This window comes from Micromonospora sp. NPDC048830, from assembly GCF_043198215.1.
In the GTDB taxonomy this organism is placed as follows: domain Bacteria; phylum Actinomycetota; class Actinomycetes; order Mycobacteriales; family Micromonosporaceae; genus Micromonospora.
Window position 1 is genome coordinate 1 of the sequence record NZ_JBICUP010000015.1, and the last position, 56526, is coordinate 56526.

Below are 56526 nucleotides of genomic sequence, written 5' to 3' on the forward strand. Positions count from 1 at the left end.
GGAATACCGACTTGATCACGTCACACCGAAGTCATGATCACCTACAACACCGGCGACTCAGGACGGTGCCCACCACCGTTTCTGTGCCAGAGCCGAAAATCGGACAGGCCCCGACGCCGCGGGTGACGACCTTGGTCTTGAACACGCCGGGGGTGGCTCGCTGAAGCGACGCCTATCCGACGTCGTCTACCAGGCCTTACGCACCGACTGCGTGGCCGAGGCTTGACAGAGGAGCTATGTACAGTCCCGCATCCGCCAACCAAACCCGGCCTTCCGCTCGGACACGTACTGCCACGCCGTCACCGCCGGCCCGATACCGGCCACAAGCCCTCACCGCGTCAGCACGCCGAGCCCGCTGGCTGCGGTTCCTGCCCGTCCGGATGCCTGGGGCGTTTCGGTACCTGCCCGGCCAGACCGGCTACAACCGCTGCCGTCGCTGACCTCAGTCCCAGGTCAGGAAACGGTAGTGCAGCCCGGTCGACGACTCCTGCCACGCCCCAACGGAGTCTGGCGCACGCCCCATGTCCGGCGCGTGCGTGTCACCTTCGAAGAACTCCCGGATCTCGGTGATCACGAGCCGGTCCGCGAGAGGCAGCGCCGCCCGATACACCGCCGCGCCGCCGATCACCCACACATCCCCGGACACCGCGGCGAGCGCTTGCGGCAGGTTGGGGAACGTCTCCACGCCCTCCTGCGGCGTGCGCGACAGCACAAGATTGCGCCTGTCCGGCAGCGGCCGGAACCGCGGCGGCAGCGACTCCCAGGTGCGGCGGCCCATGAGCACGGTCGCGCTCGTGGTCAGGGAGCGGAAGTGCTTTAAGTCCTCCGGCAGGTGCCACGGCAGCGTTCCGTCGCGGCCGATGACGCCGTTCGCCGACTGCGCCCAGACGAGCCCGATCACACCGCCACCGGTGCCTTGATGCCGGGGTGCGGGTCGTAGCCGTCGAGCGCGACGTGCTCGTAGGTGTACTCGAACAGGCTGTCCGCCGGCTTCAGGCTCAGCGTGGGGAACCTCCGCGCCTCGCGCGCGAGCTGCGTGCGGACCTGGTCTTCGTGATTGTCGTAGATGTGACAGTCGCCTCCGGTCCAGACGAAGTCACCGACGCCGAGGCCCACCTGCTTGGCGATCATGTGCGTTAGCAGCGCGTAGCTCGCGATGTTGAACGGCACGCCGAGGAACAGGTCCGCGCTGCGCTGGTACAGCTGGCAGGATAGCTTGCCGTCGGCGACGTAGAACTGGAAGAACGCGTGGCACGGCGGCAGCGCCATCCGCGGGATGTCGGCGACGTTCCACGCGGACACGATGATCCGCCGAGAGTCGGGGTTCTCGCGCAGCGTGCGCAGCACCTCGCTGATCTGGTCGACGTGCCCGCCGTCCGGGGTCGGCCACGACCGCCACTGCACGCCGTAGACCGGGCCGAGATCACCGTCCGGCGCCGCCCACTCGTCCCAGATCGTGACGCCGTTTTCCCGTAGCCACGTGACGTTCGCGTCGCCGCGCAGGAACCACAGAAGCTCATACGCGATCGAGCGGAAGTGGACCCTCTTCGTCGTGATCAGCGGGAAGCCGTCGGACAGCCGGTAGCGCAGCTGGTGACCGAAGAGCGACCGCGTGCCCGTGCCGGTGCGGTCCTCCTTGCGGGCGCCCGTGTCAAGCACGTGGCGGAGCAGGTCTTCGTACTGCGTGTCCGGCATGCCCGGAGCCTAGAGGAGACGAGTAGTTGCTAACGGAGTAGTGGTCGTAGGCGGTCAGAGAACGCGTGATCGGTTGGCCGGTGGCTCGGTTGTGCCAGATGGCGGCGGTCAGGGCTAAAAGGCGTTGCGCGACGCGGACTCCGACGCCGTCGATGGTGCGTCCGCCGTGCTGTTCCAGAAGGTTTTGGTTCGCGGCCCGGATCGACTGGGTGTCCAGCACGACCGCGGTCGGATCCTCCCGGCGGCCGGCCTTCTCCCGCGCCTGGCAGCGCAGGAGGTCGTGGATCACCTGGTCGGTGCCGTCGTCACGCCACAGGGCGAAGTAGTAGTAGGTGGCCGACTTCCGGGGGTAGGTCGTGCGGCAGGTACGCCCACTGACAGCCGGTCCGGTTCTGGTAAAAGATCGCGTTCACGATCTCCCGCAGGTCATAGTCACCCTGACGACCCGAGACCGACACCGAGACACGCTTGACCTTCCACGCCTCCAGGAACGGCCCGATCAACGCCCACTGCTCGTCGGTGAGGTCACTGGGGTACGGCTTTCGATCACCCATGACCGACCTAGGCCGTGTCTCGTCGATCTTGGGTGAGGTCGCGTAGCCAGATCTTCATCGTGGCGATGTCGACGGTGGCCCGGTACATGTAGTCGCGCTTGTCGTACCTGGTCGCGACCGCCCGGAACTGCTTGAGCTTGTTGAACGCCCGCTCAGCGGTGTTGCGCTGCTTGTAGCGCTCCCGGTCGAAGTTCGGTGGCCGGCCGCCGCGAGATCCCTTCTTGCGGCGGTTGGCCGCCTGGTCAGCCTTGATCGGGATCGTGGCCTTGATGCCGCGGCGGCGTAGGTGAGCACGGATGGCCTTCGAGCTGTACGCCTTGTCAGCCAGGACATGCCCGGGGCGGGTACGCGGCCGGCCGACCCGACGGGAAATCCGGATAGCGGCCATGACCTGCGCGAAGCCGGTGCAGTCGGCCCGCTGCCCGCACGTGGTGTGCCGGGCGATCGGACGGCAACGCCGGTCAGCGGCCAGGTGCAGCTTGGTGGTCAACCCGCCACGGGACCGGCCGAGGGCTTCCCTTCCGCCCTTTTCGTCCCTGGCGGCTTCCCCCTTTTCGGGTGATCCGCCGCCGGGGCGTGCCGCGCACCCGCCGCGTGCTGGTGCGCCCGGATCGAGGAGGTGTCCACCCCGACCGTCCACTCGTCGCCTTCCTCGGCGTCGCAGTCGATCCGCAACGCCGCGCAGATCCGCGTCCAGGTGCCGTCCATCGCCCACCTGCGTTTCCGCTGGTAGACCGTCTTCCACGGACCGAACCGCTCCGGCAGGTCACGCCACGGAATCCCAGTACGTTCGCGGTACAAGATCCCGGAGATGGTCGTCCGGTGATCCCGCCACCGGCCCCCACGCGACGGGTCCGCTGGCAGCAACGGCGCCAGCAGCGCCCACTCGTCATCGGTCAGTTCATGCCGTCGCGACACGCCAATCTATCTACCGGATCCGCCCTCGAAGATCCACAAGACACGCCCTAACGCCGCAGCCGCCCGACGGTCACGACCAGGATTCACCTTCCACCACATCGGCCGGTCACTATTCATAGCGAACCGGCCGAAAGATCTCCAACCAGACGCAAAGTCTAGATCAACTCAAACATCTTCGGACCGCCCTCTCACAGTTTGTATACCTACACAGGTAGGCGGCGGCGCGTTGCAGGCCGGGAGCCGGGTTGTCGGCGGCGCGGTTGCGTAGGGTGCACGTCGGCGACCACACGTGGGGCGTGGCCTTCCAACAGGGCGCGGGCAGTATTGCTGGTTACCCCAGTCGCCCGGTCCGCCGGGCCGGGCGACTGGGGCGTCAGCGGTGCGGCCAGAGGCTCACACGCGGATCGCTGTCGGCTGTTCGGCTCCGAGCAGGTGAAGGATGTCGTCCGCATTCCCAGCTGACACGGCAGCGTGGAGGATTTGTGACGCGGTGTCTTCGCTGATCCGCTCTTGTGCAACCGCCCGGAACTTCGCCTCGACGGCAGCCCGCGACAGCGGGTTGCTGGGCTCGCCGCGAGGCGCGGTCACGGTCCGCATGAAGGCACCGCGCTCCGTCTGAACGGTCACCCTGCCCGGGGTCGCGGCCGGGAACGCAGCGTCGAATTCGGGATCGATGCTCCATGTGACTCTCGTAGCGAGGTCACGAGCCTGCGGAATGTGCAGGTCGCCGTGGGAGAGCACCAGCAGTGCATCAGGACCGCGGACCGCTGCGAGGCCGATGCAGAACGGAAGGCTATACTGAGCGCCTTCGATGCTTGTCGGCGCGATCTCGTTGCTCAGGGTGAGCGTCCGGCCGAACGTCTCGACGTGGATGCCGGTGATCTGAGCCGGATCGATCTCCTCGGCCGCGAGCAGTTCTGCCAGGGCGTCAATGGGTGCGTGAAGCCATCGGCAGCAGCTGTAGGGCTTGATGTAGGCCGTCTGGATGCTCCACGGCTCTCCGAGATTCGTGAGAATCCGGTCGCGATCGAAGATCTGGTCGTTGTCGAGAATATCGATGGGACCGGCGAAGCCGCTTTCGGCGAGAGTCGCTGCCAGGATCCCGTTCGCGGCTGACCAGGGAATTCCTTCCTTGACGTTGTTGGCACGGAAACGCGTGTAGGACGTCGCGAACTGGTTCGGAGCGGTGATTCCGGCGATCGCGATCGCATGGGCGATCTGCTCCGGAGGGAGCCGGCGGAGGGTCCCGACGGCCGCAGCAACGGCCTGACCACCCCAGATTCCGGTGTTGGTGGTGGGAACTGAGGTCAGGTCTCTCGCCGCCGAGATGCGTACCCCGACCTCGTAACCGACAGCGATCGCGGCGAGAACGTCCTTCCAAGGGGATCCGGCCGCAGCCGCGAGCACTCCGGGAACGACCGCGGCGCCGGGATGGCCGGCGGCCTGCCGGTGTCCATCGTCCAGATCGAGCGCACAGGAAGCAGCGGCGTTGGCGAAGGCGGCGCCCGCGACGGTCGTCGACTGGCCGGTGAACCACATGGCCGCCGTCCCGCGCCCCCAGATCGCGGGAGCAGCAGCACGAATGGTGGCAGAGTTGATCGTCCCCACCCCGGCGACCGCAGCACCAAGGGTATCGATGACATGGGTCCGCACGCTCTCGCCGACCGGGGGCGGCACAGCGTCTACCCCAGCAGCCCATTCCGCGAGGACCTGTGTAGCGAACATGTCTTCCTTCACGAGTCTGTCACCTGACCGGTGGTCCTTGGGGCGGGAGCGGGTACGAGGTCGGTCCAGCCCTCGCGTTCCAGGTCGCTAGCCCGGGCGCATCCGTTGCTTTGGCCAGATGACCCGAAAGTGAGGGACGGGCGGGAGGTACGGAAGGCCGTCGCCTTTTCGAACGCATCAGCGACCTGGAACAGCAGGGGCTCGCCGAATGGTCGAGTAGCGATCTGTACGGCGACCGGCAGGCCGCCCTCTCCGTACCCGGAGCACACCGAGATCGCCGGCCAGCCTGTGAGGTTGAACGGCTTCGTGAACCCGGGATTCGCCAGGTGACCCCACTTCGACACGCTGTCAATCCGGGCCGCCTCACTGCCTACGCCTGCGGTGACGATGACGTCGACGTCAGAGGTGGCATTGGCGGTCCTGGCACACAGGTTGCTGCGGCGGCGCAGGGCCTGGAGGTAGTCGGCGCTGGTCAGGAGAGCGCCGAGCGCCAGACGGTCGCGCAAGATCTCGCCGTAGTCGTGGAGGCGGCGGCGCAGATTCTGCTCGTGGAAGGCGTATGCCTCGCACGTCAGAATGATGAGGGTGAGCTCTTGGTACTCGCGTAGGGAGGGCATCGCGAGTTCTGTGATCTCGGCACCCTGTTCGCTCCACACCGCGAGGGCGTTATCAATGCCCTTTTGGGCCGCCTGACTCACGGGACTCTCCGACTCGTGCCACTCCCGAGCGACACCGATGCGCAGTCCCTTGACTCCTTGGCCGAGCCCGGCGCTGAAGTCGGGAACGGGACGATTGACGCTGGCGGGGTCCGCCGGGTCGTGTCCTGCCATCGCTTGCAGTAGCAGCGCGCAGTCTTCAGCGGTCCAAGCCATGGGGCCGGGATGGTCGAGCGACGGTGCGAGGGGAAGGATGCCGCGGCGGCTGCAGAGCCCATAGGTAGGCTTGATGCCGCTGATGCCGCACATCGATGCAGGTTCCCTGATCGAGCCGCCGGTGTCGGAGCCGGATCCCCCGAGGATCAGACCTGCGGCGATGGCGGCCGCAGTGCCGCTCGAGGACCCCGATGTGAAGTGGTCGGGGTTCCAGGGGTTGCGAGCCGGCGGCCACGGGAGGTCGAAGGACGGGCCGCCAAGGGCGAACTCGTGAAGCGTCAGCTTGCCCAACATCGACGTGCCCGCCTCTGCCCAGCGGGCAACAGCTTGTGCATCTTCACTCGGAAGCCAGCCTTCCAGCACGCGGGAGTTCGCCGTGGTGGGAATGCCCCGGGTGTTGAAGATGTCCTTGTGCGCGATCGGGATGCCGTCCAGCCTTCCGCGGAGCTCGCCGGCCATCATGCGTCCCTCGGCCGCCTTGGCTTCGGTCAGCGCGCGCTCGGGGGTGAGGGTGATGAAGCTGTTCAGCGTGCTATCGAGCGCCTCGATCCTCGACAGGCACTGTTCCACCAACTCCACCGGAGACAGCTCGCGAGCAGCGATCAGGGTTGACGCTTCTGCAATCGTGGGAATCTGCATCAGTCATCTCCCCCAGACTCGGGTGGGTGAGTGTGTGCGCCGGCACGGAAGAGATGCGCAGGCTCCGATTCCCAATCCAAGCCGCTCGTGCGAAGACGAACGACCATCGGTTCCATCAGTCGCCAGCCTTCGACGATCGCTGCCGCCTGCGCGGGCGAGAGGGGTAGGCCAGCGGCGTTCAACGCTGCCTGGACATCCTCGGGTGATGTAGATGTCATGGCTCAGCTGGCGAATCGGGACAGCCCGAACGAGTCGAGCGAGGGGTGTCGCTGACCGCCGAGCACTTCCTCGGCGACCACGTTGCCCAGGTGCGCGGACAAGGTGACGCCGCTGTGGGTGGCGACTGCGTAGATCGAGCGGCTGCCGCCGATCCAGTCGGCGATCGTCAGGCCGTCCTCTGGCAGCACGCGGGTGCCAAGTCGCACCGTTTCGGTGGTGGCTTCTGCGAGCGACGGGTAGAGCCGCTTGGCTCGCTCCAGCAGCAGGTTGGGGATTGACCAGATCCTGGGATCCTGCAAGCCCCACTGGCCGCCGGTCGGTGAGTCAGTGAAGGTGACCCCACCGTTGCGGTCCGGGCGGAGCGCGATGTCCTTGCCCTGGACGATGTGCCGGATGCCGGAGTCAACCGGACCGGTCGTGCTGATGAGACCGACGGAAGGCCTGCCTGCTGACGTCGTGTCGTGACGACGGGCAGAGTCGACCGTCGGGAACGTGATGTCTGCCGTGGCAAGGATCGGTCGGTTCCCGTTGCCGGCTGCCAGGATGGTTACATCGGCCTCATGTTGCCGGGTCGACCCATCCGGCCTCTTCGTCGTGATGCCCGTGCTGCTGATGCTCGTGACGGTTTCGTACGACAAGAAGACGGCTCCGGCTTCACGGGCGGCGTGCAGCAGGCTCGAGCACATCATGAACGTGTCGATCCATCCCTCATGGGGGAACAAGACGCCGCCCGAGATGCGCTCCGGGTCCAGCGCCGGCTCGAGTTCGAGTACGTCACCGGCCTTCAGTACCGAGGCTCGGTAGCCGGTCGATACGAGGTGCTCGGCCTTCCGCTTGAGCGCCGCCATCTCCTCAGGCGTCTGTGCGATGTGAATGTTGCCGATCTGATGGAACCAATGGCTCTCACTCCCGAACGTCCGGCTGGCGCGCTCATGTGCTTCGAGCCCGAGCACGTTGAGCTTGTTGTATTCAGCCGGCGTCTTGTTGTAGGCGTTGACCCAGGCGAAGGTGGCCGAGCTCGTGGCCGAAGCGACCTCTGCGGCGTCGATCACGGTGACCGCGGCACCTCGCTTTGTCAGCTCGTAGGCGAGGTTGCAGCCAATTACTCCGGCGCCAACGATGAGCACCCTGCGATTCACTTCGCTACCCGATTCTTCATGTAGGGACTTGTCTTGGTTGGGCGATTGCAGCGGTCAGCGGTGGGCAGGCCTCACCCAACGTTCACCGATGCGAAAAACTTCTTCGCGCGCTCGGTCGAGGGGTTGTGCAGAATGGTCCGCGGGTTGCCGCGCTCGATGACCTGACCGGCATCCATCATCACGACTTCGTCGGAGACGTCTTCGGCAAAGCGCATCTCATGGGTGACCACCAGCATCGTCGCCCCGCTCTGCGCCAGGCCACGCATGACCTCGAGGACTTCGCCGACCAGCTCTGGGTCGAGGGCGCTGGTCGGCTCGTCGAACAGCAGTACCTTGGGCTGCATCGCCAGAGCACGGGCGATCGCAACACGCTGCTGCTGGCCCCCGGAGAGCTCGCTGGGATAGTGGTCCGTCCTGTCGCCGAGACCGACCTGCTCCAGGGCGCGGCGGCCGTTGGCCTCGGCTTCCTTCCGGCTCGTTCCCTTGACAATCATGGGGCCGATGGTCACGTTGCCCAGAGCGGTGTAGTTGGGGAACAGGTTGAAGTGCTGGAACACCATCCCGAAGTTGAGACACTGGCGGCGAGCCACCGCCTTGGACACCGGCACGCGGTGACCGTTGCGGACCTCGTGCCCGATCATCGCGCCATCGAAGAGGATGGCGCCTTCGTCGATGGTCTCGAGCATGTTGACTGTACGAAGCAGCGTGCTCTTGCCCGATCCGGACGGCCCGACAATGCAGGTCACGCTGCCCGGCATGATGTCCAGGCTGACCTGGTTGACCGCGCGCAGGTCACCAAAGAACTTGCTGACCTTCACCAGTTGAAGCAACGGCTTGTCAGTCATCGGCTCACTCCTGCAGCGAGGTCCGTGGAGACTTCCTTGGAGACGGGACGGTGTCGTCGGTTGAACCCTCGGCCGAACCGCTTCTCGAGCCTCGACTGCCCGAACATCGCAACGCTGGTGAGCACCAGATACCAGATCACGGCAACCGTGAGCAGCGGGATCGTTTCGAAGTTCTTCGCGTAGATCACCTGGACGGTCGTCAGCAATTCGCGATAACCGATGACCGAGACCAGTGCGGTGCTCTTAAAAATCGTGATAACCTCGTTCGCCATTGACGGGGTGATCACCCGGATCAGTTGCGGCCCGAGGATGCGCCGGTAGGCCGCGAGCGGTGGGAGGCCGAGTGCCTTGCAGGCCTCGAACTGCCCCGAGTGCAGCGCCATCACGCCGCTGCGGAAGATCTCGGCTGAATATGCGCCGAGGTAGATCGACAGTCCGATGACGGCTGCGCTAAATCGGGTGATCACATCGTTGGCCGGGACACTCGCAAAGGTCGGCCCGAACGGGATGCCAATACTGAGCGTTGGCACCAGCGCTCCGAAGAAGAACACCAGCAGCAGCATGACCAGCGGTGGCATCGCCCGCATCACCCAGATGTAGAGGACTGCGGCGGTGCGCAGGACGACCAGGTGGGACATTCGACACCACGCCGTGATGACGCCAAGGACGAGCCCGAGTGCCGTGGTGCACAACGTTAGGTAGATGGTGTTCCGCAGGCCCTCCATGACGACCTTGCTGAAGAGGTAGGAGCCCACCACATCCCACTGCCAGTTCTCGTTGAAGACGAAGAACCGGGTGAGCACCAGGGCCGCGTAGACCGCCACCACGATGCTGATCCAGTGCGCGACTCCGAGCCGCGGTCGGATCGGAAGAGATGCCAGAGCCTCCGCAGTGTCTTCCGATTTTCCCCGTGTGTGAACTGATGTTCGCAGAACTTCTAACACGGCTCAGCCCTCCTGGCTGATGTCCGAGTTGATGGGCATCTCGGGCAGGGCGAGGTCCTGCTGCTTCCAGGCGGCGAGGAGCTTCTCGTAGACGCCGGTCTCGACGAGCTTGAGCAGTGCGGCTCGGAGGGCGTCGCGGAGGTTGGTGTTGTCCTTGTGAATGCCGATGCCGTAGACGATGTTGGTCTCGTTGAAGATCGTCTTGTAGAGATCAGGGTGCTGCTCGACGTTGTAGACGACCTGCGGCGAGTCGCCCCAGAAGGCGTCGTCCTGGGCGCTCTTCACAGAGAGGATGCCGGCGCCAGAGTCCTGGTAGGGCCGCGGCTCCAGTGCCGGCTGGCCCGCGGCTTCGCACTTCTTCGCGGCCTCCTCGAGGAAGGCCTGCTGCGCACTGCCGCGCGTGTAGCCGATGCTGAGCCCGCACAGGGTGTCGGCCGTGACCTCGTCCTGCTTGACACCCTTATGCGCCATGATCGCGGTGCCGGCCTTCATGTAGTCGATGAAGTCGATTTTCTTCTGGCGCTCGACGAAGTCTCCGACCGACGCGATGACGTCAAAGCGCTTGGCCTCAAGACCGGGAACCATCGAGTCGAAGGTGCCCTCCTGGAACTTGACCTCCGTGCCGAGCACCTTGGCGGCTGCGCGGAGCAGGTCGGGGTTCAGGCCGGTGATCTTGCCATCGGCATCCACGAACTTGATCGGCGCGAAGTCCGCGTTGATCGCCGCTGCGAAGCCGCCCTTCGATCGGATGTCCTCGGGGAGGAGCTCGGCGACGGTGTCGTCCTTCTGGACCTTCTCTACGATCGCGTCACTGTTGGTCTGCTGCTCCTTGCCGGCCGCGCTGTCTTCCGGGTTCGAGCACGCGCCCAGCCCCACGAGGCAAACCAGCGCTGCGAGTGCAGCGGTTGTCTTACGGATCATTTCCTTCTCCTTGTTTGTTTCTTACGTGGGGTTGGGACCACGCGAGATAGCGGTTACTCCGGATCGGAGTACTCGATGTAGAAGTCGATGGTTTCGGGCCGAACGAAGAACACGGCGGCCTCGGCGATCTGGCCGTTGGTCTGCCACATCAGGCGGCGCCTTCGCAGAACTGGCTGCCCGGGCTCGATAGCCAGCAGGTCGGCGTTGCGCTGTTCGAGCAGCACGGCGTCGAAGTACATCCGTGATTTGGGGATCGCGATACCGAGGCGGTTGAGGTAGGCGCGAGTCGTCAGGTGCGTCAGTTCCTCGCTGAGCAGGTCGGGCGCGAGGGCAAAGGGAATGGCGGCGATCTCGACCACGATGGGGTTCTCGTCGACGTCGTACTTCAGACGGACCATCTGGGTCACCGGCGTTGCTGGATCGATGCCCGGCAGCTCGACCTCCGCCTTGGCTGCCGGGATCACTTCTGCCGAGATGACGGCGTGCCGGCCGGGGATTTCCGGGGCGCCGGACTTGCCCTGCGCAGGGTCCAGGTAGCGGAGCAGGTTGACCTGGCGTGCGCCTGAGGCGACGTGCGTTCCCTTGCGTCGGGTCCGAACAACGAGCCCGGCCTGGGCCAGCTCGTTGAGGGCCTTCTGTGCCGTTGCTCGACTGACGTCGTAGGCCTCCTGCAGCTCGGCCTCGGTGGGCAGCCGTGCACCGGGCGGGAGTTCGCCGGACTGGATCTGGGCCTCCAGTTCGGTGCGGATCGCTTGGTATCTGGCAACGGACATGTTTTGACCGTACATAAAAACTTTTGACCGGTCAATAGTTACGCCGACCGGCGCCTCGCCGTGCTCGGCATCGACCCGATCTACGGCAGCACGAACCCGTTCGCGTTCATGGAGCTGCAGGACGTGCAGGAGCTGTCGAACTTCTTCGAGCGCCGGGTGTCGGCGTACCAGGTGGGGGTCACCGGCTCGGTGAGCTTCGACGACGAGTTCTAGACGCAACGCCGCTCGGTTAAGGTCCGGCGGGTGTTTCGCAATGGTTTGTAATGATGTCGATCGCGATGGTGGCTCTGTAGCTGCGCCGGTCTATGGGCCCTGTCTCACATTCGGTGGTGACGGAGGGTGGCCAGGCGTCGTTGACTCCTACGTGGGGGATGTCGATGAGCTTGTGAAGGCGGTGTTCTTCGGGGCTGTCCCCGCTGATCATCGAGGACGTGGTCGACGAGGGTGAGCGGATCGTGGTGCGGGCCCGGACGCCGCAGGACACCGCGGTCTGCCCGAGGTGCGGGGCCTCGTCGGGACGGGTCCACGGCTATCACTGGCGGACGGCGGCCGACGTTCCGGTCGACGGGCGCCGGGTGGTGGTCCGCGTGCGTGCGCGGCGTCTGGTGTGTCCCACGCGCGGCTGCCGCCACACCTTCCGCGAACAGGTTCCCGGGGTGTTGGAGCGATACCAGCGCCGCACGGCCCGTCTGAACAGGCAGGTCAAAGCCGTGGTCAAGGAGTTAGCGGGCCGGGCAGGGTCGTGTTTGCTGGCGATACTCGCCATGGGCCTGTCCCGTCACACGGCCCTGCGCGCACTGCTGCGCACCCCGTTGCCCACCGGGCGGACGCCTCGTGTGATCGGCGTTGACGATTTGCTCTGTGCCGGCGGCACCGCTATGCCACCGTGGTGATCGACGCCGAGATTCATGAGCGGGACCTTTTTCGGTGATGAGGACCCCCGCCCCGGCGCAGGCTCGCTGATCGAACGCAGCGTGGCCACCCTACACGCGGCGGGGGTCACCACCCGACCGAGAGTCCGCGGCGATGTGGGCTACTTCGCCAAGGACATCGCGCAGGCCGCGGTCGAGGCCGGCTGCGACTTCTCGTTGGGGGTGACCCGTAACCCCGCGGTCTGGCGAGCCGCCGCAGCCATCTCCGAAGACGCGTGGACGAAGGCGAGGCGAATGAAAGGCTGTACGGTGCCAAAACTAGATTCCGGCTGCTGACCAGCGGGTTCAAGGATTCGTTCAGGCGGCTCGATGGTACTCGTTGATGATTCCTCCCAGCCGCCGTCGGCGTCGAACGACGCCGTCGATCGGCACGGCGACGCCCGGGTGATGGTTGGGTGGCACCTGTCCGTGGCCTTGGTGCGGCCGGTGATCATTGAAGTGTCGGACGTATTCGGTCAGTACCGTCCTGGCGTGCCGTTCGCCGTAGGTGGGGAGGTGGTCTGTGCGCTCCTCGCGTATGCTGCGGCTCCAGCGTTCCACGAAACAGTTCGCCCTCGGTGTGCGCGGCGGCGTCTTCACCACCTGTATGTCGTCTGCGGTCAGGACCGCGTCGAAGGTCCGCCCGTACTTGGTGTCGCGGTCGCGGATTTGGAACCGGAAGTCGTTGGTGCGTTCTTCGAGGTCCATGAGCAGGTTGCGGGCCTGTTGGGTCACCCATGGCTGGGTCGGGTGCTCGGTCACGCCGAGCAGGTGTATCCGGCGGGTGGCGATCTCCATGACGGCCAGCATGTACAGCCGGCGCAGCCACACGGTATCGACGTGGAGGAAGTCGGTGGCCAGCAGGCCGGTGGCCTGGGTGCGCAGGAACGTTCGCCAAGACGTGTCGGTCTGGTGGGGTGCGGGGCCGAGGCGGCCACGGGCCAGGATTCGGCGGATGGTGCCGAGGCCGACGCGGTGGCCCAGTCCGAGCATCTCGCCCTGAATTCTCTTGTGGCCCCAGCGGGGGTTGTCCCGGGCCATCCGGCGGATGAGCTCGCGGATCTCGTCGCTGACGGGTGGTCGGCCGCCGCAGTGGGGGTAGGTCCAGCGGCGTTGGACCAGCCGGCGGTGCCAGGCCAGCAGGGTCGCCGGGGTCACGATCCGGTGGATGCGGACCGCGCGGGGTAGGCGGCGGGCCAGCGCGGACAGGATCGCCCGGTCTGGCCAGGACAGTCGTGGTCGGCTGTGGACCTGACGGCGCAGCACCGCGACCTCGTGGCGCAGGGCCAGCAGCTCCGCGAGCACCGCGCGGTCGCTGCGCGCCGCGAGGAGCAGACCGTCGAACAGGCGGATCGCGACCAGATAGATCAGCTGGAAGACCATGACCACGAAGGTGCCTCATTCCCATGAAGCCCCAGCTCACTGCAGGTGCGACAGGTATTGGCACCGTACAGGCTTCGTTGAGCTATCCGCCCCTGGGCTTGACCCGTTTCGGCGGACAGGGTCGATGTGTTGATCTCACGCTACCTTGCTGGCCGGTAGCGGGTTGATGGTGCTGGCTTCGTAGGCGGCGGCGACCGCCGGTGGCGCAGGTGCTGGTGTACCCGCTGACCACCGCCTCCCAGTACGGCCAATCCATGATCGCCGCCGCCGACGCTCGCCCGTTGAATCGCCCGATGCTGTCATGGATGGCGATGCACGCCTTCGCCAACATGCCCGCCCGTCAACGATCCCCGAGTCAACCTGCTGTCGCTGGTACCGACGCAACTCGCGGGCAGACGGATGCGTCGGCGCGAGCGGTCGCCCGCCAGCACGTTGGGGTAGTTCTTCCCCCAGTACCTCCCGGCACTCCTCCAGCCTGTGCACTCTTTATCCGATAGGCCGCATCTGGTCGGTTCAACGTCCGACGCCGGGGTGGAGACCAGGGGTGCATCCCGCCGCGAATGGAGAGACGATGTTCAATCCGCTGGACCACAAGGGCATCGCCCTGGAAGGCCAGGTTCGCAACTGGCGGGAACTCGACGTGGTGCCGATCGACGCGGAGGCAGTCGACCCGTACACCCGGTGCCGCATCATCACGATGAACGGCGTCGAGGTGGAGGCGGTCATCTTCCTGCACCAGTTCGCCCGCAACTGCCCGGACCAGGAGGTGCGCCGCCAACTGGCGTACGTGAACCATCTGGAGAGCCAGCAGCAGCGGGTGGTGAACTGGCTGTTGCCCGGGGTGGCCAGCGTGCTGGAGACGACGCTCGGCTACGAGCAGGTGGCCGTCGATCTCACCGCCTGGGTGGCCCGGCACGAGCCCGACGGCTACCTGCGCCAGGCGTACGAGTTCGGCGTGCTGGAGGACTTCGACCACCTTTACCGCTACGCCAACCTCTACGAGATGGTCGAGCGACGCAAGGCCGAAAAGATCGTTGACGGGCTGACGGAGGTGATGCCGGGGCGACCCACCGTGCAGGAGCATCGGCACCCCTTCGACGAGGTCCGTACCCCCTACGACCGCACGAGCGTCGACCCGCGCTCGAAGCTGAACGCGTTGACGATCCTGTCGGCCGAGCAGCAGGTGATGTTCTACTACATGAACGTCGGCCCGCAATACATGGAACCGATCGCCCGGCAGCTCTACCAGGAGATCAGCCTGATCGAGCAGGAGCACGTCACCCACTACGAGTCGCTGGTGGACCCGGGCGAGACGTGGTGGGAGCGGCTGCTCACCCACGACTACAACGAATGCTGGCTCTACTACTCCTTCCTTGAGCAGGAGACCGACCCAAAGGTCAAGGCGGTATGGGAGCTGCACCTTCAGATGGAGCTCGGACACCTGCAGCAGGCCGCGGACCTGCTGCGCCGCCACGACGGTCGGGAGCCGGAAGAGATCGTCGGCAACGTCGGGCTGCCCGAGCCGTTGTCCTTCGAGCCGAACAAGGAGTACCTGCGGCACCTGCTTGCCACCCAGATCGACCTGACCAAACTCGGCGAGGGCTACGTACGGGAGGCACACGCACGGTTCGAGTGGATGCAGCAGCAGGTCCACGGCGGCCAGCAGCCCCCCAGCGAGCAGGTCATCGAGATGCACCGGGAGCGCTTCGGCGAGGAGTACCGCATCGAGACCGAGGGCCCTCACCCGGTCGAAGGGCTGCGGGTGGCGGAGGGGGGCCGTCGTGCCTGACGCGCCCGCCACCAACGGCCCCGAGCAGGACATGGTCGACCTCCTGCTGGCCCAGCACGCCCGGATCGAGGAACTGTTCCTCCTCGTCATCGGCAGCCACGGCGAAACCCGGCGAGATGCCTTCGACGACCTGACCCGGCTGCTCGCCGCCCACGAGACCGCCGAGGAGGAAGTGCTGCACCCGCTGGCCCGGACCCTACCCGGCGGGGGCGGCGACGCGATGGTCGACGACCGCCTCGACGAGGAACGTCGCGCCAAGGAAACCCTGCAGACGCTGATCGACGGCGGGGTCGACGCTGGCGGCTTCGAAACCGGGGTGATCCTGCTGCGTGACGCTGTGCTCCGCCACGCCCGGTACGAGGAACGCCAGGAGTTTCCCCTGCTACGCCAGCATGTGGCGGCGGACCGGCTGCGGGCGCTCGCCGCAACGGTCCGTGCGGCCGAGGCGGCGGCGCCGACCCGCCCGCACCCCGCCGCGCAGTCGGCCAAGGCCAACCTGGCCCTCGGCCCCGCCCTCGCCGTGACGGACAAGATCCGCGACGCGGCCCACCGACCCGCCGAGTGAAATCGGCTGAGGGAACCATGCCAGCTCAGTTCTGGTCCACCGTCACAGTGTTGTGAGGTTCCCAAACAAGTGATGCCTGCAGCCAGCCGCGAGGCTCGGCGAGCGCCTGCCGGCGCAGCCCTACAGCGAGAAGGGCCGTCACGGCAGGGAGCCCAGCCGGAGCGGCTCCTGCTCCAGAACGGTGCCCATCGCCCGCAATAGCGACAAGAGCGGGTCAAGCTTCTCGTACAGCACGAGCACCACATCGCCGGATCGGGCCATGGCCAGTGCGGCGTTCAACGCCTCCGCCACGTCCGCGGTTTCGAGACATCGCGCTGCCGGGTTCCGGGCGGTCAGTTCCCGGCGCAGCAGGCTGGTCACCTCTCCTGGTGACCGTCCGCGCAGGTCCGCGTCGGGGTACAGCACCACCCGATCGGAGGCGGACGCGATCGCCTTCGCGCAGTCGGCCAACAGGTCGTCGCGGCGGTCTCCGGGCAGGGTCACCGTCACGACGCACCGGTCGGCTCCCCAGAGCCGGTGCAGCGTGCGGGTGGTCGCGTCGATGGCTGCGGGATTGTGCGCGTAGTCCACGAGGACGTGCACGTCGTCCAAGCGCAGGAGGGTGCCGCGGCCCGGGTTGCCTGCTGCGGGGTCGAACGATCTCAGGTGCTCGCTGACCACGTCGGCCGGCACCCCGACAGCTCGGGCCGCCGCGACGGCGGCGAGGGTGTTGGCGGTCACGTGGGCGGCGATTCCGTTGAAGCCGCCGGGCAGCTCCGCCAGGGGCAGCAGCGGCACCCGCCGCTCGCCGACGAGTTCGGCGAGGTGGCCGCCGTGGAGGGCGTAGGCGGTGCCACCGCCGGCCAGGTGTTCGCGGATCAGCGGACTGTCGGGGCGCAGCGTGAACCAGGCGAGTCTCTTGTGCGCCGCGCGGACCCGGGGAGCGGCGGCCAGCCGGCGTACCTGGGGGTCGTCGGCGTTGAGCACCAGGGTCCCGCCGTCGCGTACCCGTTCGGCGACCAGGGCCTTGACGTGCGCGATGTCCTCCACCGTGTGGAGCCCGTCCTGGCCGAGATGGTCCGCGGTGATGTTGGTGAGCACCCCCACGTCGGTCCAGTCGTAGCCCAGTCCTTTGCGCAGGATGCCACCGCGGGCGGTTTCCAACACCGCCGCCTGCACCGTCGGGTCCCCCAACACCGCCTGCGCCGATCGCGGGCCGCTGGCGTCGGCCTGCTGTACCAGCCGGCCGTCCACGTAGATGCCGTCCGTGCTGGCGAGGCCGACCCGCAGGCCGGAACCGGTCAAAAGGTGGGCCGTCAGGCGAGCGGTGGTCGTCTTGCCGTTGGTCCCCGTGACGGCGACGGTGGGGATTCGCCCGTCGTCGCCGGGGGCGAACATGGCGTCCACCACGGCGCGGCCCACATCCCGCGGCTGCCCTACGGCGGGGGCCAGGTGCATCCGCAGCCCCGGGCACGCGTTCACCTCGATGACCGCGCCACCACCGTCCGCCGGTGGCGGCTCCGCGATGTGCGGCAGGCGCAGGTCGATACCAGCGATGTCCAGGCCCACCACCGCCGCAGCCCGCAGGCACAGCTGGGCCACCTCCGGATGGACGGTGTCCGTCACGTCGATGCTGGTGCCACCCGTGGACAGGTTGGGGGTGTCGCGTAGCCACACCACCTGATCCGTGGCCGGGACGCTGGCTTCGGTCAAGCCCTGCTGCCGCAGTTGCTTCGTCGCCACGTCGTCCAGCCGCAGCCGGGTCAGCACGTTGGTGTGGCCGTTACCGCGCCGCGGGTCGGCGTTGAGCTGTTCCACCAGGCTCCGCACGGTGTTGACGCCGTCGCCGACGACGTGTCCCGGCACCCGCTCCGCCGCTGCGGCGAGCTTGCCGGCCACCACCAGGACCCGGTAGTCCCGGCCCTCGACCTGGCGCTCCACCACCACCCTGCCGCCGGCGCCGGCGAAGGCCGTCGCCACCGACTCCCGGGTCGTCAGCCCGAGGTACACGTGCCGGCCCTGTTGGCCGTCGACCGGCTTGACCACGACCGGACCGCCCAGTTCGGTGAACAGGTCCAGCGCCTCGGCCAGGGAGTCCGCTCGACCGCCAGCCGGCACGGGGATGCCGGCCTCGTCCAGCAGACGTCGCGTCAACTCCTTGTCACCGCAGATCTCAACACCGATCGCGCTGGTCCCATCGGTCATCGCCGCCCATGCCAGCCGCCAGCGGCACCCTTGGCCGAGCCGCAGCAGACTGAGATCGTCCACCCGCTCCACCGGAATCCCGCGGCGGCGAGCGGCCTGGATGATCGATGCCGTGCTCGGCCCGGGTGCTTCCTCGGCGTACCGCGAACGCAGCGCCGCCAGCACCGGCTCGTGACCGGGATCCTGCTTGCCGAGTACGCGCCGGATCAGCGTCACCCCCGCTTCCAGCAACTCGTCCGGCATCCGAGATTTCATCGGCTCGTCGGCGGGACACTCGATCACGACGTCGTAGAGGCCCAGTTCGCCGGCGTGAATCGTGCGACCGAAGTTCACCGGACGGCCGATCAGGGTGGACAACTCGATCGTGACATGTTCGGCAACATGACCGAAGTAGGTTCCGTCATGCAGCCGGGTGACGAAGCCACCAGGCTTGCCCGCGGCGCAGTGGTGCTCCGCCAAGCCGGGCAGAATGTCGAGCAGCCGCCCCGGAAAACTCCGGAAGTCCCTGCTTTCCCGTTCCGTCAGGTCCTGCAAATGCAGCCGACTCACGTGCACGGGGCGATGCAGATAGACATTGGGGCCGCGGAGCCGACGTCCGCCCAGGATCTTCATGACTCCCTGCCCGGGTCGACACGAGTGGCGCTGGCAACGATGACCGGCTTTCGATCGATCAGTTCGAAGGTGTAACCGGCGGGCAACACATGCAGCCGCCCGCTGATCAGCGCGATCCGCCCGTCCCCGTCGGCCGGGACCCGGATGTCCTCGGCGGGTGCGGCGTCGACCACGGTGACCGAGCCGCTGCCGATCACCTCGAAGCGGTCGCCCTCCACGACGATCGCCGTGTCCTCGTCGATGCCCAGCCCGAGCTCGTGTGGAAAGTGAGCCACCGCGCTCAACAGGCGATTGAGCCGCCCCCGCTCCGCGAAGTGCATGTCGATCAACACCCGAGGCAGGAATTCCATGCCGGGGCCGGTCCGGACGCTCCGGGTCGTCACACCGGCACCCTCGCCGCCGAGCACCATCGTGCTCGACATCATCGCCGCTCCGGCGCTCGTGCCGGCCAGTACGAGGCCATCCGTCACCCGCGCGTGGAGCACCGAGTCCACCCGGGTCCCGCCGAGCAGCGCCGCGATCCGGAACTGGTCGCCACCGGTGAAGTAGACACCGGTGGCCCACCTCAGGACGTGCTCGGCCGGGGCCCGTTCGCCTGCTCCCGGGTTTCCAGTCGCAGGGGGCATGCCTGCTCAACGCCCAGCGTCTTGAAAATCCGCACGTATCCGGCATCCACCCTGCCGGCCTCGGCGCTTGCCGTACTGATCACCACGATGCGTGCCCGACCCCCGCCCGCCATCCGAACGAACCTTTTCAGGATCTCGGAATCGTCTCGCGCCTTTCCCTCGCTGCCGCCGATGATGACCAGTCGCCGAAAGGCACGAAATGCCTTGCCCTCCGTCTCGGCCATCCCGAACCCTTTCCATGTCCCGCCGAAGTCGAGCGCGACGCGAGCGGACCGCGCCACGTCAGCATCGACCCCACCCGCCCGAAGCGAACTCCGAGCGGCGGCCGGGTACCCGCTGCGGATGCTGATACTCCATAACCGGACGTGGCACATCCCGTAGCCGAGCCACACCGCGACGCCAGCCAGTCGACGAGGCGGCTCCGTGAACTCGCTCGCCTTCGTCCGGTGCCATGCGATCGAGGACCAACTCGAACCCTGCTCGGCTGGTAAGCCGCCTTCGCTCGAAGGTGACCGCCGGCGCCTGGCATGGCAGGTCTTAGGTGCGTCCACCGAACTTCCTCTGCCTGTCCAGGCGCGATCCGACGTTTGGGTGCGGCCTGGGCGGGAGGTCAGCGTGGCAGGTCGTGGCGGAGGCCCTGGACGCGGCGTTCGAGTTGACCAGCTTTTCAGGGCATGGAGAGCTGGGCCATCAGCCGGCGACGATCAGCACGTCTTCTGGCCTTCCCAGCGGCTTCGCTGCGGCTCGGCAGGCAGCGTGATACGCCCTCGGAGTGATCGTCGCGCCCGTGGGTAGATGGCGGTCTCGTACTGCTGCGTTGCGGGAGGCGTGATGATCAGGAGTAGAACGTTCCGTGACGCCGTGGTGTTGATCACGGGGGCGTCGAGTGGAATTGGCCGCGCGACCGCGTTGGCGTTCGCTGCCGAAGGGGCCAGGCTGGTACTCGCCTCGCGCAGCCAAGAAGCGCTTGCGGAGGTGGAACACGACTGCCGAGCACGAGGCGGACAGGTCCTGGTCGTGCCGACCGACATCGCAGACCCAGCGGCCGTCGAGCGGTTGGCCCGGCTGGCGGTGCAACGGTTCGGGCACATCGACGTCTGGGTCGAAGCGGTGGCCGTCGGCATTGCCGGGCCGTTGGGCTCTGAATCGGCCGACGAGCTTCGCCGGCTGGTGGACACCAACGTATTCGGCGCCGCGCTGTGCGCCCGCGCGGCCCTAGCTACATTCCAAGCGCAGGGAAACGGGACCCTCGTGCTCCTCGGGTCGTTGCTGTCAGTGTTCCCGAACCCGCTGGTCCCGCTCTACTCCATGACCAAGTTCGCCATCAGAGGGCTGGCCCTGAACCTTCAGCAGGCGGTCGCCCGTCATCCTCGGATACGGGTCTGCCTCGTGTTACCCGGGCCGGTCGACACGCCGTTCTTCGAGCGGGCCGCCAACCACTCGGGCCGCCAACTACGAGCTATCCCGCCCGCGTACGCACCTGAGCGTCTCGCTGCCACAATCCTCGCGTGCGCCCGCCGCCCCCGCAGGCAGGTAACAACCGGAGTGGTCTCACACCTGGCGCTGCTCGCCCACCGGCTGGCACCGCGAGCCACCGAGTCGTTAGTCGCCCGGTGGAGCGCGACGTTCCTGACCAAGCCAGCCGCAGCCGCACCCGGAGCGGGATCGCTGTTCGATCCACCACCAGCCGGAGCGGTTCACGGCGGATACCGCCGCAGCCGGGTCCGTCGCCAGCTCGGCGAGTGGCTCAGCGTGGCGCAAGCACGCAGGAATCGACCGACCCCAGGCTGACCGCCAGCATGACGCCCCGCAGGATGCTCCGCGCCGCAGCCAGCGCCACAAACACCGGCGCAACGGCCAACGAGAACGCGCCGGAGCCGGCCAGCAGAGCTCCCACTGTCGGACGCTCCGCTCGTCGTCGATCTCCGACCCCGCCTCGATAAGGTCGGCGGCTTCAGATGCAGGGTTGGGTGGCGGGTAGCGACGGGCCCCGGTCTTGCGGCGGAGCGTTGGGCGGGCCTCCGCTTATCCGTTCGGGTGCGAGGGGTTGGGTCCGGTTTCGCGTGCGGCTTCTTCGAGGTGCAGGAACTCGTCGATGACCCGGGCGAGACTCTTCCTTGATCTGGGGTTGAGCTTCTCGAAGGACCTGGCCATGATCCGCACCTCGCGGCTCGCCGGTTCGGGTTCGTCGTCGCCGAGAAGGTAGCCCGCGGGGACGCCGAAGAACTCGGCGAGGGCGCGCAATGTTGTGGCTTTGGGGTTGATCCGGGGCGACCGTAGGAGGTTGCGGATGCCTTCCGCGGTGATGCGGTGTCCCCGCCTGGTGAGCTCCCGGGCGACTTCGGCCTCCGTGTAGGGCGGCCGGTCCTCGTCGCTGGCTTGGAAGAGTTCGCGGAGCCGGGTCTGGATCAGCCGGGAGGTGACTTCCTCGGCCTGGTCGGCAGGCGTGTCACTCACGAAGGCCTCCAAACTGTGGTTGGCATTATCGCGAACTATGGTTGACGCTGGTGGGCGATACGTGCTTAGCTCTCGGTATCACTTCGGCAACTGCGGTTCGGTTCGACTCGAACTGAAGTTGGTTGGAGCGTAGCGGATCGGGGTGCCGTGCGCGACATGGTGTCCCGATGCGCGGGCGGCGGCGCTCAGAGGGGGACGCGTCGTTGCCACGGGCATGGTGCCATCTGGCCCAACGCAGCGGCGGCGCCGACAAATCTGGCCGCGTCGCTGTGACGGCGGCCGGTGCCGCGCGGCGTGCCTCCAGGGGAGGCGGACGCACGGGGCATGCTGCCCAGCCCACCATCCCACCCTTCACCCCCGTGGGGGTGGGGTGGTGAGCGGGGGGACCCGGCGGGCGGGTAGAGGGGCCCTGCCGCCGGTCCCCCCACCCCGCAGGAGGCCAACCGCTTGAGCCCGGTGCCCCTGTCGGCGGCCTGGGCCGACGGCGGCGCGGCCTGGCGCGCGAGGACGAGGAGAAGCGGATCGTGATCAGACAACGGCAGGCGGACCCGGCCGAGGGTGCTTCCCGGCGGGGTCGGCGAGGGTCTGCGGTGCGACGCATACGCAGACGGCGTCGCATCAGCGCGAGGACCGCGTTCGCTGCGCCGCTGGCCGCGGTTAGCAGCGGTCTGGACCGGCTGCGCGACGACATCGGTGTTCTCGTCGACGTGGCGGCCCGCCAGCCCACCGATTCACGCCGCGCGGCGCTGGTTGACGTCCACCACCAACTGCGCCTGCTCGGCCAGCGTGTCAACGCCGCCCTCGGCGCGCCGCCACCGCCGGCCAAAAACCCGCAGCAACAACCCTGACTCACAGCGACGGCGGTGTGGGAGCCACCCGCACCGCCGCGCGTCCGCACCGCCGCCGACCCACCCGAGCAGCTCGCCCGCCTGCGGCAGCCGAACGGGCGCCTTGCGGGTGCGACGACCTGTCAGTCCGCACCGCAGCCCGGGCGACCGGCCTCACGACGACGCGGCACCGCTGACAGAGACCAATCCCAAGGCCCATCAGGTGAGGCCAGAGGCCGCATACCGGACCACATTCGCACGGATGAACAGGGGATCACCCATGCGCAGCGAACATTCCCAACGCGGGCCGACGCCGCAGCCGCCGTCGCCAGCCGACCGCGGCGGTGACCGGGGCCGGCGCCGCGACCGGCAGACCATTCGCCGTCCTCGACATCGCAGGTGGTCGCGGTGAACCCTGCTACCCGCCGCAGGGCGGCGGGCGTCTACCGGCCGCCGGTCAACGGGTGCGCCGCACGCCGGCCCGAGGCTGACGCGGTGGCGCAGTTGTGCCGCACCGCCAACACCCTCCGCGCCCACCTGGAGCGCACGGTGCTGCGGGAGGCGGACATGACCTGGACCACCTACGACGTGCTGATGCTCGTCTGCGCCCGGCGGGTGGTGGAGCCTCGGGACATCGCCGTCGAGGTGGGCATCGCCAGGGCCACCCTCACCAACGCGCTCGGCCTGTTGAGCGACCGCGACCTCGTGCGTCGCGAGCAACACGAGCATGACCTCCGACGGGTGGTCGTGCGACCCACGCAGGCAGGGCTGGCGCTGGCGGGGATGCTGCGGCGGCAGGTCGACGCCCGACAGGCTGACCTGTTCGCCGCTCCCGGCATGCCACCCGAGGACGACTTCGCCCAGGCGCTCAAAGTCCTGGCCGACCGTTCCCACCGCACCGACGGTATCGCCGGTGAGGAGGGCATTCGGTGACCGCGCTGACCACGACTCCGACCACCCGCAGCGCCGCCCGTCCCACGTCCGCCCCAGGGTGGCGGCTGGGCGCCCTGTATGGGCCCGCCGTCTACGGCGTCAGCGCCGCCGCCGTCGCGCTGCCCGACACCGCCGGCCATCTACACGTCGGCGGTCCGGCGCTCGCCTGGATCCTGACCGCCTACGCCGCGGGCATCGGCGTCGGCGCGGTCACCGCCGGACGCCTCATCGACCTGTGGTGCAGCCGCCCGATCCTCCTCATCGCCGCGACCCTGCTGACGTGCGGCACCCTGGCCTGCTCCCTCGCGCCCACCCTGGCCGCCGCGGTCACCGGCCGCGTCCTGCTGGCGGTGGGCTCCGGGGCGATCACCGCCACCGCGCTCGCCGGCACCGCCCGGCTGCCCGACGCCCGCCGCCCCGCCGCGCTGGCTGCCTTCGGCGCCTGCCTCGCCGGGTTCTCCGCCACCGCGCCGCTGGCCGGCGCGGCGGCGACCCACTGGACGTGGCGGGCAGCGCTGGTCCTGCCGGTGCTGTCCATCGTCGTCATCCCCCTGTGCTGGCCGCTCACCGCCTGCCTGCCGCGACGGGCACGGGCGGACTGGCTCGGCGCGGGACTCCTCGCGGCCGTCGCCGCAGGACTGCTGCTGACCGCGCAGACCGCTGCCCAGCAGGCCAGCGTGCTCACCATCGCCAGCGTCGCCGCTATCACGACAGTCGCCGCCCTCGGCCTGGCCGCGCGCACCCGAGCGCGTCGCGACGGGTTCCTCCCGCGCGGGATTCTGTCCGCCGCCTGGTTCCGGCGCGCCGCTGCCGCTGGAGCGGGCGTGTACGCGGGCCTGTTCGCCGTCCTCCACGCAGCCCCGCACCTGCTGACCCGGCAGGGCTACAGCACGACGGAGATCGGTGTGCTCCTGCTACCCGGTGCCGTGATCGCCGCGGTGCTGGCCCGGGTGGCCGGCCGCGTCGCGCGCCGTGTGCCCGCCCGCCATGTGCTGGCCGCTGCGAGCCTGCTGCTCGCCGTCGCACTGTGCTACACCGCGCTCGATCCTCAACCCTCGGCGGTCGCGGTGGCCACCACCGCGGCGTTCACGGCCTCGGCCGTCGCGCAGACGCTGCTCACCGCCGAAATCACCACCCGCGCCGCAGCCGACGCACGCGGCGGTGCAATCGGCCTGCTCACCCTCACCATCTTCCTCGGCGGCGGCTGCGGCACCGCGCTGTGCGCGGCACTGTGGCAGCCCTGGGGACCAACCGCCGCGCTGGTGACCGCCGCCATCCTGCCCGCTGCAGCAGCCGCCGCAGCCAGGCGGCTGCGCACCGACGCCTAGCTGTCGACGCACCCGTACCACTGGTGAAACCCATTGGAGCCCGCCCCACCAGTCGCAGTTCAAGCCCCTCGGCGGAAGCAGGATTTCCGGCCCGCGTCGATCAGCGCGACCTCCTTGCGAGCGGCCGCGTTGGCCTCGGGTCACCAGTTCGGCCGCGGGTGCAGTGATCTGCGTCGGTCCATCCAGCGGCCCGCGCACCGGAGAAGGCGGCAACGCCTCGGTGCCACGAGCCGGGACAGAGCCAGCCGACGGCGCCCCGGGTCAAGAGCCTGCCGCTACCGCTGGCAGCCGGGGCAGCCTCACCAACACCTGTGCCTACCCACACCATCATCACGTTCGCCTTCCGGCGCAACGTCAACGGCGGTGGCAACGGCACGCTCACCACTCAACGGAACTAGGGCATCACCTGGGTGTGACCCAGAGGCCTGAATCCGGCGGGGCCGGGCACGGCAGATACCGCGCCCGGCCCCGCCGGATCAGTACCGTAGTGCCGCATGAGCGACCAGGGCCTGCAGGACACCGGCGTGGTGAAGACCTGGCACAACGAAGAGGGATGGGGAACTGTCGCTCTCGATCACGTCGGCCTGACCGTCTGGGTGCACTACCGGCACATTGTCGCCGGGCCGACCGAATACCGGAGCCTGGCACAGGGTCAGCGGGTGCGATGCCACTACGAAGTTCCGGGCCAGGACGGTTACCCCGCCCGAGCGGTCGAGGTCATCGCCCTATTGCCCGGCCCGGGCGGCGTTCACCAGTCGCCGACGGCGGTGAACCCGTAGTACTTGCCCATGTCGATGCGGACCCAGACGTAGAACTTGGTGCCGTCCTTGACGTTGGTGGCGAGGTTGCGCCACTGGCCGACGGGCACGTGTGTCCAGTAGTTGCAGGTGGCGCCTCCGTAGAAGTTGATGCAGGCGTCGAACGGGCCGTAGTCGGTGCCGTTGCCGGTGTTGCGAATTTGGATGTCTGCGAATTGGCTGGTGGTGCGGTAGTAGCTGGGGTACGTGGGGTAGCTGATGATCTCGACGCTGTCGTACTGCATGAAGGCGTCGGCGGCGCCGAACTTGGCGCTGTATGGGGCGGCTCGGCAGCCAGCGGCCTGGGCCAGGGTGGGGGCGCCGACGAGGCCGGCGGTGACGGTCGCCAGGGTGACGGCCGCCGCGCCAGGGCGGGTCAGCCATCGGCGGGCGCTGGCGGGTGTACGCGTGGGCATGTGTCCTCCCGAGGTTGGTGGGGTGTGGCGGCAGCGGCCGGGGGGACGTCGGCGTGCTGACGCGGTGAGGGCTTGCGGCCGGGTATCAGGTGGCCGGCGGTGATGCGAGGCAGTACGTCCGGGCGGAAGGCCGGGGTTGGTTGGCTGGTGTCGTAGTAGCGACTCCAGGAAGGTCGTGGGGGTCATCGGCTAGCTGTTGACCCAGCTCCAGTTGCCGGTCAGGAGAGGTTCCGGCTGCCTATTGATGCTGTGAGGGCCTGTGGCGGGATTGTCGTTGCGGTCATCGGTGGCCGCCGCTGGACGGGGCTGGGGTCACGGTCGCTGAAGACGGCGGCGTCGCGGCTGTGGAGGAGGTAGGGGGTGCCGAGTGTGGCGCCGGTGCCGGTGCGGTGGGTGCCGAGCATCCGCACGGCGAGGCGGTAGTGGGTGCGCCGCCATTGGTGCACAGCGGCGGTGAACTGCTGCATCCCGTCGGCCAGGATCGGACATTCGGCGAGGGCGCGATGGTCGGCGCGGATGGCGTCGAGCGCGTCGTCGATGGTGGGCTGCCCGCTGCGGATGCGGGCGTGCACGTCGGGCACGGACAGGTACGCGGCGGAGTTGAGGCGCTGCGGGTTGGGCGTGCGGCACAGCGACTCGATCAGCTTGTAGGCGCGTGACTGGATGGCGCTGGCCCCGTCGGTGTGGGCGCGGAAGGTGTGAAACGCCTCTGGTTGCATGGTGGCCAGCAGGGACCACAGCGGTGCGATGTCGCGCAGGAGGGCGGCGGCGAAGGAAAGGCGCGTGCCGGCTGCGGGCAGGCGCCTGGCGTGGACGGCGGCGGCGACCGCGGTGAGGTTCACGGCGAGCAGCCCGAAGGTCAGCTCGAAGGTTTGCAGGACGCGGATGAACATCCACTCGTCGTGGACCGTTGAGACCGGCAGCATGGTGGCCCGCACGGTGAGCCGGTCCCGGGGGTGAAGGTCGAGGGTCGCCGCCGCGGCTACCTGGCGGGCGGTCGTGACCGGGTTGTCGGTGGAGGGGATGTCGAAGCTGAGCCGCCGCAGTGCGGGCGCGGCGGAGCGGACGGCGTGGCGTAGGCGTTTGGTCACCACGGTCGGGTCGGGGCGTAGCTGGGGCAGCGGCGCGCCGGTGTTGTCGAGGGCGCGTAGTTCGAAGCTGATGAGGTCGGTCAGCAGGCCGACGTGCAGGTGGTCGCGGCGGGCCAACAGCCGTTCCGCGGGTTGTGGTCGCTCGTCGGGGTCGGGTATGGGCAGCAGGGGCAGGGCCAGGTAGGTGCGGTAGTCGTACCTGCCGTCGGGTTTGTCGAGAGCGACGTCCAGGAACGCGGCCAGGTTGCCGGTCGGTGCCGGCAGTTCGGGCAGGCGGTTCCGGGTGGCACGCAGCAGCGTCGTCCATTCGGCGGGGAGGAACTGCTTGCCGTGGTGCTGGTAGGCGTCGATGACCGTGTCGTAGGGGAAGCGCTGTGCGCAGGGCCGTGGCTGGGTCAGCCACCGGTGCAGGGGTTCGGGGTTCATCGGGCTGCTCCCGGCCGGGTGCGGCTTCGGCACCGGTACGCGGCGATCGCCTCGCACACAGCGTCGATGTCCTCGCCGGTGGTGTAGGCGTGCATGGCTAGGCGCAGGACACCGCTGCGGGGCGCGGTGACGATCCCGCGGTGGCCGAGCCAGGCCGCCATCGCCTCCGCCCGCGGCTCGACGAGCGCCAGGTGCGCGCCTTGCGCGTCGGCGTCGGTGGCCAGCCGCACGACCTCGCCCTGGGCGGCCAGCCGCTGCGCGGTCGCGGCGATCAGCCGCTGCGTGTGGTGGCGGACGCGCCGCAGGTCAAGGCCGCCGACCAGGGACAGTCCGGCGACGGCGGCGTACACGGCGGCTGGGGCGGGGGTGCCGGTCTCGTAGCGTCGGGCGTGCGCCGGCGAGTCCAGAACGGTGGCGCGCAACGCGTGGGGGTCGGTGCGGCCGAGCCAGCCGGTGAGCGTCGGTGGCGGTCCGTCCGGATGCCGGACGTAGAGGAAGGCCAGGCCGGGAAGCCCGAGAAGGTACTTGCCGGTGCCGGTGACGAGGTAGTCGCACCGCAGCGTGTCGACGTCGAGGGGCATCACACCGGCGGCCTGGTAGGCGTCGACGAACACCGCCGCGCCGGCGGAGTGCGCGGCGTCGGCGATGCGTGTCACGTCGAGGCGGATGGCGTCGCGGTAGGTGACGGCGGGCACCGACACCAGCGCGGTGCGGGGCGTGATCTGCGACAGGTAGTCGGCGGTGCGTACCGCTGCGCCGGGCGGGCCGCACCAGCGCACCCGCGCTCTCGGCCGGGCCAGCCAGGTATGCGCGATGCCGGGGAATTCGGCGGGAGTGGTCAGGATCTCGCGGCGGCGGCGCCACCGGCGGCCGGACACGGCCTGATGCGCGGCGATGCTCGCGTTGGGCAGGATCGCGACCTGGTCGACGTCGGCGCCGATGAGCTGGGCGAACAGTCGGCGGGCCTGGGCCACCTGCTCCTCACACGCCTGCCAGAAGCCCGGCCGGGACACGTCGTCGAGCATCCGGGCGATGGCCTGGTCCACGTCGAGGGTGCGCGGGGCGATGCTGCACGCGGCCAGGTGAGCGACGTCGGATGGTGCGGCCAGCCGCTGCCGCAGCGACGCGGGCCGGGCCAGGGTCGCGGCGGTCACGGCCCCACCCGCCGGGAGGACGCTTCGGTCAGTTCGGTGCGGGCCTCCCACAGCGCCGGGAAACGCCGATGGCTGATGAGGCTGGCGAGGCTGTCGACCGGGGTGTGGCGGGTGCCGAGCACGCCGTGGCCGATGACGCGGGTGGCGACGCTGTAGTGCTCGCACCGCCACAACGCGATCCGCTCGTCGAACTCCACCAGCGCCTCGGCGAGCCGGTACAGCGGGTCCGACGGCTGGCCCCGGTACAGGTCGGCCGGGGTCAGGCGAAGGGAGGACAGCAGCCGGCTGAACGCGATGTCCAGCTCCGTGGTCGCCGAGCGCAGCAGCCGCCACCCGGGGGACTCGAACCCGGACCCGTTGCCCAGCACGGGGCGGATGACGGCGAAGTGCGCCGGGGGCAGGGACCGCAGGATGCGCAGGTGCTCGGTGATCAGCCGCAGCGCTTCCGCGGCCCGGTCGACGAGCAGTTCCGCCGGGCCCGCCTGTCCCGCGTCGAGATGCGCGAGCGCGCGGGACAGGTGGGAGCGGGTGAGCTTGAGCCACAGTTCGGTGCTCTGGTGCACGATCTGGAACAGCAGCTCGTCGGGGTGCACCCAGTCTGCCGGGTCCTTCTGCAGGGCCAGCAACTCCTCGGTGCGCATGTAGCGGGCGTAGTCGGTGGCGCCGGTTCCCGGCAGCACCGCGGGCAGGGACGACGTGGTCATGTGAAAGCCTCCAGACAGTCGGGTGCGGGACGTTGACGGGCGGGGTTACCTCAGGCGCGCAGGGCGGTGAGGGCTGAGGTCGCGGCGGTGGTCAGTCCCGCGGCCAGGTCGCCGGGCAGGTCGGCCCCGAGCCGTAGCGGCGCGGCGGTGACAGTCAGGTACAGGTTGGCGTCGTAGGTCACCACCGTGACGCCCGTGACCCTGTCGGTGTAGGTGTAGGCGGCGGCGCCGAGACCGGCCAGCTCGGTGACCGGGCCGCTGCCCTGCTGCGCCTGCCGCAGGCCCTCGTACATCAGCCGACCAGAGTCGGGCGCGCCGATGTCGGCTCGTACCGTCACCACGACACCCTCGGGCAGGCGCCCGACCGTGACCGAGCACGCCAGACTGGCGGAGCTGCCCGTCGTGCGGGAGGTGTCCTGCTGGGCGCCGACCTGCCCGACGAAGTCGGCGACCGCCCGCAGGTCGAGGCGGGTACACAGCCCGCTGACCGGCCGGTAGGAGGCCGCGGGAGACGGGCGTGTGGCCGCCGCGGTCGGGTGGCCTGCCCCGGCGGACGACGTCGCGCCGGCAGTGGGGGCGGGCGTGTCGCCAGTCGGGGTACACCCTGCCGCAGCCAGCCCGGCGACGCCGAGACTGCACAGCACGGCCACCGCTGACCGGCCCGACCTTACTGCGGACGACCGGCGCGACAAACGCGGCATAATCCGCGATGGAAAAGGCAAAAGAATCATTGTGTCAACCTGTTTCAGTGCGCGGTCGGCCATCCTGCCCGCGTTGGGCGGCAGGCTTACAAAACTGTTGTGCCTACGCTGTGGTTGGCGGTCTCATCAGTGGGATCAATTCAGCATGCCCGCCTGCGCGGTGTCCATATTTCCGGCTAGCTCTAGCAGCACAGCCCTGCCGCAATCAGCCTTGGCGACATGCGGCTGACCTGCGGATACTGTCGGGGGCGGAGGCCGTGCACCCGCGCCAGGCCACACGTGGCGGGCGCACGGGGGTGAAGGTCACGCTGCCGGGCGTGTGCGTAGCGGGCGCAAGGAGCGGCCTGCGCGACCGGGCACCGGACAATCAGTTTCCGCGCGGCGGGCTGCTTGCCTGTGACAGGGCAATGAAGCGATCTCAATAAGATTCGGGTAGGTACTTGTACTCGAAATGAGTCAGGTGCAGTGCGGCGGCGACGACGTCGCCGATCCGGCGTGGGCTGGCGGTGGTGTGGCGTAGCGTTTTCCAGCGCCCGATCAGGATGGCGAAGCCGCGTTCGCCTTGCCAGCGCAGCCCGCGTAACAGCCGGTTGTAGGCGCGGTTGTCGGGTGCGAGTCGGCTGCCGTCAGTGGGCTGCTTGACCGGGGTCTTGATGCCGTGGCCTGCGCTTTCGTAGCCGGAGTCGGCCAGGGCGGGTAGGTCCAGTTCGGCGGCGGACCAGTTCAGCGTGGCGGTCACCCCGAGTTCGCGGGCGCAGCTGGTGTCGTGCAGGTGCCCGGGCATCGCCGCCGATGTCCAGATCGGCAGCCCGTCCGGGCGGATGATCGCTTGGATGTTCGCGCCGAAGTCTCGGTGCTTTCCGGAGTACCAGGCGTCGATGGTCTCGCCCTTCACGGACAGGGTGGTCTCGGTGAGCCGGTCGCAGTCGAACAGCTTGCCGTCGAGGATCACGTGGGACCAGCCGTCGTCGGCGACTCGACGCAGCGCGGCGTGCAGATCCTGCGCCTGCGCGGCGAGCACGGCGATGCCCTCGTCGCGGTAGCGGTACGCGGTCGCTCGGGAGATGCCGAACCCGGCGCCGAGCAGGGTCACGTCCTCGGCCTTGCGGAACCAGACCAGCACCAGCAGCGCCTGGTAGAAGCAGGTCAACGCGCGGGTGCCGCGCCGTGTCCCCTTGGCTCGGCGTTCCGCGGCAAGCAGCCGGCCGAGGTACCGCACGAGTCCCTCGGAACGTCGACCATGGCACGATAGGCGATCACGGGGGTCCTCACCGTGTGGGTGATCTTGTGGTGAGAACTACCTACCGAGGGCCTCACGTCCACTTCCAGCACTGTCCGGCCTGAGTGCCTTCATCCGTGTCGCACCAATCAACACATTCGCGTCGCTGAGATCAGCTCAATCTTCCGATCACCATGCGGGGTGTTCCGAGGACACCCGCCGGAAGTACTTGCATCAGCCTCTGGGGACTGTGTTGGATCGAGTCTCCGCAACAGGCGATTGTCTGGTTGACGCCGACGGGCCTCGGCCGCTCGAGACCTGTACGTGCTATGCGGGAAGGATGCGAGCACAGTGGCTTCGCTCCAATTAACCGTCAGTTAGAACCAGCCCCGGCGGCCGAGAGACCGAATGCCGGGCAAGCTCTGCGCTGACGATCGGAGAGATAAAGAGCAATCGAGCGATCTTGGCAAGGCGCGCAGCCTCAACCTCCCAATCGGTGATCGTCTGACTCGTCAAAAGACGAGTCGACTCACTCTTCTGTTGTGTGGGCGCCTCCGTCCGGCTAGCGAGTGCGTAGGCAATCGCGGTCGCTTCCCCGATGAGTTCCGCTTCATCCGGATCCACCATGTATCGATGAGCGCGAGCAATCGCTGCAAGCCGAACGTTATCGACGTGTCGGGTCTGAAGCTGGTGGAGGCCATCGTGGATTTCGATGACGACTCGGTACCGGCTGCTAGAGGTGTGGAAATCTACTGGCAAGTCGTGCTGGGATCGCGGGCCTCTGAGCGATATCTCCGGTAGGCGGTTGCGCAGCAGGCTCCAGAGCCAGGTGAGGTGCAAATCGTCGGAGGTTTGGTTGAGGCGGCGAATGCATACGTCAAGGGGCTTGTTTCTATTCGCTGATATCCGTCTGCGTCGGCGTCCCCTAGCAGCCCGCTGGAGTCGTAGAGCCAACAGATCCGCAGCGATCTCGGCCTCTCGTTCCTCCTGTTCATCGACGCGGACGGTTGCGTCGCCGGTGTGATTGAGGAGGATGTGGCCAAGCTCGTGCAGGATTGAATGTGACTGCATAACAGTCGGGCGCGCCGAATCGACGAGAATTGCGTAGGTGCCCTCGGTCTCGATTAAAAGGCCGGCAGGAAGGTCGGGGCCCAAGTTCTGCACCGATACTCGGATCGGTTGGCCACGGTGGGCCGCGATGAGCGCGCACCACGCCTCGGCGGTGTAGGGGGCAGGCGGCTCGGGGAGGTTAAGCCGGCGTAGCTGTCGGCAGACTGCCCTTCGCTCGAGGAACAATGCTCCCTCCCGGATTGCTGGACGGGCGATGGAGGCCACAAGCAGTTTACTGGGTCTCGCGCAAGTGCCAAATCTGCCACTATCCGATCAAAAGGTATTCAGTCATGGTCTTTGTCGCAAATGCTTTAGATTGGTGGTTAAGGGTCCCTGGGGCAGACGCGGGCGCGCAGGTCATGTTAAGTAGGTCGTAAGTACAGGCAGGATCGGGAATGCCCTTCCGGTCAGACCTAACGAGGAAGGCGCGACTTCATGACACGGTCACACTGGACTCCGCCGCCAGAGAGAGGGGGGCGCGCAACGCCTGCAGGCCTCTATGATGCGCTGCTTGGCGGCGAGTTCAATCTTCCCGCTGATCGCGAGTTGGCTGCTAAGGCGCTTGAGGTCATTCCGGCGATGGCTAAGATGGCCAAGACCTCGCGGGCATTCTTGCGGCGGGCCGTGCGGCATTTTGCTAATGAGGGGTTCGATCAGTTTCTCGACTTGGGTTCTGGAATCCCCGCAACAGGGAACGTTCATGAAATAGCGCAGGCGCATCGTCCAGATGCTCGCGTCGTATATGTTGACATCCATCCTGTTGCGGTCATGACCGGCCAGCAAATTCTTCGCGACAATCCGGATGCCGTTGCCATCCTGGGCGACGCTCGCAATCCAGACGCAGTGTTGGCGGATGAGGAGCTTAACCGGGTTGTTGACCTGAACCGGCCTGTCGTCCTCTTGGCCGTAGCGCTACTGCATTATCTGACGGACGATGACCGACCTTATGAAGCGATGGCGAGACTGCGCGAGAGGCTAGCACCCGGCAGTGTCCTGGTGCTGGCTCACGGCGCCCGAGAGTCGTACGCGGAGAGTCAAACGCAGAAGATACAGACGGCATTTCGGGAATCGGAAGCCCCAAAGCCGGTCGTCAGGAGTTACGACGAGGTTCTGGGATTCTTTGGTGATTTCCAACTGATCGATCCTGGCCTGGTGTGGCTGCCGCAATGGCGGCCGGAGTTGGGTCCCGACGATCCTGACTGGTTTGTCTCGGACCCTGTCCAGTCGGGTTCACTGGCGGGGGCGGCGCAAAAACTTTAACGTAGGCTCAAGCGGAATTGGCGATTGAGCGCGTCGTGGCGTCCCCGCTTGCACTCTTGCTGTCTTAGGAAGCGCGACGGGGACGCCCGCTGATCGTAGCCGCTGGATGATTCGCCGGTGTGACGGCTATGACGCGCGTCGGCTCATGAGAGGAACGACCAGATCCGAGCTGGAGAGCGGTGGCAGGGCTAGCCCCGGAGGGGAATCTTTGCCTTCTCTGAGCGTCGCAAGTAAAGTCGTTAGTTTTGTTGGTCCTCCGACCAATGGTCCTTGGCCAAAACGGCATCCCATGCTTGCGAGAAGTACGCGTTGTTCGTGCGACTCGATGCCTTCCGCAGCCACATTGACGCCGAGGTCGCCGCCCAAAACCACGGCTGCTTTGGCTACGACGGCGGCGGGCCGTGAATGTAGGTCGGCTACGAAGGACCGATCAATCATGACGCCCTGGAATGATATCCGACCCAGTGTCGCCAGTGAGCAACGCCCACTACCGAAGTTTTTGAGTGCGAGCATGACTCCGCCCGCACGAAGCTCGTCTAGGATGTAGCTGTCTACTATGGGGTCGGTTTCCGCGACTTCCAGTATGAGGCGATCTGGCGAGGTTCCGGCTCCTAGGAGTTGACCGAAGATCCGCGCGGGTAAGCGGTGGTCTAGCGACAATTCTTCCCCGGACACGGTAAGTGCGGCAGGTAGATCGAACCCGGCGGCACGCCAGACCTCCGCCGCCAAGAGAGTTTGCCGAAGCATCTCTGCTGTTAGTTGGCCGGTCAGTCCGCCCCTTCGTGCAAGCTCTGACCACTCCGAGCTTGGAAGCTCTCCGTGTTGCGGGTGCAGCCACTCAGGCGTGACCTCGATCGCGACCGGAGCGCCAGAAATGAGATCGACCACTGGCATGTACATGGCGCGGATCTGGCCAGCCTGTATCGCGTCCGGTAGTTCGGTGAGCAGCTTTCGTCTGCGTACGTCGCCCTGTGCGGAGACACCGTTCAGGAGCGAGATTCCGATGGGCTGAAACATCTCCCTGCGGGAGCGCGTCAATGCATCGGTGGCACGATCGAGCACTGCCTCGACCGTATCTTCAACTGTCGAAAACGTCATACCCGCGTGTGCCCGTACTGTAGTCAGAATTCCCGAAATGTCGACCGCGAGACGTGTGCGCCGAAGGATGCCCTCGATATAGGCCACTGCGTCCCTGGCGTGCGGTTGGCTGACGACTAGTGCGAAACAATCGCCGCCAACTCTCGCTGCGATATGCGACTCTTCCGCTTGGGGGAGGAGTCGGTCGCTGATAATTCGCAACAACTCATCGCTTGCGGAGCGTCCGAGGGCGCTGCTAATCTCCTTAAGATTTCCTATCTCTACGATTGCAACGGCGAACTCTTCACCGGCTCGCCGTTGCAGGTCTTCTATAAGCCCTCGACGGTTCGGTAGGCCGGTGAGTGCATCGCAAAAGGCGTAGTGCTTTAGGCTTTGATATTTGAGGGCGTTGGCTATTGCTGTCGTGAGGGTCGCCGCGAAGGCGTTAAGGATTCGCGCCCCGTGCTTGGAAGAGCGGATGTTGGGATTGGCCGCGTACAGACGAAAGTGGAAGTGGAAGCCAGGACCGGCCATTGTCAGCATCTTCGACGGGCGGATGGGCAGTGGCTCAGCGCCGTTCGGTGGACCATCGTATGGGCTGGTGTCGTATGCGCGGACTAACCTGGACTCTTGACCGGCTACCTGTAGTTCGATCTCCGTTGCTGAAGCAGAGAACACATGGCCCGCCCCGTGCGTGGCGGTTTGTAGGACCGTCGTCAGGTCGTGGTCCGACAGTGCGTCCGAGATGGCTAGTATGTGCTCCCATGCACGCCGATCTGCGACCAGTTTGACGATCTGGCGATAGATGGCCCACGTAACGAGGAACGCGGCTGGAATTGCTGGCAGCGCGCCTGGGTGAGCAGAAATTATCCCCACTAACATGCTGGCCATGGTGACCTGCAGGCCAGCGATTGTCAGCCGGAAGATCCATGCCGACCGTGCGACGTCGAACCAGTTGGCGCGCGTCCGTAGGGCGGTGGCTGTCGTCTCGATGGCCATTTCCGCCGCCGTGGCTATTAACCCCGGGATAAAAGCAACTGCGGGTACCATCCACCATGGGGCGTGCGGTGGAAACGGAGACGGCGATGTCCCGGTAACGCGTGCAGCCAGCTCGACAGCAATGATTGCGGCGAACGCCGAAGTTGCAAATTTGTAGGCCTCGTATACGCCGGTTGGGCCTCCATGACGCCTTCGCCTTCGTCCCGCCGCGCGGAGAACCTGTCCAGCAGTCATGCCAACAAGGATTCCCAGAAGCGCCCATGCGGGCGGAAGGATCAGCGTCGTGACAATGATCGCTGTGAGCGTAGGATGAACACGGACCGCGTGCGACGGTGGAACTGTGAATCCGCAATACTGGCTGGCGGCGATGAGTAAGGTGCAGGCCACAAACTCGAACAAGCCGGACGATCCGGGATTCTGCCAAGACAGAGTTAGACAGGTGATGACTGCCGCTGCCAGGAAGCCAGTGAAGGATGTCCCCCATGTCAATGGCCTTATCCAAAATCCCATGTTCCCTCGCCTCCTCCAGCGACCATCGTAGGTGATCGTCGTGGTATCCCGCCCTACGCCAACCTTCCGGTGGTGCTAGGGTGCACCGTCGTTGGGCAGCGGAAGCCGCTCAACGCGCGGGGCGAGGCCACGCATCTCCGGGTCCGTGCGGATCGGGGACGGCGCAGGTCTGGCTGGCTGTGCGGTCAGCGGTGCCAATCCAGTTGTGCGTCGGGTACGCCGACTGTGCGGGCGTAGGTGATTGCTTCCTGTCGGCCAGTGTCGTCGCCTCGCGGATAGGTGAAGATGCGGCCGGCGAACACAACCCAGCTGGTGGTATCGGTTGCGTAGTCGGCGTACCAGCGTCCAGGTGCCAGCGCGTTGGCGAGCTGTCGGGAGAGTTCGTCTCCTGCGGTGTCGGGGCAGGTGAAGTCGATCAGTGTCCACTGGGCGGGTTGGTTGCCGGCGGCGTTCCAGGCCGGGATGCGGTGGATGCGCTGCAGGGTCAACGGCATGTCGATCGCGGTGTTCAGGGCCAGACTCTCGACGATGATCGTCCCCAGCATAGGCAAGGTTCACCGCCTGGGTGCTGGTGACTGGGGTAGCGGCTAGCCTAGCCGTTTTCGCACAAGAGTTCCCATCAGGGGATCTGGGGTGTCGTGGTGTGGGCGCCGCTGTGTCCGACGGTGCGGGAGCCGGCGTGGACGGCGGTGGTGATGGCGTCGGGCAGCGGGGTGTGGCGGGCGAGGTCGAGGGCGAGACAGCCGAGGAATGCGTCTCCGGCTCCGGTGGTGTCGACGACCGGGACGGCAGGTGCGGGGATGGTGCCGGATCCGTGGGGGTGGATGAAGGCGGCGCCGCTGGGGCCTGCGGTGACGACGACGGTGCGGGGCCCGAGGCGCTGCAGCGCGGCGGCGGCGTCGAGGGGGTTGCCGGTGGCGGTGCGCAGGATGGCGGCGGCCTCGTGCTGGTTGACCACGAGGACGTCGAGCTGTGCCAACAGCGTGGGGTCGAGGTCGGGGTGGGGGACGAGGTTGCCGATGACAATCGGCGCGCGGCGGTGACCCAGCAGTGTGGTCACGGGTTCGGGCGGGAGGTCGAGCTGCACGATCACCGCTTCCGTGGCGAGGGCGGCGGTGGCGCGGTGGATGTCGTCGGTGGTGAGTTCGGTGGCGGGTGAGAGGGCGAGGGTGATGTAGCTTTCGCCGTCCGGGGTGACCTCGATGATGGCTGCCCCGGTGGTGGCGTGGGGGACGAGCCGGACGTGGTGGGTGTCGACGTCGACGTCGGCCAGCGCCGTGGTGATCTGGTGGCCCCAGGTGTCCGCGCCGACGTTGGCGATCAGGGCGGCGCGTCCGCCCCAGCGGGCGGCGGCGATGGCCTGGTTGAGACTTTTACCCCCGGCGCTGGCGGTCAGGGACGAGCCGACGGCGGTGCGGCCGGGTCGGGCGCGGTGGGGTACGTGGATGGTCAGGTCGATGTTGGCCCGGCCGACGAAGGCGACATCGACGCGGTGGCTGGGCTTGGGGTTGTCGGTCATGCCGTCGCTGTGGAGGCGGCCAGGGCGGCGTGCAACTGCTGCACTCCGGGCTCGGTGGAGAACGCCGTGAGCTGACGGCTGACGGCGGTGACCTCGCGCTGATCGGGTGAGGCGGGCCAGGTTGAGTGCGGTGAGGGCGGCGGCAGCGGCCTGCTCGGGTTCACCGGTGGCAGCGTGGGCGACGGCGGTGCGCGCCAGATAGCGGCCCCGCTCGCGCCGATAGGTCTCCGGCCATGTGTCGAGAGCCTGGTGGAAGCATCGGACGGCGGTGCGGGGGTGGCCCAGCCGAAGCCAGCCATCGCCTTCCTGCGCGCATACGTACGCCGTGGTGCAGAACGAACCGAGCCCATTGTCATCTGTTTCGGTGGCGGCAGCGAGGTGCTGGGCATCGTCGATGGCTGCGCGGAAAGAGCCGGCGTCGCCTTCGACGGCGTGGCCGTGCGCGCGTTGCACCGCCGCGAACGCGCGTACCTGCTTTCGGGTGCTGCCGGCGCGTTCGGCGGCACGGGCGAGTCCGAGTACCCGGTCCTGGTCGGTGGCGTCTGTGGCCTGCTGCGCCAGGCGGGCGAACACGTAGGCGGTGAACTCGATGTCGCCGGCTTCTTGGGCCATGGTCAATGCCTGGGCGAGCCACCAGTCGCCTGCGTCGCGGTCGCCCAGGTCGTCGCTGAGCCAGCCGGCGAGCTCCGCCCACCGCGCCTCGGTACTCAACAGCGTGTCGCGCAGGCTACCTCGGGCAGCTCGGCGGTAGTCGGCGATGTGACCGAGCTGTTGCCGGGCTGTCGGGAGGATTGCTGCGGCGCCGACTCGGTTGTCGGATTCCACGAGCACCAAGCGCAGTACCGCGAAGTGCTCCACGATGGCCGGATCCACCTGGGCCGCCCGCGTCGCCGCAGCCAGCGGATCCACACCTGCCAGCGACGCCACCACACCGCCGGGGACCGCCTGCAGGAGCGCACGGCGGCTGACCTGAACCTGTCGGCCTCGCCCGTCTGCCACAGCCATCACGATATCCGTCTCGCCTGCGGGACCGCCGTGTGCGCCGGACACCAGGGCCGTGTCCGCCTCGGTCAGCGCAGTGGTGAAGGTTGCCGTGCCCCTGGCCCGCCGGTACCGCTGCTGGAGGGCAGCGACCTGGTCATACCCGGCTGTGAGTGCGCCGTTGGTGTCGAGGACCTCATCACAGCGTCTCCAGAAGGCTCGGTCCGCGTGCTGCCGTCCGACTTCGGTGTTCGCGATCGTGCTGCGACCGCTGAGCACCCTGGGCGCCAATGAGTGCTGGGTGTAGCCGGCTGCCTTGCGGTACCCGGCCAACTGCTGGCCGAGCGCGCCACGCCTCGCTCACCTCGTGTGGGTCTGCCATCGCCGTCGCCTCCCCGGGCCATCGCGCCTCGGTCGGCGTTGCGTAGGGGACGAACACCGTAAGAGGCGGCCTTCGATGCGAATGGTTACCCTACCGCGCGGTCGTGGCTGCGCGCGTCGTTCACGCGCCGCCGCTGATAGATGGTCCCGCCACGGGCGGCTGCCCGCCAAGGCCGGGCGACGTGCAGAGCGATGCGCAGCTGCGGCGCGTAGCGATCGAGGTAACGCAGGCGAGGTGGGTGCTGCCGTCGGTGGCGCATCGTGTGAGCCAGACACAGTGGGGGCCGATGACCCCAGCGGGCAGTTCCCATGGCGGTGAGCGCCTCACGGTGAGGATGGGCGGGTCTGAGATGCCAGTACTGCGGTGCGGCGTGGGCCCGGCATGCGCTTGTCAAGGTGCCACCGCAGCGGCGGCTGTCTGATTGGATTCACGGGCGCAGTGCCGGCAGCGCAGTGGGCAGGGCATCTGCGGTGCGACGGCGGTTAGGCCGCTGGCGTGCAGGATCGTGATGACGGTCTGTTCGAGAGTGCTGGTCTCGGGGATGACGGTCTCGCCGGGACATCGAGCAGGTCGCGGTGGGTGTACCAGTGGCGGATCTCGTCCCTGGAACTCTCGCTCGGCCCTGTCGATTCCGACGCCGAAGGAATCGGCCTCCTGATCCAACCTGAGTTTGATCACCGGCTCGCAGCGCGATGGGGGACTGCTGGCGATGGTTTGCGCGGGTTGCGTGATGCTAGGCGCCGATCTGTCGCTCATATACAGCGCGGTGTTTCCCTGGCCCCTTGTAGTTGTAGATCACGGACACGCCCTGCTCCGTGGTGTCTCCGGGAACGTTGCTGAAGCCCATGGCGAGCCAGGCTTTGTGCGCGGCGTGGTTGTCGGGTTCCGATGTGAGGAAGAGGCGCTGGCATCCCCAGAGGGAGCCTTGGCGGTGAACGTCTTCTACGAGCGCCCGCGTGATTCCTATGCGGCGGTGGTTGGGGTGCGTCATCACGTCCTGCAGGTAGATCTCTGACGGGTCGACCTGGCTTCGGAAGGCGATCACGCTGCCGACGACCTGTCCGTCGGTGATGGCGAGTGGGCAGGTGTTGGCGAACAGCGTGGCGTGCAGCCAGTAGTCCGATGAGCCACGCAGCCTGATGTACGGCTCTCCCAGTGCCAGCAGTTTCTCGAGGTCGGGGATCCGGTCGACGGTGAGCGGGGTGATGATCATGAGCGGTCTCCTTCGGTGAGCGCGATCGATGCGGCGAGGTCCCGCGCGGCGACGGCGGGGTCCAGGGAGTCGGTGACTCCGCGACCGACGACGAGGATGTCCCAGAGCGTCGTCTGCTGGCTTCGACGTCGGTTGGTTCGAAGCCGCCGGAGACCGCGACCGGAGGTTTGGTCCACGACCTGATGAGTTGTGCCTGGTCGAGAGGGTGGAAGCCGGCTACGCCCAGGTCGATGTTCGTGGTGATGGCGAAGCCGTCGACTCCCGCGAGTTCCATGTCCTGGACCCAGTCTTGGACCAACCGGCCCTCGGGCACGTCGATGACAACGCCGAACTGGCCGTCCTGGACGCCATCGACGCGCGCGCCTACGCCAACGAGCTAGCCAAAAACCCGAGCTATTGAGGTCTTGCCCCGCCTGACCACCAAGCCACGGCCGGGACACCACCCCTGGTGGGCACCGTAAACCCGGGCGCCCACCAGGGCGCGGGCCAGTCCGGTGAGTTGGTAGTTGAGCTGGGTGAAGATGTCGGCGCTGGTCCATGCGGTGAAGTAGCCATAGACGGTCATTCACCCCTATTCACGCCAGATGGCCAGCGAGGCGCTGGGCGAGTTCCTCGGGTGTGATGGTTTCGATGCCCAATGCCTGGGCCCTGTCGAGCTTGCTGCCGGCGTTCTCTCCGGCGACGACGAGGTGGGTGCGGGCAGAGACGCTTGAGGACGCGCGTCCCCCGGCCTTGGCGATCAGTTCGGTCATCTCAGTCCGGGATCGGTCCGAGAGGGGCCCGGTCATCGCGCCGGTTACCACCACGGTCATGCCCGCCAATGGCAGCTCGTTCTTCGCCTTTTGGGCGGACGTCTCCGCATCGGCCTCGGCATCTGTGGGGGCAGAGGGAACGAAGCCGGGCTGGTTCATATTTACACCTGCGGCGACGAGCTTGTCGATGACCGGGGCAAGGTCGGCCAGTTCCTCTACGATCACTGGGGCCTTCTCGTTCCCGATGCCGTGGACCTGCCCTAGAGCGACGGCATCGGCGTCTCGGATGGCCTGCATGGAGCCGAAGTGCGCGGCGATGCGCAGCGACATGGAACGGCCGGTGCCCAGGACGCCGAGGGCGCAGAAGACGCGATTAAGGGGTTTGGTCTTGGCGGCCTTGATGGCGGCCATGAGGTTGTCGGCGCTCTTGGCCCCCATGCGGTCCAGGGTGAGCAGCTGATCGCGGGTGAGGGTGAACAGGTCGGCGAAGTCCTCGATCAACCCCTTGTCGACGAGTTGCACGATGATCTTCTCGCCGAGGCCGTCGATGTCGAGCGCGTCGCGGGCGACGGCGTACCGGATCGCCTCTTTCTGGCCGCAGGCGCGTCCCCGCGCGCAGCGCCAGCGCTCCTGGCTGCGGTCGATGCCGGAGCCGCAGCGCGGGCAGAGTTCGGGGAAGTCGATGGGCCGCTCGTTGCCGGTGCGGAGGCCGGCGACCGCGCCTTCGACGCGGGGGATGACTTCGCCGGCTCGGTAGACGATGACGTGGTCTCCGAGCATCAGGCCGCGGCGGGCGATGTCGGCCGGGTTGTGCAGAGTGGCGTAGGTGATGGTGGTGCCGGCGATGTCCACGGGGTCGAGGACGGCGCGTGGGGCGATCACGCCGGTGCGTCCCACGCTCCACTCCACGGCGCGCAGCACGGTGATCTTCTGGGCGGCCGGGAACTTGAAGGCGGTGGCCCAGTGCGGGGTGCGGGAGCCCATTCCGGCCCGGATCTGGTCGGCGGGGCTGTCGGCCTTGATCACGGCACCGTCGAGTTCGATGTCGAGCTGCGCGCGCAGTGCGCCGATCTCGTGCACCCGGTCCACGACCTGGTCAAGGGTCGCGTAGGCCCGGGTGGCGAGCGGGGTGTCGGCCGTCGTCCCCAGTCCGAGGGCGGCCAGGCGGGCGACGAGCTGGGTGTGGGTGAGTCTGGCGAGGGCGGGGTCGTCCGTGTGTCCGGGGTCGGTTAGTGCGGTGTAGGCCAGGAAGGTCTGCCCGATTCTGTAGGCCCGGTCCTTGGCGCGCAGTGAGCCCGAGGAGGCGTTGCGGCGGTTGGCGAAGGCCGTAGCGCCGTGTGCGGTGCGCAGCTCGTTTGCGGCGGAGAACTGTTCCTCGGTCATGAGGACTTCGCCTCGCACTTCGATCGTGACCGGCTCGGTCAAGGTCATGGGCAGGCCGATGATGTCCCCGATCGCGTGGGACACGTCCTCCCCGGTCGTCCCGTCGCCCCGGGTGACCAGTTGAACCAGTCGACCCTCGCGGTAGCGGGCTGCCAGGGCCACACCGTCGAGCTTGGGCTCCACCGCCCAGCCTGCCACCGCTCCGCCCAGCCGCCGCTCCAGCGAGACGGCCCACGCCGTCAGCTCCTCGTCGGAGAAGACGTTTCCCAGGCTGAGCATCGCAACGGTGTGCTCGACGTCGCCAGCGGTCACTCCTGCCGCGACCTGCTGGGATGGGGAATCGGCCGCGATCTGCCCGGGGTGCGCGTCCTCCCAGGCGGTGATACCGCGTAGCAGCCGATCGTAGGTCTCGTCGTCCAGGCCTGATTCGCCGGAGCCGTAGTAGGCATCGGCGGCCTTCCGCGCCTGCGCGACGGCTTCAAGGTAGGCGGCCTCATCAGTAAGGTCGACAGCGGGCGCCGCTGTGGAAGGCTTCGTCATGCCGCCCATTCTCCTGAGTGCCACTGACAACATGGCGGTAGCGCTGGTGTGATTACCCCTGGTGTCGGGTGGGCGCAGTCGGGCGGGGTTCCGTCCGCTGGCCCGGCAGGCGGGTGCGGCGCAACGGCGCCGGTCCATCAGTTCCGGGTCGTGCCGGGGAGAGCCCGAGCGTGCGGTAGAAGGTGTCGTTCTCGAAGCGTCGGTGTGGGTCGAACCTGCTGAGAGCGCGCCGGAACCGGTGGAAGCCTTCGGTGTTGGAGGCGGGCAGCAGTTCTGGAGTGAAGTACTTTCCCCAGTGCGGCCTGCCGCCCAGACCGTAGAGCAGGCGCTGGATGTCATCGAACAAGGGACGCGCGGTGGTGATCGACCCGACGGCGGTCATGTAGGACACGAAGCCGAAATAGGTGGCCGGGACTGCCAGCGTGGGACTCAGGTGGCCGCGGGCTGGGCCGGTGGTGCGCAGGATAACGGGGTAGTGCAGCTTGTAGGGAGAGGCGCGCAGGAGTTCCTTGAGACCGGCGTACGCCCGGGGGACGGCGTCCAGGGGAACGGCGATCTCCATGTTCAGCTGCGGGGCCGGGATGCCGTTCCTGAAGATCTCGTGGAGTGTCCCCTTGGAGTCCCTCGCGCCGAGGAACTTCTCCAGCGTCTGGGCGGCCGGCGTCCGACCCTGGCCGTCGCCGATGTCGGCCATCAGTTGGCGGCGGGTGCGGGTCACGATGCGGTCCAGGTCAGCCGGACCTTGGGCCTCGGAGGCCGTAGGTGCCCAGCTGTCGTCGTCGGCGACCCAGGTGTGCGCGACCTGGTGCTCGGTGAACCACCAGCTCTTGGCGGCCACGGATTCGCGGTTCCAGGCGGCGTAGCGCTCGGGCAGGCTGTCCTCCGAGGCGGTGAAACGGGTGCAGTGCAACTCCTTTGCCGGTCGACCGCGAAGTTCCAGGCCGACGACCACGCCGAGGCACCCGAGGTTGAGCACGGCCGCGTCGAACTCGGCGTCAGCTGGGGTGAGCCGGTGCAGGGTGCCAGTCCCGTCCATGAACTCGACGGCGGCCACGCAGTCGGAGAAGGTGCCGCTGGACAGACCCTGTGCGTGGGTGCCGGTGGCGAGCGCGCCAGCGACCGTCTGGCTCGTGATCACTGGCGGACATGCGGCCGGCTCCAGACCGTGGCTGTCGAACGCCCGCCACACGTCTTCGAGCAGCGTGTCTCCGGTGACGTACAGGTTCTCACCACGCAGCGCACCGACTCCGCGGCCGGGAAGGTCGAGAAGGATGCCGCGAGTCCCGTCCGGGCACCGCAGCTGGGCCGGGTAGGTGAACCTGGACCCGAGGACGCGCACGGTTCCTTCCTCGCGCGTCAGCATCGACTCCAGCTGTTCCAGGGACGTGATACGCGTCCAGCCGCCTTGGGCGGCGATAGTGACGTTGCCGCCCCAGTTGGTGAGGGTCATAGGGGAAGTCCTCAGTGGTCTCGGTCTGCACCCGGGCGGAGAGCGTCCGTCGCGCCCCGGTGCCGAATGCCTGTACTCGAACAAGCTGTCGTCTCCCCGCAGCGCGGGCCGCAGTTGGAGGCGGGGTGCGGCGCGGGCCCTGCGGGGACTCGCGCCGCGCCCGGTAGTCCGCCTCTCAGGCGGGACCGAACATGTGCTGAGTGGGCGGGTGCGGATGGGGGCACGAGGTGAACTCGGGGCCGAAGCAGCAGGCGTGGGCCGTCGTCCAGGTCTCAAGATCGGTGGAGGATCGTCCCAGAAGCTGCTCGGCCGTCCGGGTAGCCGGGGCGTCCCCCTCAGCGCCGATCCGGCCCCACAAACCGAGGACCTGCGCCGCGGCACCGCGGCGCATACCGTACTTGGCCAGGCTGGTCACGAAATGCTCGTCTGCCTGCCGCACGAACGTGATCGGCCGCCCACAGGCCTGGCTCAGGGCCGAGGCCCACTGGGCACAGGTCGCCTGCGTGTGATGGCTCATCAAGGCGCCGCTCAGATCCACCGAGTCGGGAGACAGGATCTTGCGGCAGAACAGATCGGCGGCGTCGTCGCAGCTGATGTAGGAGAACGGGCGGTCGGCGTCGACGGGGAAGGTGAACGACCCCGCTTCGGCGATCGACTGGCACTGGTAGAGGATGTTCTCCAGGAACATGGGCAGTTGGACCACGTCGAACGCGATCCCGGACCTCTCCAGGAGTGCTTCCAGCGCTGCCGCTTCGTCGGCCATCGTGCACTGCCCTGGGGCGAACTGGATGCCCAGGCAGACGATTCTCTGCACACCGGCCTTCTGCGCCGCCTGCAGGTACATCCCGCCGATGTCGACTCGCCGGTCGATCGGAGGCACCATCAGCATGGTCTCCGTCCCGGCCAACGCCTCGGCCAGCGAGGCCGGCTCCGCCGGCTCCCAGTCCCGGAGCTGTACCTCGAGGTCGCTCACAGCTCGTCCGGCGATCCGGGCTTCCGGAATGGCCAGGCGTAGCGTCAGCCGCGGCGCATCGGAGGCGAGTCGACGCAGCGTGTAGTGGCCGACCTTGAAGAAATTCCGGGTCGCCCCGAGCACGGTGACGACCTGCGGCAAGTCCGTCATCACGCGCCCCAGCTCTCGCTGCTCGTCGTGTCCTTGTACAGGTCCACCGGGTTGACCGTGTTGGAGTGGTAACCCAGCAGCCGACGGCTCTGGGAAGAGAGGTGGCCGGCCGCGGTGGCGGGGTCGCAGGGGTGGTCGTACGGGCGCAGCCACGCTTGCCCGAAGCGGATGATCGCGCTGCGTCGCTCCTGGGTCCGGTTGGGCAGCACGGCATGCCACATGGTGTTGCCGAAGACGACCGCGTCGCCGGGTTCCGCGTGGATGCTCAGGGCGCCCTCGGGAAGCGAGCCCTGGGCGAGGGCGTCGTTCGCCCTCTTCCAGTAGGCGTCGTCCATATAGTTGGCCGGCCACCGGTGCGAGCCGGGGATGAGCACGAGGTTGCCGCTGTCCTTGGGCCGAGTGTCGGTCAAGAACACCTGGGCCTTGAGGTGCAGCGGCCCGTTGAGCTCGTCGTACGGGCGTTCCAGGTAGGGCCCGGAGTCGCGGTGCCACGGCTCGTGGGCCTCCTGGTAAATCCCCCGCCGCAGCACCTCGGTGCCCAAGACCTGGAGTGACCCGTTGAGGATCCGGTGGGGGACGGACATCAGGGCGCCGCACTCGAAGAGCAGGTGGTACTCGGCGACGATGTTCGCGGCGTCACGCACGTGGGTCAGGGCCGGGTTTGTGTTGAACGAGCTGTGCGTCAGGGCGGGGCCGCGGTCGTCGGTAAGCCTGCGGACGGCCGTATCCAGCGTGCTGACGACGCTGTCCGGGACGGCCTGCTTGAGGAGCGCGAAGCCCTGTTCGGTGAACTGGGCGACAGCGTCGTCCGGTGAAATCATCACGGTTGGCTGCTTTCTGCCTCGGTCTTGGACGGCTGTGGGGCGTTGAGCGCCGTGCGCAGGCGCTGTGCGACCTCGTGCTTGCGGGCCGGATCGGCCAGCCGAGGGAAGACGACGATCGAATCGCCGTCGTAGCGCGGCACGACGTGGACGTGGAAGTGGAAGACGGTCTGATGGGCGGCCTGACCGGTGGCGTGAACCAGGTTGATGCCGGACGCGCCGCACGAGTCCCGCAGAGCGATCGCTACCTGCTTCGCGGTTGCCATGACGTGCTGGAACGACTCTTCCGGAATGTCGAGCAGGTCCTGGAAGTGCTGCTTGGGAACAACGAGGACGTGCCCGTAGGTCGCCGGGAGATGGTCCAGGAAGCACAAGGTGTCCGCTGTCTCGGCTATGACGTGCGCTTCCACCTCGCCGAGGGCAATGCCGCAGAACACGCAGGAGGACACCGCGTCGCCGACCGGATTTTGCGCCGGGTATCGAGACAACCACCGGGGATCAAAGTTAAAGGACATATGGCGTAAGGGGCCTTCTCTAGAGGAACTGCCCGCGAGTCGGAGGGCAGCCGGGCATGAAGACATGGCCCAGGGGGCGATCGATACTGCGGGGCGGTGCCGGCTGGTCCGCCGGCTTCAGGCGGCCGGGTGGTGATCGGAAAGGGGCCGTGCCGGCGGTGCCGCGATCGGGTGATCGGCGCTCAGCTGATGGTTGGCGGTGCGGTCGAACAGGACGAGCGTGGCGAGGTGGCCCAGGCCCCAGAGCCCGGTGAGCGCCGATGGCACACTGTTGTCACCGCTGCTAAGGATCGTGTGCGCTCGCCTCCTCCCGCCAGGTAGTGCATGCGCCCGCGCCTTCCCGTACCCCTGACCACCAGCTTGTACGGATCGGAGTGAGGAAAATCCAGCATGATGCGTCGAGCGGCGGCAGGCCGACCCCGGCGTCCGTTCCACCGCCATAGGCGGGACTCCACGGATCGCGTGGAGTTGCAGCACCATCGATCTCTACGCGGGCGTTGGCTCCGCGCGTTGAGCTGCGAGAAGACAGCCTGCCACGATCGCTCCCAAGCCGATGACGGCAGAGACGGTAATTCGCTCGCGGACGAAAACAGTGCTGAACGCAACGGCGAAGGCGGGCGACAGATAGAACGCCAGTGCCGCTCGGGCCGGGCCAGTGCGCGCGATCAAGGTGTAGAAGAGCACGAGGGTCATGCCGGTGCATACGATGCCGAGGAACGCTATGGCCGCCAGCACACCAGCGTTGGGTAAGTGACCGGGCAGCGTCAACGTGGCGGGCGTGATCATCACGGTACTCGTGACGAGCATTGCCGAGGTGGCGACGCCCAACGGCGGGGCGGCGGCGTGGCGCCGGTGGATCATGATGGTGCCGGCGGCGTAGCACAGCGCGGCGGCCAGAACGAGTGCGCCGCCGAGGAGGGCGAGTCGGCCGCCGCGGAGGTCAACCCCGAAGAGCAGGATGAGTCCGACAAAGCCGATGGCGATGCCGGCGGCGCCCTTCAAGCCCTGGGGGCGCTCGTCAGGGGCGTATCGGTAGGCGAGGATCGCGACGAACAGCGGCTGCGCCCCGACCAGGATGCCGGCGATACCAGCGGGGACGTACTGCTGCCCGTAGGTCAGCAGCAGTAGTGGGATGGTCGACTGCACCAGGACGGTCTCGATGATTGCCCTCGGTTGCCGCCAAAGATCCGGTAACGCGTTGTACCGGATGGCGAGCGGCATTAGGAGAAGGCATGCGAGCAGGACACGTCCGAGGACAACGACTGTGGGCGACAGGTCACGCAGCGCGACCTCGATCAATGGGTAAACCGCACCCCACAAGGCGGCGAGGGCGACGAGTTCGACCCAGGCCCTTCGGTTCACCGGCGACTCGCGCGGAATGCCCTCAACACGCCTCTAGTTAAGCAGCACCTGGCGGTAGAGGCTCTGGACGCAGTCGATGTTGGTCCACAGCATGAGATCGATTAGCAGCTCACGGAGGCGCTTGCGGTTGCGCTCTGAGCCTGTGCGCCGGGCAAGGGTGTCGGCCTGGCTCGCTGCATCGCAGGCTTGCTCGACCTGCCCCATCTGCGCATATGCGCCAGCAAGATCGATCAAGGTTCCGGCTCGCTCCCGGACGAAAGTGGGCGGCAGAAGCGTGAGTGCCTCGTACAGCGCACGAGTGGCGTCGCGGGGTTGGCGTAGACGGGTCAGGCACCGGCCCTTCAGCCGGGCCGCGTGGCAGTCTGCGTTGTAGAAGCCCAACCAGGCTGGGGAAGCGTGCGCGCTTACGCCGTCGAAGGTTCTCTCGGCCTGCGCCAGCGCAACGAGGCCGGGCTGTGGTTGGCCAAGGAGCGCGTACGCCTCACCGGTGGCCTCGTGGAGCCACGATCTGACAGCCGCAGGGCTACCGCGACGGGCCACCGCCTGGGCGGTGTCGAGCACACCGAGTGCGGCCTTGCCGTCACCGGAATGCAAGTGGATATAGCTCATCACGCCAAGGGCGTATGCGTGTAGCGCAAGGTCGTTGGTCTTCTCAGCGAGCGACACGGTCAGCCGGCAGTAGCGTTCGGCTTGGTCGTACCTCTGCGCGTCGATCGCGAGCCAGCCGGCCAACTGGGCGGCGTCCCCAGCAGCCCGCAGCAACCGGCGATGGGTTCTGCTGGTGGTTGTCCGGTTGCTGACCTCCAGCATCCGGCGTAGGTGAGCGGCGATGTCCGCGCTCACCCGGCCAGAGCCCTCTCGGTAGTCGATAAGGCGGTAGGTGTCCGTCAGTACCTCGAAGTCCTCAACGACCTGCTCGGTAACCCGACCCAGGATCGCGTCCACAGGTGGAAGCGCACCGGTTGTCGTCCCCGCAATAACGCCGCTCACGTAAGTGCCTGATTGGCCCAGGCGCATGTCCGTCGTGTCCAGGTGGCTGTGGTCCTCGCCGCCGAGTAGCTCGCCAGCCGAACACCGGTAGAGAAACGCCAGCCTGTTCAACGTCTCCAACGATGGTGCCCGGCCCGCCGAGCCCGGCCAGATCTCCCAGTAGGAGATCTGCTTCGCCGTCTTCGGAGCGTCAGCGTCGGGCCACTGCTCGTTCCAGCGCTGCGCCACATCTGCCTGCGTCAACCCATGAGCAAGACGGAATGCGACTCTTGGATTGAAGCCGTATCGCTGCTGCCAGTGTGAGGCGATTTGCCGATAGGTCCAGCCGCTGGCGCGGAGTTCATCGGCCTCTCGTTGGTAGCTGCGCGCGCTCCTCGTCATCCTCACCTCCATGGCACGGCATGCTCACATCGAGTAGCACCTTAGCGATCGCCGTCGCTGTTGCGGAAGTCAATCGAGCTTGTACTCCACGTTTGCCGGGGAGAACCGACCGGATTCGCACCCCACCAGCGGTGGTCGATCTTTCCGGCTTCGGATACGACGCTCGATCACGGTGCGGATCTCGTGCTGGCCGCGCCGATTGACGCCCTAGGCGTCGCCGCCGCGGCGCGGTTCGACAGACGGCGAAGCCAGCTCGTCGAGGAAGGTTTGCTCGTGCCCGTTGCCAGGGGAGTCGAGCTCCTGCTGATCACGCTGCTGGTTGTAGGTCGTCGTGCCGATCCTCGCCCCACCACCGGGAGGTCTGATGTCCGTCCCTGCTGTCTCCTTGGGCGTCCGCCCCGCCACCGCCGGCGATTGTCCCCGGCTTGCTGATGAATGCAAACGCTTGGCGCTGAGAGGGCTGGACGCGGTAGGGACAGACGTCCCATGATGCCTCTCCACGCTCAGGTTCTGGCAGTCGACAGCCCTCCGCGGCGCGCCATCTATTCGCGGCTGCTCAACGAGGGAGATCGCACGTGGACGGTTGCCGAGCTTGCCACTGCGCTGCCATTGGTGTCCGTTGAGGCGATCCGCACGACTGTGCACCTTCTCATCGGTGAGCGGTTCTTGGATCTCGTGCCGCGTTCACGAAGTCTGACCGTGCAGCTCACTGACAACGGAACCGACGCGCTGCGCGAAATCTTGGCCTCATGGTCCGAACAGTCGAACGCCGCACGAGTTGAGGAGCCGTCATGACGGTGACCATGACGCGAGCCGGCCTACCCATGACCTCGCTCATCAGCACCGGCGAGACACCAAGCGCTGCCGATCCGGAACGTGCCCCAAGCCAACCCGTCGGACGAGGCGATTCCGATCGGCGGGAAACCGACATGCAGTCGATCAATACGGCTGTGGGTCGCGCGACCGGTGACGACAGCGCCGCGCTGGCCGCGCTTCTCGCCGATTCGCTGTTGGCCGGGTCTCTGGGCGCGTGGCTGGTACCAGACGTGGCCGCTCGCAGAAGGGTCCTGCACGGATACGCCGAGTTCGTGCTGGCACATGCGATGGAGCATGGCCATGTCGATACGACTGGCGATCGTGCCGCTGTGGCGGTCTGGTACCGCCGATCGGAACCAACACCGGCGTCCGCGCCCTGGGCGTACGACTTGGACCGGCTGTTTGGTGCGCACGCCAACCGGTTCGCTGCGTTCCACGCGTACGTCGACGCGGTGCATCCTCACACCCCGCATCACTACCTGGCCCACCTGGCGGTCGCCTCTGGGCATCGCGATGAGGTCGGGAGCGCGGTGCTGGCCAGCCACCTTCGTGGTCTCGATGCTGAGGGGCTGCCGTCGTATGCGGAGTTGGTCAGTGATCGGCCCCGGGAGGGTCTGCTCGCTCGCCTCGGGTACAGGCCGCGGGTGCCGATTTTGCTGGAGCCGGGTGGCCCGGCGGTGTGGCGGATGTGGCGTGAGCCTCGCGGGCGGCCCGGCGGGTCTGCTGGCGATGAGTTGCCTCGCCGGGTCCGGATTCATCGGATCCCTGTTCGCCGTGCGGTGATGCCGGCAGCCGCACCGACCTCTCCCTGACTGCGCTTTCTTGGCATCTGTTCACCGCCTGACCGGTGTGACTCTCTCGGCCGGCAGGCAGCCTCGCTGTACCCCTCTGAAGGAAGGACTTCTCATGCTGACCCTAACCGGGCCTACCACCTCGGCCCCGCCACGATTGCCCAGCTTGGGGCGATGTTTGCCGGTTCTGCTGGGCGTCGCACGTGCTGGTGTCGCCGTCACGGACGCGGGAGACGTGACGTCGGACGCCTACGCGTGGGGGCACGCGATCCGGCGCGAATGGCCGAACGGCACCCACGACCTGTTCGGGTTCACGCCCGACGCCGCCATCGCGCAGCGCCGGCTCGACCGAGACCAGGGCTACTGGCGCACCGGCCCGGTACGACCGACGGCCGTGTACCTCGTGGCCGCCAACGCCTCCGACGTGAACCGGCACTCGGTGGACGGCTGCCGGCTGGTGTCGTGCCCGGACTCTCCGAAGCGGGGGGAGTGGCGGTGAGGTCGACGCATGTGCAGGTGGGTCTCGCGCGGCGGACGTTGACTCCGTTCGGGTTGTGGGTGTTCGGGGCGGCGGCGTCGGCGCCGATGGTGGTGCTCGCCGGTGGCATCGTCGCGACGTATGCGACGACGAAGGTGACCGCGCTGCCGCTGACCTTCCTGCTGGTCGCTGGGGTCGTGGCGGTGCTGGCGGTCGGGTACACGGCGATGGCCCGCCAGGTCGGGCATCCGGCGGCCTACTACGGCATCCTGGCGAACGGCCTGGGTCGTGGTTGGGGCGTTGCCGCCGGCCTGGTCGCCCTGGTGGCCTACAACGCGATCCAGACCAGCCTGTACGGGCTGTTCGGGGCGACGATGGCCGCGCACCTCGGCGGCAGCTGGTGGGTGTGGGCGGGTATCGCCCTGGCAGCGGTCGGGGTGTTGGGGGTGCGGGCGGTCGCTCTGTCCACCCGGGTCCTGGTCGCCGTGCTGGCAGTGTCCCTGTTGATCGTGACCGTGTTCGTGCTGGCCGGTGTCGGCGAGCCGGCGGACGGTGGGTCGTCCTGGGAGGGCTTCGACGCCTCGGGGTTGGCGGTCAGCGGCATCGGCGGTGCGGTCGCCTTCTGCGTGGCTGCATTCATGGGCGTCGACGGGGTGGGGTCCTTCGTTGAGGAGGCTATCGACCGCAGGTCGGTCAGCCGGGCCACGATCGGCGGCGTTGTCGTGCTCGGCGGGGTGTATGCGGTTACCGCGTGGGCGATGGGGGTGGCGGTCGGTCCGCAGTCCGTTGCCGAGGTGGCCGCTGGACCGGCGGGAGGGTTGCCGTTCTCGGTTCTGGAACGTCTTGGCGGTGTGTGGGTTGTCCTCGGGGAGTTGATGCTGGTCTTCGCGATGGTCACGTCGATGCTGGCGTTCCACGCCGTGATCGCGCGGTATGTGTTCGCGATGGCCCGCGAAGGGGTGCTCCCCGCTGGCCTAGCGCGTTCCAGTAGCGGCATTCGGGTCAGGGCGCCGCGCGGCGGGTCGCTGACGCAGACCGGTATCGCTGCGGTGGTGGTGGGCGCGTTCGCGTTCAGCGGTGCTGACCCCATCGCGGCGATGTTCACCTGGCTGTCGGCCTTGGGTGCGATGGGCCTGTTGTGCCTGCTGCTGGCCGCGTCGGTGGCCGCGTTCAGGGCACCGACCAGCGTGCGCGGCCAGCGGCCCGGGATGTGGGAGTGGCGGCTCGCGCCCGTGCTGGGTGTGCTCGGCGGGGTGGTGGTGCTGGCCCTGATGGTCGGCAACGTCGGCTCGCTGTTGGGTGCCGCGCCGGGGTCGCTGTATCCGTTTCTGCTGCCCGCGATCCTCGCTGCCACCGCTGTCATCGGTGGGATCTGGGCGGCGCTGCTGCGGCAGTCGCGGCCCGAGGTCTACGTCGGCATCGGCCGTGGCACCCCGAAAATCCACGCCGTCCCCGATTCCATGAGCATCTCGATTTAGGGGGAGCGATGATCAGAACGCATGCTGCCATGCCTTCACCTGGTCGGCACTACGGCGTTGATCCCCTGGACCCCGCCTGGCGGCCGGCCCACCCGCCTGCGGTGCCGCCCGCCGGCCAGCAGGTGCCTGTCCCACCGCCGGGATATGGGGCGGCCCGGGTTCCTGCCGAGCAGCACCGGCCCCCGGCCGCAGCCGTTCCCCCGTCCCTACCCCCGACTCCGAGAGCAAGTTCACCCCTGTCCCCGGCGGGGCCGAGGCATGTCGATGACGAGACCGAGGTTGGGGTCCGCCGCCAGGCTGACCTGCGGATGCAGATCGCGTACCGGTGCAAGCGGGCCAACAGCAGCCACCTCATCGCGGCTGACCAGGCGTTCGGCCGGCGCGACGCGGTCAGCCCACACGCCGTGATGCTGTTCTTCACCTGCAACGCCTTGACCGAGCCACATGGCTACAAGCTGTACACCGCCACCCGAACCTGGCCGCAGTCACCGGACTCCGACGACCTGCCCAGGCTGCTGGGCGACCTGACGGAGGTAGCGGCGGACAACATCGCCGCCCTCGGCCGTGCCTGGAGTCCTCTCGGGCCCCAGGGCTCCATGGTCAACGGCGGGGACATGACCCTGCCCACCGGCGCCACATACGTCGGCGTCGGTGTCAGCACCCTCGACTCGGACCGGGGACGCTGGTACCAGGTCGCCGCATCGCTACGTGACGGGGCTGCCGCCGGCCGCTACATGTCGGCCTTCAACCTCAAGGGCCAGTGCTACGCCGTGATGGTCGACGGCACCGTCATGCACATCGACCGTGACCCCGAGGCCCGCCTGGGCGACACCGGGATCCGCTGCAGCAAGACCCTCGACCCGGACCGAATCACCTACCACAATCCCTACTCCAACCTCACCGAGCAGGGCGACGACGAGACCCGCTTGATATGGCGCCGGCTCATCGCGCTGAACAGCATCCTCGCCACGCACCTGCTCGCCAGGCGGCCGGCGTGACCCACACCCCGACCCTCAGCCTCGCCGATGCCGCGGACCTGAGCCGGCCGCCCGTCGACGTCACCGTAGTACTCGACCACCTGGTACGCGAGGCCGATGCGGCAGCGGCGACGAGCGTCGGCTTCCCCGGGGCGGTGGACCTCGACCAGAGCGAGGTCATGGCCCGCCTCGGCAACCGGTTGTGGAACAACATCGGCGACCCCGGCGATGAGGGCGGGCTCGCCCACACGCGGGTGCTGGAGCGGGCCGTCGTCGCCTGGGTCGCCGACATCCTGGCCATGCCCGCCGACGACCGGTGGGGCTACGTCACCACAGGCGGCACCGAAGGCAACCTGTCCGCCCTGCACGCCGCCCACCGCCGTCATCCCGCCGCCCGGATTTACTACTCGGCTGCCGCGCACTACTCGATCCCCAAGACGGTGGAAATACTCGGCGCGCGCAGCGTGGTTGTCGACGCGCGTCCGGACGGAGAGATGGACTACGCGCATCTGGCCGCGCAGGTCCGTAAGCGTCGGCGGTGGCCCGCCATCGTGGTGGCCACCGCCGGCACCACCCTCACCGAGGCGGTGGACGACAGCACCCGCATCCGCGCCGTCCTCGACGAGCACGGCGTTGCCGGGCACCTGCACGTTGACGCGGCCCTGTCCGGCATCCCGCTCGCCCTCGACGGCCAGCTACGCCTCGATGATGCCGGCGGCATCGGCAGCATCGCCGTGTCCGGCCACAAGTTCCTCGGCGTGCCGACCCCGTGCGGGGTCGTGCTCATCCGCGACAGGGCGCGCACCAGTGGCAACCACGTCGCCTACACCGACACCCTCGACACCACCATCACCGGCTCCCGCTGCGGCCTGGCCGCCGCGCTGCTGTGGCACGCCATCGCCACCCACGGCCGCGAAGGGCACCGCTGGCGTGCCAGCGAAGCACGAACCCTCGCCGCATACGCCGTCTACCAGCTCACCGCCGCCGGCTGGCCCGCCTGGCGGCACCCCCACGCCTTCACCGTCGTCCTTCCCACCCCACCCGAACCGGTACGGAAGAAATGGCTGCTCGCCACCGACGGCGACACCAGCCACATCATCTGCATGCCCGGCATCACCCGCGGCCAGATCGACGCTTTTGTTGCGGATTTGGTGACCGCTGCCGTGCCGCCCGAGTTGATCCCGCGGCCCCGGCTCTCGCCCGAATCGGACGCTAGTACCGCTGGGCACTGACTGTTCTTCTTCCGGCACCGTCTACCGATCCACGGAGGCGATCAACATGACGACCCGGCTACGTCTTGCACCCCGAGTACCAGTGGCACGACACCGGAGCCAACGCCGGCCTGATGCCCGCGTCCTTCCCGCACGCTCCGGCCCTCAGCCGCAGGAGGTGAACCACACCGTCACCGAGCGGGTCCGAACCACGCTCACAGTCCACCGGGCCGGCGATGACGGCTTATGCCGCGGCTGCGAAGACCTGGGGCAGTTCGCCTTCACACCTTGTCCGGAGGCCCGAGATGCCCTCGACATCGTCACTCACCACCACCCCGTCTAACCCCTCCCCCCGGACTTTGCGTAACCGCGATGACGACAGCCTTGCAGGACTTTCTCCCGCCAGAAACGCGCGCCCATCTGGAACGACTCGCCAAGGGCGAACGCGACACCACACCTGTGCCGATGGGTATCCGCGCAACCACCGGACGCACGAGCCCACCCACCCCGCCAGAACCCGCCACTCTGACCGTCAACGTCGATCACCTGCTCTCCTTCGCCATGCGATCGGAAAACGGCCGAACCCGGGCACTGGCCGAAAAGATTCAGGCCCTCGCGGCCGATCTGCCCAGCGCTGCCACACCGAGTACATGGCCCGCCGGCAACGGATCGACGCGGAGATCGAAGCTTGGAACAGAAACTCGCCGACGCCCGCGCCCGGCTCCACGACCTGGACCACGGCGCCGCCGCCACGGCGACTCCCACACCTCCCACCACCACCCTGGCCCGGCCAGCAGGCGCCAAGAGCGAGGTGGACGCCGCCGCCGTACGGACCTGGGCCGCCGAGAACGGCTACCAGGTGAAGCCGATAGGCCGTATCCCCAACGACGTGGTCGACGCCTGGCGTGAAGCAACCATCGGCACCACGCCCGCAGCTGTGCGTAGTGCCCGCGCCCACGACACCGTTGCCGTCACCGGCAGGGGGCCCAAATGACGCCCTACCCCTTGTCACCCACCGTGGCCGGCGGCCGGTGGGCCAG

52 protein-coding genes and 6 pseudogenes are annotated in these 56526 nt (G+C 67.8%); 19 read left to right on the plus strand and 39 right to left on the minus strand.

What is annotated here, in order from left to right; translation table 11 throughout:
• Window positions 1-442: 442 nt before the first annotated feature.
• The 12 genes and pseudogenes from ACGFIZ_RS15130 to ACGFIZ_RS15185 form a co-directional block, all read right to left on the minus strand.
• Complete coding sequence (locus ACGFIZ_RS15130) at window positions 443-901, minus strand: dihydrofolate reductase (protein ID WP_393419542.1); 459 nt, start codon at window positions 899-901, stop codon at window positions 443-445.
• Complete coding sequence (locus ACGFIZ_RS15135; RefSeq protein ID WP_347672023.1) at window positions 898-1695, minus strand: thymidylate synthase; 798 nt, start codon at window positions 1693-1695, stop codon at window positions 898-900. The genes ACGFIZ_RS15130 and ACGFIZ_RS15135 overlap by 4 nt, the downstream gene beginning before the upstream one ends.
• 40 nt (window positions 1696-1735) lie before the next feature.
• Window positions 1736-1873, minus strand: a pseudogene (locus ACGFIZ_RS15140) (IS982 family transposase); the annotation flags it as partial.
• Between the two features lie 9 nt (window positions 1874-1882).
• A pseudogene (locus ACGFIZ_RS15145) lies at window positions 1883-2249 on the minus strand (transposase); the annotation flags it as partial.
• A 7-nt stretch (window positions 2250-2256) separates the two neighbouring features.
• Window positions 2257-3167 (minus strand): IS5 family transposase gene (locus ACGFIZ_RS15150; RefSeq protein ID WP_393419545.1). Its coding sequence is split into 2 segments (ribosomal slippage): window positions 2257-2826 and window positions 2829-3167, totalling 909 coding nucleotides; the frame shifts between segments, so codons are not numbered across the junction.
• Between the two features lie 393 nt (window positions 3168-3560).
• The gene (locus ACGFIZ_RS15155) at window positions 3561-4904 is read right to left on the minus strand and encodes an MmgE/PrpD family protein (RefSeq protein WP_347672063.1); all 1344 of its coding nucleotides are present in this window, start codon (window positions 4902-4904) and stop codon (window positions 3561-3563) included.
• Window positions 4901-6403, minus strand: coding sequence for an amidase (locus tag ACGFIZ_RS15160; RefSeq protein WP_393419547.1), 1503 nt, complete (start codon window positions 6401-6403; stop codon window positions 4901-4903). Before ACGFIZ_RS15160 ends, ACGFIZ_RS15155 begins: the two co-directional genes overlap by 4 nt.
• Window positions 6404-6624: 221 nt before the next feature.
• The gene (locus ACGFIZ_RS15165; RefSeq protein ID WP_393419777.1) at window positions 6625-7812 is read right to left on the minus strand and encodes an NAD(P)/FAD-dependent oxidoreductase; all 1188 of its coding nucleotides are present in this window, start codon (window positions 7810-7812) and stop codon (window positions 6625-6627) included.
• 20 nt (window positions 7813-7832) lie between these two features.
• Window positions 7833-8606: an amino acid ABC transporter ATP-binding protein gene (locus ACGFIZ_RS15170; RefSeq protein ID WP_347671929.1), complete on the minus strand. Its 774-nt coding sequence runs from the start codon at window positions 8604-8606 to the stop codon at window positions 7833-7835.
• Complete coding sequence (locus tag ACGFIZ_RS15175) at window positions 8603-9433, minus strand: amino acid ABC transporter permease (RefSeq protein WP_393419550.1); 831 nt, start codon at window positions 9431-9433, stop codon at window positions 8603-8605. The genes ACGFIZ_RS15170 and ACGFIZ_RS15175 overlap by 4 nt, the downstream gene beginning before the upstream one ends.
• A 120-nt stretch (window positions 9434-9553) precedes the next feature.
• Window positions 9554-10471: an ABC transporter substrate-binding protein gene (locus ACGFIZ_RS15180; protein WP_347671931.1), complete on the minus strand. Its 918-nt coding sequence runs from the start codon at window positions 10469-10471 to the stop codon at window positions 9554-9556.
• A 53-nt stretch (window positions 10472-10524) separates the two neighbouring features.
• Window positions 10525-11244 (minus strand): GntR family transcriptional regulator, encoded by a 720-nt coding sequence (locus tag ACGFIZ_RS15185; protein WP_347671932.1) that lies wholly within the window; start codon window positions 11242-11244, stop codon window positions 10525-10527.
• A 42-nt stretch (window positions 11245-11286) separates the two neighbouring features.
• Here ACGFIZ_RS15185 and ACGFIZ_RS15190 point away from each other — a divergent pair.
• The 3 genes and pseudogenes from ACGFIZ_RS15190 to ACGFIZ_RS15200 form a co-directional block, all read left to right on the plus strand.
• Window positions 11287-11457 (plus strand): annotated as a pseudogene (locus ACGFIZ_RS15190) (ribonucleoside-diphosphate reductase); the annotation flags it as partial.
• Between the two features lie 151 nt (window positions 11458-11608).
• A pseudogene (locus tag ACGFIZ_RS15195) lies at window positions 11609-12160 on the plus strand (transposase family protein); the annotation flags it as partial.
• On the plus strand, window positions 12153-12452 hold the full coding sequence (locus tag ACGFIZ_RS15200; protein WP_393419798.1) for a hypothetical protein: 300 nt from the start codon (window positions 12153-12155) through the stop codon (window positions 12450-12452). The pseudogene ACGFIZ_RS15195 and the gene ACGFIZ_RS15200, both read left to right, overlap by 8 nt.
• Window positions 12453-12473: 21 nt before the next feature.
• Here ACGFIZ_RS15200 and ACGFIZ_RS15205 read toward each other — a convergent pair whose 3' ends face one another.
• Window positions 12474-13538 (minus strand): integrase core domain-containing protein, encoded by a 1065-nt coding sequence (locus ACGFIZ_RS15205; RefSeq protein WP_393419553.1) that lies wholly within the window; start codon window positions 13536-13538, stop codon window positions 12474-12476.
• A 571-nt stretch (window positions 13539-14109) separates the two neighbouring features.
• On the opposite strand from ACGFIZ_RS15205, the gene ACGFIZ_RS15210 reads away from it, so the two are divergent.
• Both ACGFIZ_RS15210 and ACGFIZ_RS15215 read left to right on the plus strand, forming a co-directional pair.
• Entirely contained in the window at window positions 14110-15327 is a 1218-nt protein-coding gene (locus tag ACGFIZ_RS15210; protein ID WP_393419555.1) for a hypothetical protein, read from the plus strand.
• Window positions 15320-15892, plus strand: a complete 573-nt coding sequence (locus ACGFIZ_RS15215; protein WP_393419557.1) for a hemerythrin domain-containing protein — start codon at window positions 15320-15322, stop codon at window positions 15890-15892. The genes ACGFIZ_RS15210 and ACGFIZ_RS15215 overlap by 8 nt, the downstream gene beginning before the upstream one ends.
• Before the next feature lie 138 nt (window positions 15893-16030).
• Here the strand turns inward: ACGFIZ_RS15215 and cphA are convergent, their stop codons facing one another.
• From cphA to ACGFIZ_RS15230, 3 genes are read right to left on the minus strand one after another with little or no spacing between them, the layout of a single operon-like run.
• Entirely contained in the window at window positions 16031-18688 is a 2658-nt protein-coding gene (cphA, locus tag ACGFIZ_RS15220; RefSeq protein WP_393419559.1) for a cyanophycin synthetase, read from the minus strand.
• Window positions 18685-19314: a cyanophycinase gene (locus ACGFIZ_RS15225; RefSeq protein WP_393419561.1), complete on the minus strand. Its 630-nt coding sequence runs from the start codon at window positions 19312-19314 to the stop codon at window positions 18685-18687. Before ACGFIZ_RS15225 ends, cphA begins: the two co-directional genes overlap by 4 nt.
• Window positions 19254-19538: a hypothetical protein gene (locus tag ACGFIZ_RS15230; protein ID WP_393419563.1), complete on the minus strand. Its 285-nt coding sequence runs from the start codon at window positions 19536-19538 to the stop codon at window positions 19254-19256. The genes ACGFIZ_RS15225 and ACGFIZ_RS15230 overlap by 61 nt, the downstream gene beginning before the upstream one ends.
• A gap of 637 nt (window positions 19539-20175) precedes the next feature.
• Between ACGFIZ_RS15230 and ACGFIZ_RS15235 the strand changes: the two genes are divergently transcribed.
• Window positions 20176-21105, plus strand: a complete 930-nt coding sequence (locus tag ACGFIZ_RS15235) for an SDR family NAD(P)-dependent oxidoreductase (protein WP_393419565.1) — start codon at window positions 20176-20178, stop codon at window positions 21103-21105.
• 234 nt (window positions 21106-21339) lie between these two features.
• Here the strand turns inward: ACGFIZ_RS15235 and ACGFIZ_RS15240 are convergent, their stop codons facing one another.
• Window positions 21340-21771 (minus strand): hypothetical protein, encoded by a 432-nt coding sequence (locus ACGFIZ_RS15240; RefSeq protein WP_393419567.1) that lies wholly within the window; start codon window positions 21769-21771, stop codon window positions 21340-21342.
• A gap of 590 nt (window positions 21772-22361) precedes the next feature.
• Between ACGFIZ_RS15240 and ACGFIZ_RS15245 the strand changes: the two genes are divergently transcribed.
• The 4 genes from ACGFIZ_RS15245 to ACGFIZ_RS15260 all read left to right on the plus strand — a co-directional run bounded on the left by ACGFIZ_RS15245 (window position 22362) and on the right by ACGFIZ_RS15260 (window position 25638).
• On the plus strand, window positions 22362-22619 hold the full coding sequence (locus ACGFIZ_RS15245) for a hypothetical protein (RefSeq protein ID WP_393419569.1): 258 nt from the start codon (window positions 22362-22364) through the stop codon (window positions 22617-22619).
• A gap of 387 nt (window positions 22620-23006) precedes the next feature.
• Window positions 23007-23531 (plus strand): MarR family winged helix-turn-helix transcriptional regulator, encoded by a 525-nt coding sequence (locus ACGFIZ_RS15250; protein ID WP_393419571.1) that lies wholly within the window; start codon window positions 23007-23009, stop codon window positions 23529-23531.
• Window positions 23528-24859: an MFS transporter gene (locus tag ACGFIZ_RS15255; RefSeq protein ID WP_393419573.1), complete on the plus strand. Its 1332-nt coding sequence runs from the start codon at window positions 23528-23530 to the stop codon at window positions 24857-24859. Before ACGFIZ_RS15250 ends, ACGFIZ_RS15255 begins: the two co-directional genes overlap by 4 nt.
• 494 nt (window positions 24860-25353) lie before the next feature.
• Window positions 25354-25638: a cold-shock protein gene (locus tag ACGFIZ_RS15260; protein WP_393419575.1), complete on the plus strand. Its 285-nt coding sequence runs from the start codon at window positions 25354-25356 to the stop codon at window positions 25636-25638.
• Here the strand turns inward: ACGFIZ_RS15260 and ACGFIZ_RS15265 are convergent.
• From ACGFIZ_RS15265 to ACGFIZ_RS15295, 7 genes are all read right to left on the minus strand, one after another.
• The gene (locus ACGFIZ_RS15265; protein WP_393419577.1) at window positions 25608-26072 is read right to left on the minus strand and encodes a hypothetical protein; all 465 of its coding nucleotides are present in this window, start codon (window positions 26070-26072) and stop codon (window positions 25608-25610) included. The genes ACGFIZ_RS15260 and ACGFIZ_RS15265 overlap by 31 nt on opposite strands.
• A 218-nt stretch (window positions 26073-26290) precedes the next feature.
• Window positions 26291-27589: a tryptophan 2,3-dioxygenase family protein gene (locus tag ACGFIZ_RS15270; RefSeq protein ID WP_393419579.1), complete on the minus strand. Its 1299-nt coding sequence runs from the start codon at window positions 27587-27589 to the stop codon at window positions 26291-26293.
• The gene (locus tag ACGFIZ_RS15275; RefSeq protein WP_393419581.1) at window positions 27586-28743 is read right to left on the minus strand and encodes an aminotransferase class V-fold PLP-dependent enzyme; all 1158 of its coding nucleotides are present in this window, start codon (window positions 28741-28743) and stop codon (window positions 27586-27588) included. Before ACGFIZ_RS15275 ends, ACGFIZ_RS15270 begins: the two co-directional genes overlap by 4 nt.
• On the minus strand, window positions 28740-29447 hold the full coding sequence (locus ACGFIZ_RS15280; RefSeq protein WP_393419584.1) for a tryptophan 2,3-dioxygenase family protein: 708 nt from the start codon (window positions 29445-29447) through the stop codon (window positions 28740-28742). Before ACGFIZ_RS15280 ends, ACGFIZ_RS15275 begins: the two co-directional genes overlap by 4 nt.
• Window positions 29448-29497: 50 nt before the next feature.
• Window positions 29498-30097 carry a hypothetical protein gene (locus ACGFIZ_RS15285; protein ID WP_393419586.1) on the minus strand — a complete coding sequence of 200 codons (600 nt, stop codon included), beginning with the start codon at window positions 30095-30097 and terminating at the stop codon, window positions 29498-29500.
• Window positions 30098-30566: 469 nt separating this feature from the next.
• Entirely contained in the window at window positions 30567-31367 is an 801-nt protein-coding gene (locus tag ACGFIZ_RS15290; RefSeq protein WP_393419588.1) for a transposase family protein, read from the minus strand.
• 366 nt (window positions 31368-31733) lie between these two features.
• Window positions 31734-32531, minus strand: a complete 798-nt coding sequence (locus ACGFIZ_RS15295) for a DUF6545 domain-containing protein (protein WP_393419590.1) — start codon at window positions 32529-32531, stop codon at window positions 31734-31736.
• Window positions 32532-32912: 381 nt separating this feature from the next.
• On the opposite strand from ACGFIZ_RS15295, the gene ACGFIZ_RS15300 reads away from it, so the two are divergent.
• The gene (locus ACGFIZ_RS15300; protein WP_393419592.1) at window positions 32913-33737 is read left to right on the plus strand and encodes an SAM-dependent methyltransferase; all 825 of its coding nucleotides are present in this window, start codon (window positions 32913-32915) and stop codon (window positions 33735-33737) included.
• A gap of 126 nt (window positions 33738-33863) precedes the next feature.
• Here ACGFIZ_RS15300 and ACGFIZ_RS15305 read toward each other — a convergent pair whose 3' ends face one another.
• The 6 genes and pseudogenes from ACGFIZ_RS15305 to ACGFIZ_RS15330 all read right to left on the minus strand — a co-directional run bounded on the left by ACGFIZ_RS15305 (window position 33864) and on the right by ACGFIZ_RS15330 (window position 40418).
• The gene (locus ACGFIZ_RS15305) at window positions 33864-35813 is read right to left on the minus strand and encodes an EAL domain-containing protein (protein WP_393419594.1); all 1950 of its coding nucleotides are present in this window, start codon (window positions 35811-35813) and stop codon (window positions 33864-33866) included.
• Between the two features lie 695 nt (window positions 35814-36508).
• The gene (locus ACGFIZ_RS15310; protein WP_393419596.1) at window positions 36509-36868 is read right to left on the minus strand and encodes a hypothetical protein; all 360 of its coding nucleotides are present in this window, start codon (window positions 36866-36868) and stop codon (window positions 36509-36511) included.
• A 74-nt stretch (window positions 36869-36942) separates the two neighbouring features.
• A complete protein-coding gene (locus ACGFIZ_RS15315; RefSeq protein ID WP_393419779.1) occupies window positions 36943-37842 on the minus strand; it encodes a PfkB family carbohydrate kinase in 900 nt (299 codons plus the stop codon).
• A complete protein-coding gene (locus tag ACGFIZ_RS15320; RefSeq protein WP_393419800.1) occupies window positions 37839-38006 on the minus strand; it encodes a hypothetical protein in 168 nt (55 codons plus the stop codon). Before ACGFIZ_RS15320 ends, ACGFIZ_RS15315 begins: the two co-directional genes overlap by 4 nt.
• A 1045-nt stretch (window positions 38007-39051) precedes the next feature.
• A pseudogene (locus ACGFIZ_RS15325) lies at window positions 39052-39156 on the minus strand (XRE family transcriptional regulator); the annotation flags it as partial.
• Window positions 39157-39938: 782 nt separating this feature from the next.
• Window positions 39939-40418 carry a GNAT family N-acetyltransferase gene (locus ACGFIZ_RS15330; protein WP_393419598.1) on the minus strand — a complete coding sequence of 160 codons (480 nt, stop codon included), beginning with the start codon at window positions 40416-40418 and terminating at the stop codon, window positions 39939-39941.
• A gap of 205 nt (window positions 40419-40623) precedes the next feature.
• Here ACGFIZ_RS15330 and ACGFIZ_RS15335 point away from each other — a divergent pair, with 205 nt between their 5' ends.
• A complete protein-coding gene (locus ACGFIZ_RS15335) occupies window positions 40624-40818 on the plus strand; it encodes a hypothetical protein (RefSeq protein WP_393419600.1) in 195 nt (64 codons plus the stop codon).
• A gap of 69 nt (window positions 40819-40887) precedes the next feature.
• Here ACGFIZ_RS15335 and ACGFIZ_RS15340 read toward each other — a convergent pair.
• From ACGFIZ_RS15340 to ACGFIZ_RS15380, 9 genes and pseudogenes are all read right to left on the minus strand, one after another.
• Window positions 40888-40980: pseudogene (locus ACGFIZ_RS15340) on the minus strand (IS5/IS1182 family transposase); the annotation flags it as partial.
• Window positions 40981-40993: 13 nt separating this feature from the next.
• Complete coding sequence (gene ligA / locus ACGFIZ_RS15345) at window positions 40994-43093, minus strand: NAD-dependent DNA ligase LigA (RefSeq protein ID WP_393419602.1); 2100 nt, start codon at window positions 43091-43093, stop codon at window positions 40994-40996.
• A 52-nt stretch (window positions 43094-43145) separates the two neighbouring features.
• Window positions 43146-44543: a D-arabinono-1,4-lactone oxidase gene (locus tag ACGFIZ_RS15350; protein WP_393419604.1), complete on the minus strand. Its 1398-nt coding sequence runs from the start codon at window positions 44541-44543 to the stop codon at window positions 43146-43148.
• A gap of 175 nt (window positions 44544-44718) precedes the next feature.
• On the minus strand, window positions 44719-45669 hold the full coding sequence (locus ACGFIZ_RS15355; protein WP_393419606.1) for a hypothetical protein: 951 nt from the start codon (window positions 45667-45669) through the stop codon (window positions 44719-44721).
• Window positions 45666-46487 carry a phytanoyl-CoA dioxygenase family protein gene (locus ACGFIZ_RS15360; RefSeq protein WP_393419781.1) on the minus strand — a complete coding sequence of 274 codons (822 nt, stop codon included), beginning with the start codon at window positions 46485-46487 and terminating at the stop codon, window positions 45666-45668. The genes ACGFIZ_RS15355 and ACGFIZ_RS15360 overlap by 4 nt, the downstream gene beginning before the upstream one ends.
• Window positions 46487-47068, minus strand: coding sequence for an HIT family protein (locus ACGFIZ_RS15365; RefSeq protein ID WP_393419608.1), 582 nt, complete (start codon window positions 47066-47068; stop codon window positions 46487-46489). Before ACGFIZ_RS15365 ends, ACGFIZ_RS15360 begins: the two co-directional genes overlap by 1 nt.
• Before the next feature lie 51 nt (window positions 47069-47119).
• Window positions 47120-47269 (minus strand): hypothetical protein, encoded by a 150-nt coding sequence (locus ACGFIZ_RS15370; RefSeq protein ID WP_393419610.1) that lies wholly within the window; start codon window positions 47267-47269, stop codon window positions 47120-47122.
• Between the two features lie 219 nt (window positions 47270-47488).
• Window positions 47489-48364 carry a DMT family transporter gene (locus ACGFIZ_RS15375; RefSeq protein ID WP_393419611.1) on the minus strand — a complete coding sequence of 292 codons (876 nt, stop codon included), beginning with the start codon at window positions 48362-48364 and terminating at the stop codon, window positions 47489-47491.
• Window positions 48365-48397: 33 nt separating this feature from the next.
• Window positions 48398-49735: a hypothetical protein gene (locus ACGFIZ_RS15380; protein WP_393419613.1), complete on the minus strand. Its 1338-nt coding sequence runs from the start codon at window positions 49733-49735 to the stop codon at window positions 48398-48400.
• Window positions 49736-50221: 486 nt separating this feature from the next.
• On the opposite strand from ACGFIZ_RS15380, the gene ACGFIZ_RS15385 reads away from it, so the two are divergent.
• The 7 genes from ACGFIZ_RS15385 to ACGFIZ_RS15415 all read left to right on the plus strand — a co-directional run bounded on the left by ACGFIZ_RS15385 (window position 50222) and on the right by ACGFIZ_RS15415 (window position 56480).
• Window positions 50222-50530, plus strand: coding sequence for a hypothetical protein (locus ACGFIZ_RS15385; protein WP_347671437.1), 309 nt, complete (start codon window positions 50222-50224; stop codon window positions 50528-50530).
• Window positions 50527-51363: an N-acetyltransferase gene (locus tag ACGFIZ_RS15390; RefSeq protein WP_393419615.1), complete on the plus strand. Its 837-nt coding sequence runs from the start codon at window positions 50527-50529 to the stop codon at window positions 51361-51363. Before ACGFIZ_RS15385 ends, ACGFIZ_RS15390 begins: the two co-directional genes overlap by 4 nt.
• 214 nt (window positions 51364-51577) lie before the next feature.
• Window positions 51578-51841, plus strand: a complete 264-nt coding sequence (locus tag ACGFIZ_RS15395; RefSeq protein ID WP_393419617.1) for a hypothetical protein — start codon at window positions 51578-51580, stop codon at window positions 51839-51841.
• 11 nt (window positions 51842-51852) lie between these two features.
• On the plus strand, window positions 51853-53298 hold the full coding sequence (locus ACGFIZ_RS15400; protein WP_393419783.1) for an APC family permease: 1446 nt from the start codon (window positions 51853-51855) through the stop codon (window positions 53296-53298).
• Between the two features lie 308 nt (window positions 53299-53606).
• Window positions 53607-54296: a hypothetical protein gene (locus tag ACGFIZ_RS15405; protein WP_393419618.1), complete on the plus strand. Its 690-nt coding sequence runs from the start codon at window positions 53607-53609 to the stop codon at window positions 54294-54296.
• Entirely contained in the window at window positions 54293-55507 is a 1215-nt protein-coding gene (locus ACGFIZ_RS15410) for a histidine decarboxylase (RefSeq protein ID WP_393419619.1), read from the plus strand. The genes ACGFIZ_RS15405 and ACGFIZ_RS15410 overlap by 4 nt, the downstream gene beginning before the upstream one ends.
• A 667-nt stretch (window positions 55508-56174) precedes the next feature.
• Window positions 56175-56480, plus strand: a complete 306-nt coding sequence (locus tag ACGFIZ_RS15415) for a histone-like nucleoid-structuring protein Lsr2 (protein ID WP_393419621.1) — start codon at window positions 56175-56177, stop codon at window positions 56478-56480.
• The last annotated feature ends 46 nt before the right edge of the window (window positions 56481-56526 follow it).

What these genes read in the sequence shown, in the direction of transcription:
- ACGFIZ_RS15385 (WP_347671437.1), top strand. Translation starts at nt 50,222, where the DNA reads ATGATGCCTCTCCACGCTCAGGTTCTGGCAGTCGACAGCCCTCCGCGG.
- ACGFIZ_RS15365 (WP_393419608.1), bottom strand. Translation starts at nt 47,068, where the DNA reads ATGTCTTCATGCCCGGCTGCCCTCCGACTCGCGGGCAGTTCCTCTAGA.
- ACGFIZ_RS15205 (WP_393419553.1), bottom strand. Translation starts at nt 13,538, where the DNA reads ATGGTCTTCCAGCTGATCTATCTGGTCGCGATCCGCCTGTTCGACGGT.
- ACGFIZ_RS15315 (WP_393419779.1), bottom strand. Translation starts at nt 37,842, where the DNA reads ATGACCGACAACCCCAAGCCCAGCCACCGCGTCGATGTCGCCTTCGTC.
- ACGFIZ_RS15305 (WP_393419594.1), bottom strand. Translation starts at nt 35,813, where the DNA reads ATGGCCATCGAGACGACAGCCACCGCCCTACGGACGCGCGCCAACTGG.
- ACGFIZ_RS15180 (WP_347671931.1), bottom strand. Translation starts at nt 10,471, where the DNA reads ATGATCCGTAAGACAACCGCTGCACTCGCAGCGCTGGTTTGCCTCGTG.
- cphA (WP_393419559.1), bottom strand. Translation starts at nt 18,688, where the DNA reads ATGAAGATCCTGGGCGGACGTCGGCTCCGCGGCCCCAATGTCTATCTG.
- ACGFIZ_RS15270 (WP_393419579.1), bottom strand. Translation starts at nt 27,589, where the DNA reads ATGAACCCCGAACCCCTGCACCGGTGGCTGACCCAGCCACGGCCCTGC.
- ACGFIZ_RS15360 (WP_393419781.1), bottom strand. Translation starts at nt 46,487, where the DNA reads ATGATTTCACCGGACGACGCTGTCGCCCAGTTCACCGAACAGGGCTTC.
- ACGFIZ_RS15210 (WP_393419555.1), top strand. Translation starts at nt 14,110, where the DNA reads ATGTTCAATCCGCTGGACCACAAGGGCATCGCCCTGGAAGGCCAGGTT.
- ACGFIZ_RS15185 (WP_347671932.1), bottom strand. Translation starts at nt 11,244, where the DNA reads ATGTCCGTTGCCAGATACCAAGCGATCCGCACCGAACTGGAGGCCCAG.
- ligA (WP_393419602.1), bottom strand. Translation starts at nt 43,093, where the DNA reads ATGACGAAGCCTTCCACAGCGGCGCCCGCTGTCGACCTTACTGATGAG.
- ACGFIZ_RS15300 (WP_393419592.1), top strand. Translation starts at nt 32,913, where the DNA reads ATGACACGGTCACACTGGACTCCGCCGCCAGAGAGAGGGGGGCGCGCA.
- ACGFIZ_RS15265 (WP_393419577.1), bottom strand. Translation starts at nt 26,072, where the DNA reads ATGCCCACGCGTACACCCGCCAGCGCCCGCCGATGGCTGACCCGCCCT.
- ACGFIZ_RS15350 (WP_393419604.1), bottom strand. Translation starts at nt 44,543, where the DNA reads ATGACCCTCACCAACTGGGGCGGCAACGTCACTATCGCCGCCCAAGGC.
- ACGFIZ_RS15330 (WP_393419598.1), bottom strand. Translation starts at nt 40,418, where the DNA reads ATGATCATCACCCCGCTCACCGTCGACCGGATCCCCGACCTCGAGAAA.
- ACGFIZ_RS15230 (WP_393419563.1), bottom strand. Translation starts at nt 19,538, where the DNA reads ATGGCCGAGACGGAGGGCAAGGCATTTCGTGCCTTTCGGCGACTGGTC.
- ACGFIZ_RS15405 (WP_393419618.1), top strand. Translation starts at nt 53,607, where the DNA reads ATGCAGATCGCGTACCGGTGCAAGCGGGCCAACAGCAGCCACCTCATC.
- ACGFIZ_RS15260 (WP_393419575.1), top strand. Translation starts at nt 25,354, where the DNA reads ATGAGCGACCAGGGCCTGCAGGACACCGGCGTGGTGAAGACCTGGCAC.
- ACGFIZ_RS15170 (WP_347671929.1), bottom strand. Translation starts at nt 8,606, where the DNA reads ATGACTGACAAGCCGTTGCTTCAACTGGTGAAGGTCAGCAAGTTCTTT.
- ACGFIZ_RS15380 (WP_393419613.1), bottom strand. Translation starts at nt 49,735, where the DNA reads ATGACGAGGAGCGCGCGCAGCTACCAACGAGAGGCCGATGAACTCCGC.
- ACGFIZ_RS15280 (WP_393419584.1), bottom strand. Translation starts at nt 29,447, where the DNA reads ATGACCACGTCGTCCCTGCCCGCGGTGCTGCCGGGAACCGGCGCCACC.
- ACGFIZ_RS15390 (WP_393419615.1), top strand. Translation starts at nt 50,527, where the DNA reads ATGACGGTGACCATGACGCGAGCCGGCCTACCCATGACCTCGCTCATC.
- ACGFIZ_RS15310 (WP_393419596.1), bottom strand. Translation starts at nt 36,868, where the DNA reads ATGCTGGGGACGATCATCGTCGAGAGTCTGGCCCTGAACACCGCGATC.
- ACGFIZ_RS15160 (WP_393419547.1), bottom strand. Translation starts at nt 6,403, where the DNA reads ATGCAGATTCCCACGATTGCAGAAGCGTCAACCCTGATCGCTGCTCGC.
- ACGFIZ_RS15135 (WP_347672023.1), bottom strand. Translation starts at nt 1,695, where the DNA reads ATGCCGGACACGCAGTACGAAGACCTGCTCCGCCACGTGCTTGACACG.
- ACGFIZ_RS15225 (WP_393419561.1), bottom strand. Translation starts at nt 19,314, where the DNA reads ATGCCCCCTGCGACTGGAAACCCGGGAGCAGGCGAACGGGCCCCGGCC.
- ACGFIZ_RS15200 (WP_393419798.1), top strand. Translation starts at nt 12,153, where the DNA reads ATGAGCGGGACCTTTTTCGGTGATGAGGACCCCCGCCCCGGCGCAGGC.